Origin of the sequence: Streptomyces sp. SID9727, from assembly GCF_010550605.1 — a bacterium.
GTDB lineage: Bacteria > Actinomycetota > Actinomycetes > Streptomycetales > Streptomycetaceae > Streptomyces.
In genome coordinates, this window is the sequence record NZ_JAAGNI010000106.1 from 1 (window position 1) to 56,596 (window position 56,596).

General features: G+C 68.5%; 52 protein-coding genes, 2 tRNA genes and 1 pseudogene (1 of these 55 cut by a window edge). 23 read left to right on the forward strand and 32 right to left on the reverse strand.

All coding sequences use genetic code 11. From position 1 onward, the window contains the following. The 4 genes and pseudogenes from G3I41_RS05990 to G3I41_RS06005 all read right to left on the reverse strand — a co-directional run. A pseudogene (locus G3I41_RS05990) lies at nt 1–439 on the reverse strand (class E sortase); the annotation flags it as partial. After that, nucleotides 436–1,074 carry an aminodeoxychorismate/anthranilate synthase component II gene (locus tag G3I41_RS05995; protein WP_164399256.1) on the reverse strand — a complete coding sequence of 213 codons (639 nt, stop codon included), beginning with the start codon at nt 1,072–1,074 and terminating at the stop codon, nt 436–438. The pseudogene G3I41_RS05990 and the gene G3I41_RS05995, both read right to left, overlap by 4 nt. Next, nucleotides 1,071–1,256 carry a hypothetical protein gene (locus tag G3I41_RS06000; protein ID WP_073966629.1) on the reverse strand — a complete coding sequence of 62 codons (186 nt, stop codon included), beginning with the start codon at nt 1,254–1,256 and terminating at the stop codon, nt 1,071–1,073. Before G3I41_RS06000 ends, G3I41_RS05995 begins: the two co-directional genes overlap by 4 nt. Before the next feature lie 94 nt (nt 1,257–1,350). After that, nucleotides 1,351–2,118 (reverse strand): DUF881 domain-containing protein, encoded by a 768-nt coding sequence (locus G3I41_RS06005; protein WP_203600286.1) that lies wholly within the window; start codon nt 2,116–2,118, stop codon nt 1,351–1,353. A 141-nt stretch (nt 2,119–2,259) separates the two neighbouring features. Here G3I41_RS06005 and crgA point away from each other — a divergent pair, with 141 nt between their 5' ends. Beyond that, nucleotides 2,260–2,514, forward strand: a complete 255-nt coding sequence (gene crgA / locus G3I41_RS06010; RefSeq protein ID WP_164399257.1) for a cell division protein CrgA — start codon at nt 2,260–2,262, stop codon at nt 2,512–2,514. A 304-nt stretch (nt 2,515–2,818) separates the two neighbouring features. On the opposite strand, the gene G3I41_RS06015 is transcribed toward crgA, so the two are convergent. Then, nucleotides 2,819–3,718: a rhomboid family intramembrane serine protease gene (locus tag G3I41_RS06015; RefSeq protein ID WP_164399343.1), complete on the reverse strand. Its 900-nt coding sequence runs from the start codon at nt 3,716–3,718 to the stop codon at nt 2,819–2,821. A 153-nt stretch (nt 3,719–3,871) separates the two neighbouring features. Further along, nucleotides 3,872–4,399, reverse strand: coding sequence for a peptidylprolyl isomerase (locus G3I41_RS06020; RefSeq protein ID WP_164399258.1), 528 nt, complete (start codon nt 4,397–4,399; stop codon nt 3,872–3,874). 335 nt (nt 4,400–4,734) lie between these two features. Between G3I41_RS06020 and G3I41_RS06025 the strand changes: the two genes are divergently transcribed. Beyond that, nucleotides 4,735–5,457, forward strand: a complete 723-nt coding sequence (locus tag G3I41_RS06025) for a DUF5324 family protein (RefSeq protein WP_164399259.1) — start codon at nt 4,735–4,737, stop codon at nt 5,455–5,457. 99 nt (nt 5,458–5,556) lie between these two features. On the opposite strand, the gene G3I41_RS06030 is transcribed toward G3I41_RS06025, so the two are convergent. Continuing rightward, a tRNA-Ala gene (locus G3I41_RS06030) sits at nt 5,557–5,629 on the reverse strand. Nucleotides 5,630–5,797: 168 nt separating this feature from the next. Here G3I41_RS06030 and G3I41_RS06035 point away from each other — a divergent pair. Both G3I41_RS06035 and G3I41_RS06040 read left to right on the forward strand, forming a co-directional pair. Next, nucleotides 5,798–6,346, forward strand: a complete 549-nt coding sequence (locus G3I41_RS06035) for a helix-turn-helix transcriptional regulator (protein WP_164399260.1) — start codon at nt 5,798–5,800, stop codon at nt 6,344–6,346. A 57-nt stretch (nt 6,347–6,403) separates the two neighbouring features. Next, nucleotides 6,404–7,738, forward strand: a complete 1,335-nt coding sequence (locus G3I41_RS06040; protein WP_164399261.1) for a serine/threonine-protein kinase — start codon at nt 6,404–6,406, stop codon at nt 7,736–7,738. 21 nt (nt 7,739–7,759) lie between these two features. Here the strand turns inward: G3I41_RS06040 and G3I41_RS06045 are convergent, their stop codons facing one another. Together G3I41_RS06045 and G3I41_RS36670 are read right to left on the reverse strand one after the other, a co-directional pair. Further along, nucleotides 7,760–9,094 carry a hypothetical protein gene (locus tag G3I41_RS06045; RefSeq protein WP_164399344.1) on the reverse strand — a complete coding sequence of 445 codons (1,335 nt, stop codon included), beginning with the start codon at nt 9,092–9,094 and terminating at the stop codon, nt 7,760–7,762. 303 nt (nt 9,095–9,397) lie between these two features. Beyond that, nucleotides 9,398–9,532, reverse strand: a complete 135-nt coding sequence (locus tag G3I41_RS36670) for a DLW-39 family protein (RefSeq protein ID WP_003958712.1) — start codon at nt 9,530–9,532, stop codon at nt 9,398–9,400. 295 nt (nt 9,533–9,827) lie between these two features. Here G3I41_RS36670 and G3I41_RS06055 point away from each other — a divergent pair, with 295 nt between their 5' ends. After that, entirely contained in the window at nt 9,828–10,211 is a 384-nt protein-coding gene (locus G3I41_RS06055) for a DUF6344 domain-containing protein (protein WP_164399262.1), read from the forward strand. 352 nt (nt 10,212–10,563) lie between these two features. On the opposite strand, the gene G3I41_RS06060 is transcribed toward G3I41_RS06055, so the two are convergent. The 9 genes from G3I41_RS06060 to dnaA all read right to left on the reverse strand — a co-directional run bounded on the left by G3I41_RS06060 (nt 10,564) and on the right by dnaA (nt 23,223). Then, nucleotides 10,564–10,640, reverse strand: a tRNA-Ile gene (locus tag G3I41_RS06060). A 76-nt stretch (nt 10,641–10,716) separates the two neighbouring features. Then, a complete protein-coding gene (locus tag G3I41_RS06065; protein ID WP_164399263.1) occupies nt 10,717–11,313 on the reverse strand; it encodes a DUF3566 domain-containing protein in 597 nt (198 codons plus the stop codon). Nucleotides 11,314–11,406: 93 nt separating this feature from the next. Then, entirely contained in the window at nt 11,407–14,061 is a 2,655-nt protein-coding gene (gene gyrA, locus G3I41_RS06070; RefSeq protein ID WP_164399264.1) for a DNA gyrase subunit A, read from the reverse strand. A gap of 46 nt (nt 14,062–14,107) precedes the next feature. Beyond that, complete coding sequence (gene gyrB / locus G3I41_RS06075; RefSeq protein ID WP_164399265.1) at nt 14,108–16,195, reverse strand: DNA topoisomerase (ATP-hydrolyzing) subunit B; 2,088 nt, start codon at nt 16,193–16,195, stop codon at nt 14,108–14,110. A gap of 354 nt (nt 16,196–16,549) precedes the next feature. Then, nucleotides 16,550–17,113: a DciA family protein gene (locus tag G3I41_RS06080; RefSeq protein WP_073966644.1), complete on the reverse strand. Its 564-nt coding sequence runs from the start codon at nt 17,111–17,113 to the stop codon at nt 16,550–16,552. Continuing rightward, nucleotides 17,110–18,240 carry a DNA replication/repair protein RecF gene (gene recF, locus G3I41_RS06085; protein WP_164399266.1) on the reverse strand — a complete coding sequence of 377 codons (1,131 nt, stop codon included), beginning with the start codon at nt 18,238–18,240 and terminating at the stop codon, nt 17,110–17,112. The genes G3I41_RS06080 and recF overlap by 4 nt, the downstream gene beginning before the upstream one ends. A gap of 91 nt (nt 18,241–18,331) precedes the next feature. Further along, nucleotides 18,332–19,210, reverse strand: coding sequence for a phosphogluconate dehydrogenase (NAD(+)-dependent, decarboxylating) (gene gnd / locus G3I41_RS06090; RefSeq protein WP_164399267.1), 879 nt, complete (start codon nt 19,208–19,210; stop codon nt 18,332–18,334). Between the two features lie 127 nt (nt 19,211–19,337). Further along, on the reverse strand, nt 19,338–20,468 hold the full coding sequence (gene dnaN / locus G3I41_RS06095) for a DNA polymerase III subunit beta (RefSeq protein ID WP_073966647.1): 1,131 nt from the start codon (nt 20,466–20,468) through the stop codon (nt 19,338–19,340). 952 nt (nt 20,469–21,420) lie between these two features. After that, nucleotides 21,421–23,223, reverse strand: a complete 1,803-nt coding sequence (gene dnaA, locus G3I41_RS06100; protein WP_164399268.1) for a chromosomal replication initiator protein DnaA — start codon at nt 23,221–23,223, stop codon at nt 21,421–21,423. A gap of 382 nt (nt 23,224–23,605) precedes the next feature. Here dnaA and rpmH point away from each other — a divergent pair, with 382 nt between their 5' ends. The 9 genes from rpmH to G3I41_RS06145 all read left to right on the forward strand — a co-directional run bounded on the left by rpmH (nt 23,606) and on the right by G3I41_RS06145 (nt 30,252). Next, entirely contained in the window at nt 23,606–23,743 is a 138-nt protein-coding gene (gene rpmH / locus G3I41_RS06105; protein WP_006348049.1) for a 50S ribosomal protein L34, read from the forward strand. A gap of 21 nt (nt 23,744–23,764) precedes the next feature. Further along, entirely contained in the window at nt 23,765–24,136 is a 372-nt protein-coding gene (gene rnpA / locus G3I41_RS06110; protein ID WP_164399269.1) for a ribonuclease P protein component, read from the forward strand. Further along, the gene (gene yidD, locus G3I41_RS06115) at nt 24,133–24,492 is read left to right on the forward strand and encodes a membrane protein insertion efficiency factor YidD (protein ID WP_164399270.1); all 360 of its coding nucleotides are present in this window, start codon (nt 24,133–24,135) and stop codon (nt 24,490–24,492) included. Before rnpA ends, yidD begins: the two co-directional genes overlap by 4 nt. A 3-nt stretch (nt 24,493–24,495) precedes the next feature. Continuing rightward, nucleotides 24,496–25,755, forward strand: coding sequence for a membrane protein insertase YidC (gene yidC / locus G3I41_RS06120; protein WP_164399271.1), 1,260 nt, complete (start codon nt 24,496–24,498; stop codon nt 25,753–25,755). Between the two features lie 14 nt (nt 25,756–25,769). Then, entirely contained in the window at nt 25,770–26,279 is a 510-nt protein-coding gene (locus tag G3I41_RS06125; protein ID WP_164399272.1) for a R3H domain-containing nucleic acid-binding protein, read from the forward strand. 109 nt (nt 26,280–26,388) lie between these two features. Then, on the forward strand, nt 26,389–27,105 hold the full coding sequence (gene rsmG / locus G3I41_RS06130; RefSeq protein ID WP_164399273.1) for a 16S rRNA (guanine(527)-N(7))-methyltransferase RsmG: 717 nt from the start codon (nt 26,389–26,391) through the stop codon (nt 27,103–27,105). 209 nt (nt 27,106–27,314) lie between these two features. Beyond that, a complete protein-coding gene (locus G3I41_RS06135) occupies nt 27,315–28,391 on the forward strand; it encodes a ParA family protein (RefSeq protein ID WP_164399345.1) in 1,077 nt (358 codons plus the stop codon). Continuing rightward, on the forward strand, nt 28,388–29,473 hold the full coding sequence (locus G3I41_RS06140; RefSeq protein WP_343242064.1) for a ParB/RepB/Spo0J family partition protein: 1,086 nt from the start codon (nt 28,388–28,390) through the stop codon (nt 29,471–29,473). The genes G3I41_RS06135 and G3I41_RS06140 overlap by 4 nt, the downstream gene beginning before the upstream one ends. Before the next feature lie 161 nt (nt 29,474–29,634). Further along, on the forward strand, nt 29,635–30,252 hold the full coding sequence (locus G3I41_RS06145) for a GNAT family N-acetyltransferase (protein ID WP_164399275.1): 618 nt from the start codon (nt 29,635–29,637) through the stop codon (nt 30,250–30,252). 81 nt (nt 30,253–30,333) lie between these two features. Here G3I41_RS06145 and trxA read toward each other — a convergent pair whose 3' ends face one another. The 4 genes from trxA to sigM form a co-directional block, all read right to left on the reverse strand. Then, nucleotides 30,334–30,663, reverse strand: coding sequence for a thioredoxin (trxA, locus tag G3I41_RS06150; RefSeq protein WP_164399276.1), 330 nt, complete (start codon nt 30,661–30,663; stop codon nt 30,334–30,336). Nucleotides 30,664–30,713: 50 nt separating this feature from the next. After that, on the reverse strand, nt 30,714–31,679 hold the full coding sequence (gene trxB / locus G3I41_RS06155) for a thioredoxin-disulfide reductase (protein ID WP_143622338.1): 966 nt from the start codon (nt 31,677–31,679) through the stop codon (nt 30,714–30,716). Nucleotides 31,680–31,812: 133 nt separating this feature from the next. Next, nucleotides 31,813–32,067, reverse strand: coding sequence for a hypothetical protein (locus G3I41_RS37610; RefSeq protein ID WP_343242065.1), 255 nt, complete (start codon nt 32,065–32,067; stop codon nt 31,813–31,815). A gap of 722 nt (nt 32,068–32,789) precedes the next feature. Continuing rightward, nucleotides 32,790–33,500: an RNA polymerase sigma factor SigM gene (gene sigM / locus G3I41_RS06165; RefSeq protein WP_164399278.1), complete on the reverse strand. Its 711-nt coding sequence runs from the start codon at nt 33,498–33,500 to the stop codon at nt 32,790–32,792. A 532-nt stretch (nt 33,501–34,032) separates the two neighbouring features. Here sigM and G3I41_RS06170 point away from each other — a divergent pair. Next, a complete protein-coding gene (locus tag G3I41_RS06170) occupies nt 34,033–34,488 on the forward strand; it encodes a hypothetical protein (protein ID WP_164399279.1) in 456 nt (151 codons plus the stop codon). A gap of 227 nt (nt 34,489–34,715) precedes the next feature. Further along, nucleotides 34,716–35,489, forward strand: coding sequence for a hypothetical protein (locus tag G3I41_RS06175; protein ID WP_164399280.1), 774 nt, complete (start codon nt 34,716–34,718; stop codon nt 35,487–35,489). A 34-nt stretch (nt 35,490–35,523) separates the two neighbouring features. Here the strand turns inward: G3I41_RS06175 and G3I41_RS06180 are convergent, their stop codons facing one another. From G3I41_RS06180 to G3I41_RS06190, 3 genes are all read right to left on the reverse strand, one after another. After that, entirely contained in the window at nt 35,524–37,260 is a 1,737-nt protein-coding gene (locus G3I41_RS06180; RefSeq protein WP_164399281.1) for a protein kinase family protein, read from the reverse strand. A gap of 128 nt (nt 37,261–37,388) precedes the next feature. Further along, complete coding sequence (gene murJ, locus G3I41_RS06185; RefSeq protein ID WP_164399282.1) at nt 37,389–39,545, reverse strand: murein biosynthesis integral membrane protein MurJ; 2,157 nt, start codon at nt 39,543–39,545, stop codon at nt 37,389–37,391. A 49-nt stretch (nt 39,546–39,594) separates the two neighbouring features. Next, nucleotides 39,595–41,892: a DUF6049 family protein gene (locus G3I41_RS06190; RefSeq protein WP_343242066.1), complete on the reverse strand. Its 2,298-nt coding sequence runs from the start codon at nt 41,890–41,892 to the stop codon at nt 39,595–39,597. A 181-nt stretch (nt 41,893–42,073) separates the two neighbouring features. Between G3I41_RS06190 and G3I41_RS06195 the strand changes: the two genes are divergently transcribed. Continuing rightward, nucleotides 42,074–43,516 carry a CCA tRNA nucleotidyltransferase gene (locus G3I41_RS06195; protein ID WP_164399283.1) on the forward strand — a complete coding sequence of 481 codons (1,443 nt, stop codon included), beginning with the start codon at nt 42,074–42,076 and terminating at the stop codon, nt 43,514–43,516. A 129-nt stretch (nt 43,517–43,645) separates the two neighbouring features. On the opposite strand, the gene G3I41_RS06200 is transcribed toward G3I41_RS06195, so the two are convergent. The 4 genes from G3I41_RS06200 to G3I41_RS06215 all read right to left on the reverse strand — a co-directional run bounded on the left by G3I41_RS06200 (nt 43,646) and on the right by G3I41_RS06215 (nt 47,483). Beyond that, nucleotides 43,646–44,209: a hypothetical protein gene (locus G3I41_RS06200; RefSeq protein WP_164399284.1), complete on the reverse strand. Its 564-nt coding sequence runs from the start codon at nt 44,207–44,209 to the stop codon at nt 43,646–43,648. Nucleotides 44,210–44,253: 44 nt separating this feature from the next. Further along, complete coding sequence (locus tag G3I41_RS06205; RefSeq protein ID WP_164399285.1) at nt 44,254–45,519, reverse strand: MFS transporter; 1,266 nt, start codon at nt 45,517–45,519, stop codon at nt 44,254–44,256. 114 nt (nt 45,520–45,633) lie between these two features. Beyond that, nucleotides 45,634–46,716, reverse strand: coding sequence for an inositol-3-phosphate synthase (locus tag G3I41_RS06210; RefSeq protein ID WP_164399286.1), 1,083 nt, complete (start codon nt 46,714–46,716; stop codon nt 45,634–45,636). A gap of 62 nt (nt 46,717–46,778) precedes the next feature. After that, nucleotides 46,779–47,483 carry a PadR family transcriptional regulator gene (locus tag G3I41_RS06215; RefSeq protein ID WP_164399287.1) on the reverse strand — a complete coding sequence of 235 codons (705 nt, stop codon included), beginning with the start codon at nt 47,481–47,483 and terminating at the stop codon, nt 46,779–46,781. Between the two features lie 387 nt (nt 47,484–47,870). Here G3I41_RS06215 and G3I41_RS06220 point away from each other — a divergent pair, with 387 nt between their 5' ends. Both G3I41_RS06220 and G3I41_RS06225 read left to right on the forward strand, forming a co-directional pair. Next, on the forward strand, nt 47,871–50,627 hold the full coding sequence (locus G3I41_RS06220) for a transglycosylase domain-containing protein (RefSeq protein WP_239081501.1): 2,757 nt from the start codon (nt 47,871–47,873) through the stop codon (nt 50,625–50,627). Nucleotides 50,628–50,761: 134 nt separating this feature from the next. Next, on the forward strand, nt 50,762–52,264 hold the full coding sequence (locus tag G3I41_RS06225) for a glycosyltransferase 87 family protein (protein ID WP_164399288.1): 1,503 nt from the start codon (nt 50,762–50,764) through the stop codon (nt 52,262–52,264). A 21-nt stretch (nt 52,265–52,285) separates the two neighbouring features. On the opposite strand, the gene G3I41_RS06230 is transcribed toward G3I41_RS06225, so the two are convergent. The 3 genes from G3I41_RS06230 to G3I41_RS06240 form a co-directional block, all read right to left on the reverse strand. Then, nucleotides 52,286–53,317, reverse strand: coding sequence for an alanine racemase (locus tag G3I41_RS06230; protein WP_018101875.1), 1,032 nt, complete (start codon nt 53,315–53,317; stop codon nt 52,286–52,288). A gap of 106 nt (nt 53,318–53,423) precedes the next feature. Beyond that, nucleotides 53,424–54,542, reverse strand: coding sequence for a peptidoglycan bridge formation glycyltransferase FemA/FemB family protein (locus G3I41_RS06235; RefSeq protein WP_164399289.1), 1,119 nt, complete (start codon nt 54,540–54,542; stop codon nt 53,424–53,426). Between the two features lie 162 nt (nt 54,543–54,704). Further along, nucleotides 54,705–55,019, reverse strand: a complete 315-nt coding sequence (locus G3I41_RS06240) for a hypothetical protein (RefSeq protein ID WP_164399290.1) — start codon at nt 55,017–55,019, stop codon at nt 54,705–54,707. 277 nt (nt 55,020–55,296) lie between these two features. Between G3I41_RS06240 and rpsF the strand changes: the two genes are divergently transcribed. The 4 genes from rpsF to rplI form a co-directional block, all read left to right on the forward strand. Further along, on the forward strand, nt 55,297–55,587 hold the full coding sequence (rpsF, locus tag G3I41_RS06245) for a 30S ribosomal protein S6 (protein ID WP_018101872.1): 291 nt from the start codon (nt 55,297–55,299) through the stop codon (nt 55,585–55,587). 72 nt (nt 55,588–55,659) lie between these two features. After that, the gene (locus G3I41_RS06250) at nt 55,660–56,253 is read left to right on the forward strand and encodes a single-stranded DNA-binding protein (protein ID WP_143617562.1); all 594 of its coding nucleotides are present in this window, start codon (nt 55,660–55,662) and stop codon (nt 56,251–56,253) included. Nucleotides 56,254–56,296: 43 nt separating this feature from the next. After that, nucleotides 56,297–56,533, forward strand: a complete 237-nt coding sequence (gene rpsR, locus G3I41_RS06255) for a 30S ribosomal protein S18 (RefSeq protein WP_003967857.1) — start codon at nt 56,297–56,299, stop codon at nt 56,531–56,533. 18 nt (nt 56,534–56,551) lie between these two features. After that, nucleotides 56,552–56,596: the beginning of a 50S ribosomal protein L9 gene (gene rplI / locus G3I41_RS06260; RefSeq protein ID WP_018101870.1), read on the forward strand. Its footprint extends 402 nt past the window's final position; 45 of the gene's 447 nt are visible here — the first part of the coding sequence; the start codon lies at nt 56,552–56,554; its stop codon lies beyond the right edge, outside the window.

The window sequence follows — 56,596 nt, forward strand, 5'->3', positions numbered from 1 at the left end:
CGCGCCCGCCGGTGGGCGGTGGCGTATCCGGAGCCGTGTCGGGCCCGCCTCCGGCCTCGCCGGCGCCGGTGTACGGCTCCGGTTCCGGGCGGGGCGCCGGCACGACCGGGTCCGGCGCGGGCGGCGAGACCGTCAGAGGCGGCTGCTGTACGGGCACGGGCGGCGAGACCGTCAGAGGCGGCTGTACGGGCTCCTGGTGGCCGTACCAGTCCCGTTGGTATCCGTGCGGGTCGTACCACTCCTGCGGGGCCTGCTGAGGGCCCTGTGCCTCGTAGGGCGCCTGCTGCCGCGGGGCCACGGGGTCCGTCCCCGGCAGCGGGTCGTTCAACGGGTCCGCCAGCCGGTGGACCGCCGCCTCGAACGCGCCCGGGTCCTCGTACGCCCGCGGATCGTGCGGGTCGTCCTGCCCGGCCCCGGCTCCGTGGCGGGGTGGGGTCACGCGACGGCCTTGCCCACCACCGGAGCGAGCCCCGCCGACCTCTCGACGGCTCCGGTGTCCCCGCAGCGCACCAGCCAGTTGGCCAGCATCAGGTGGCCGTGCTCGGTGAGCACCGATTCCGGGTGGAACTGCACGCCCTCGACGGCCAGCTCCCGGTGGCGCAGGCCCATGATGATGCCGTCGGCGGTCCGCGCGGTGACCTCCAGCTCGTCGGGCACCGTGTCCGGTTCGGCGGCGAGCGAGTGGTAGCGGGTCGCGGTGAACGGCGAGGGCAGGCCGGCGAACACGCCCGTGCCCTCGTGGAGCACCGGAGAGGTCTTGCCGTGCAGCAGCTCGGGGGCTCGGCCGACGACGCCGCCGTACGCCACCGCCATGGACTGCATGCCCAGGCAGACCCCGAAGACCGGGACGCCGGTCGCCGCGCAGTGGCGCACCATGTCGACGCAGACGCCCGCGTGCTCCGGGGTGCCGGGGCCGGGGGAGAGCAGGACGCCGTCGAAGCCGTCCTGCGCGTGGGCCGTGGTCACCTCGTCGTTGCGCAGCACCTCGCACTCGGCACCGAGCTGATAGAGGTACTGGACGAGGTTGAAGACGAAGCTGTCGTAGTTGTCCACGACCAGGATGCGGGCGCTCATCGGGCGGCCCCCGCCGGTGCGCTCGCTCCGTCGACCGTCACGTCGCCGAACGGAAGCAGCGGCTCCGCCCACGGGAAGACGTACTGGAACAGCACGTAGACGACCGCCAGGGCGAGCACGAGCGAAATGAACGCGCGCACCCACACGTTGCCCGGCAGATGCCGCCAGATCCAGCTGTACATCCAGACCCTCCATTCGGTACCGGGTCCAGACTAAAGGGCCGGGGGCCCCGCGTGGGATGCCTGTGGAAAGCTGTGCGGCGCCCGTCGCCGTCTGCTACTTCACCGGCTCCGCGTAGTGCAGGTCCACCGCGCCCGAGTAGCCGGGAAGGGTCGCCGCGCCCTGGTCGTCCACCTTCCAGCCGAGCCCGTACGCCTGCACGTACAGCAGGTAGTTCTGGATCGCCGGCGAGGCGTCGAGCGCCCGACGCAGCGCACCGGGGTCGCCCACCGCGGTGATCTTGTACGGGGGCGAGTAGACCCGGCCCTGGAGGATCAGGGTGTTGCCGACGCAGCGCACGGCGCTGGTGGAGATCAGCCGCTGGTCCATGACCTTCACGCCCTTGGCGCCGCCCTGCCACAGGGCGTTGACGACCGCCTGGAGGTCCTGCTGGTGGATGACCAGGTCGTTGGGCTGCGGGTCGGGGTAGCCAGGGCTGGCGGTGGCGTTGGGCGGGGCGTCGTCGAGCGTGACGGAGACGGCCCGGCCCGACAGTTCGGTGGTGCCCGCGGTCCGTTCCAGCGCCTTGAGCCGGGCCGCTTCCGCCTTGGTGCTGCCGTTGTCGCGCTGGGCGAGGCGGTCGATGTCCCCGCGCACGGACGCGGCGGACTCCTCCAGGGCGGCGTTCTTCTCGCTGCGCTGCTGGATGAGGTCGGAAAGCTTCAGCAGTGAGGCGTCGGTGCGGATATTGGTGCCCTTCGCCGTATTCGCGCTGGTCACGAAGATGAGCCCGGCAAGGGCGAAAACGGCAGCCGTGAGCACTCTGACCGGGTGCCGGAAGGTGCGGCGGCCCGGCCCGGGGGGAGAGTCGGCAGAATTGCTCAACGTACCCTTATCTCCTTCGGTGCCACGGAAGGACTACGCTAACGGACGCCCGGGGGAGGCCACATTCCCCCTCGCGCCCCGCCCCGGCGCCAGCCACAGTTCCCTGCGCGGTCACGCAGCGCATCGACAGGAGAGTTCCTCGTGCCGAAGTCACGGATCCGCAAGAAGGCCGACTTCACGCCGCCCCCGGCGAAGCAGGCGACCAACATAAAGCTGACCAGCCGCAGCTGGGTGGCGCCCGTGATGCTGGCGCTCTTCCTGATCGGGCTGGCCTGGATCGTCGTTTTCTACGTGACCGACGGCGATCTGCCGGTGGACTCGCTGGGGAACTGGAACATCGTCGTCGGCTTCGGTTTCATCGCCGGCGGCTTCGGCGTCTCCACACAGTGGAAGTAGTCCGCGCGACCGCGTAGAACCACACTCCGGCCCTGCTCCGCAACCCCTGCCCTGAGTTACCCACAGCGTTATCCACAGGTGGGGGAAAAGGTCAGACGATCTGTGGATAACTCTCAGGCCGTTGACGCCGGTGTGACTGCGCCCGCCCCGCTCCGGGGCGGAAGGCCCCTTGTCCCGACTGGAAAAACCCAGCTCAGGGACAAGGGGCACAGTTGTGCCCGCGATATGCACAAGATCCAGATCCTGCTGCGGAACCCTGTGGACAACTTCGGTCACAAGTGGTCCACACCCGCCCCCAGCACTCCTAGGTGAGGGCGGCCGTTCTCGTCACCACGATCAGGACGACGGCCGCGAGGACCAGGGCACAGGTCCCGAACTGCACCAGATCGCGCCGCTCGCGCGGGGCGTGCACCATGCCGATCCCGATCAGGACTCCGGCGATCAGTCCCCCCACGTGCGCCTGCCAGGCGATGCCGCCCCAGGGGTTGAAAGTGATGATCAGGTTGAGCGCGAAGATCGCGATGACCGGCCGCATGTCGTAGTTCAGCCGGCGCATCAGTACGGCAGTGGCGCCCAGCAGCCCGTAGATGGCCCCCGAGGCTCCCAGCGACGGCTGATTCGGCGCCGCGAGCCAGTACGTCAGGGCACCGCCCGCCAGCCCGGAGAGCAGATAGAGCGCGAGGAAGCGGACGCGGCCCAGCTTCGCTTCCAGCGGTCCGCCCAGCCACCACAGGCCCAGCATGTTGAAGGCGATGTGCCACACCTCCTGGTGCAGGAACATCGACGTCACCAGCCGGTACCACTGCCCTTCCGCGATGCCTTCGGGCGGCCCTCCGTAGAAGAAGTTGGCACGGCCGAGCAGCATCAGGCGGTCGAGGAGCGCGTCGTCGGCCAGCACGGCGACGAACACCGCGATGTTGATCCCCAGCAGGATCTTGGTGATCAGCCTGGGGTCCGCCGCGACGACGCCCCCGGCCAGGGTGCGCGGCCGGGCGGCGGACGCGCCGCGTCCCGTACCGAACCCCTGCCGGACGCAGTCCGGGCACTGGAAGCCGACCGACGCGCCGACCATGCAGTCCGGGCAGATGGGCCGGTCGCAGCGGACGCACCGGACCGCCGTCTCCCGGTCCGGGTGGCGGTAGCAGTGGGCCGGCCCCTGCGCGGGCGGGGGCGGTCCGGACCCGCCCGGCGGCTGCTGGTCCATCGGTCCCATGGCTTCCCGGTCCCTTCGGTCCTCGACGTCGCGGGTGCGCACGACACCGCCCCGCGCGTCCGTTCTGTCATGAGATACGGACGGGCGAGGCGGTTGGTTCCCGAACGTGGAGCCGGAGAGTGAGCGGACGGACGCGAGGCGCGATCAGCGCGTCTCGACGGCGACCGACTCGATGACCACGTCGTTCACCGGCCGGTCGGTACGCGCGTTCGTCGCGGTCGCCGCGATGGCGTCGACGACCTTCTTGCCGGCGTCGTTGGACACCTCGCCGAAGATCGTGTGCTTGCCGGTCAGCCAGGCCGTCGGCGCGACCGTGATGAAGAACTGCGAGCCGTTGGTGCCCGGTCCGGCGTTGGCCATGGCGAGCAGGTAGGGCTTGTTGAAGGCGAGGTCCGGGTGGAACTCGTCCTTGAACTCGTACCCCGGCCCGCCGGTGCCGTTCCCCAGCGGGTCTCCCCCCTGAATCATGAAACCGCTGATCACGCGATGGAAGACGGTCCCGTCGTACAGCCGGTCCGTGGACTTCTCCCCGGTCGCGGGGTGGGTCCACTCGCGCTCCCCGTTGGCGAGCTCGACGAAGTTCTTGACCGTCTTGGGAGCGTGGTTCGGCAGGAGCCGGATCTCGATGTCGCCCTGGTTGGTCTTCAAGGTGGCGTAAAGCTGCTCGGCCACGATCTGCCTTCCGTCAGTCTGCACGTGTGCTCTGCGCGTCTGCGCCGGCACCGGCCCGGTCCTGTCCGCGGACCGGCCCGACGTTCCGATCCTTGCACGGTCGGCGCCGACGGCGTCCGAGGCGGGAGGCGGCGGCCCCCGCGCCCCCGCGGCACGGACGATGCGGCCAAGTGCGTGACGAACCGGCGCGATCCCCGACGAACCGTGCCATGGTCGTCGGAAGGTACCGAATGACCCGGATGCCCGCCCCGCATGCCGCACAGGGCCCACGCAGGCATGATCTCGAATTGGGTGGAAAGGCGGAGTACCTACCCGCCACCAAGGAGGAGGATCCCGTGACCCGCATCGACAGCGTGCGTGCCGCAACCGACTCGGCGAGGGACAGCGTGCAGCACGCCGCGGAAGTGGTGGCGCCCTACGCCGACTCGGCCAAGGACCAGGCCGTTCACTATGCGCACGAGGCCCGCACGCTGCTCGCACCGAAGGTGTCGAAGGCAGCCAAGCAGGCCCGTGTGCAGTACGGCGCGCACGTCGCCCCGCGTATCGAGCTCGCCCGCACGCACGTACCCCCGAAGGTTGACGAGGTCGCCCAGCGCGCCGCGCTCCGTACCCGTCAGGCGGCCCGCAGCGCCGCGGACTACACCGTCCCGCGCATCGAGAGCGCCCGGGCCGCCGCCCAGCCGGTGGCGGAGGAAGCCGCGGCCCGCAGCGCCGCCGCGGTAGCCGCCCTGCGCGGCCAGGTCACGGCGAAGCAGATCCGCAAACTGGCCCGGAAGCACGAGCGGCGGGCCAGGGCGGGCAAGGCGTTCAAGGGGCTGGCCGTGACCGGTGTCCTCGTGGGCGCCGGCTACGCGGTGTGGCGCTGGTGGGACAAGCAGGCCAACCCCGAGTGGCTGGTGGAGCCCCCCGCCCCCACCGAGGTCGACGACCGCGCGCCGCTCTCCTCCGTCGACGGGAGCCCGCACGCCTCGACGCTCCTGGACCCCGAGGTGGAGGCCAAGCAGGCCGACGCCGAGGCGGCCGGCGAGGACGGCACGGACCCGGACGACCGCTCCTGACGTACCGCATCACCGCCGGACTGCCGTGCGGTCCGGCACGGGCCCGTGCAAAGAACTCCCCCGGCCAGCGTTTCCGCAGGTCGGGGGAGTTCGAGGATGTGGAGCCTAGGAGATTCGAACTCCTGACATCTGCCTTGCAAAGGCAGCGCTCTACCAACTGAGCTAAGGCCCCGACAGCACGCAGCCCGAACACCTGGATGTTCCGGCCACCGCCGCAGAACAGAATACCGGCTCATCCCCGTGATCCTGCAAAATTCCGGGGACTCCCCGTGTGCGACCACGCTCCGTAAGATGCTGGTCGAGGTTCGCAGCAGCGAAGCGGATGCGAAGGGGAGACGCAATGGATGCAGCGCAGCAAGAGGCCACGGCCAGAGCCAGAGACCTTCAGCGCAGTTGGTACGGGGAGCCGTTGGGGGCGCTCTTCCGCCGGCTGATCGACGACCTCGGTCTCAACCAGGCCCGCCTCGCCGCGGCGCTCGGACTGTCCGCTCCCATGCTCTCCCAGCTCATGAGCGGTCAGCGCGCGAAGATCGGCAACCCGGCGGTCGTCCAGCGGGTCCAAGCCCTGCAGGAGCTGGCCGGCCAGGTCGCCGACGGCAGCGTCAGCGCCGGCGAGGCCACGGCCCGCATGGAGGAGATCAAGAAGTCCCAGGGCGGCTCGGTCCTCTCGAGCACGGGCCAGACCACGGCGAGCGGTGGGGCGCCCACCGTGCGCCGGGTGGTCCGGGAGATCCAGTCGCTGCTGCGCTCGGTCGCGGCGGCCGGTGACATCATCGACGCCGCGGACTCCCTCGCCCCCACGCACCCGGAACTGGCAGAGTTCCTCCGGGTGTACGGAGCGGGGCGCACCGCGGAAGCGGTGGCGCACTACGAGAGCCACCAGAGCTAGGCCCCGCGCGGTACGGGGGCACGGGCCGGAACATGAACGGGGAGCGGGCGCAGCGCCATGGGTGAGGTCTTCGCCGGACGGTACGAACTGGTCGATCCGATCGGACGCGGTGGCGTCGGTGCCGTATGGCGCGCCTGGGACCACCGGCGCCGCCGCTATGTGGCGGCCAAGGTCCTCCAGCAGAGCGACGCGCACACGTTGCTCCGCTTCGTCCGTGAACAGGCGCTGCGCATCGAGCACCCCCATGTGCTGGCGCCGGCCAGTTGGGCCGCCGACGACGACCAGGTCCTGTTCACCATGGACCTCGTCAGCGGCGGTTCGCTGGCCCATGTCATCGGCGACTACGGCCCGTTGCCCCCTCGGTTCGTCTGCACCCTGCTCGACCAGCTGCTGTCCGGCCTCTCGACGGTGCACGCCGAAGGCGTCGTGCACCGGGACATCAAACCGGCCAACATCCTCATGGAGGCCACCGGTCGGGGCCGGCCGCACCTGCGGCTGTCGGACTTCGGCATCTCCATGCGCAAGGGCGAACCCCGTCTCACCGAGACGAACTACGTGGTGGGGACGCTCGGTTACTTCGCGCCCGAGCAGATGATGGGCGCCGAACCGGATTTCCCGGCGGACCTGTTCGCGGTCGGCCTGGTCGCCCTCTACCTGCTCCAGGGCACCAAGCCCGACTCCCAGGAGCTCATCGAGCACTTCGCGGAGCATGGCACGCCCAGCGCCCCGGACGGCGTCCCGGAGCCCTTGTGGCAGGTCATCGCGGGGCTCCTGCAACCGGATCCGCACGACCGCTTCCGTACCGCCACGGGTGCGCGCAAGGCTCTGAACGCCGCCGTCGAGATGCTTCCCGAGCCCTCGGACGCCGAGGAGCCGGTCGAGGTCTTCGACCAGATCGGCCCGCTGCCCGAGGGCTTCGGCCCCGACGGCCCCCTGCGGTCCGGCGGGACGACGGCAGCGCACTCACCGGCCCCTCAGCCGGCGGCGCCCCAGCCGACCGGCCCGCACTCCGGCGGACAACCGGCGCAGCCCTCCCCCTCCGCACCGGCTTCCATGTCCGATACGGGCAGTTTCCACCTCCCGCCTCCCGGGCCGGCCGTTCCCGCGCACCACTCCCCGCAAACCGCCGCACCGGCGGCCCCGTACGGCTATCCGGACCCGGCCGGCCACACCACCCCCGACGCGGCGCCCGTGCCCGCTCAGGTCCCTGGTCCGCACGACCGGCCCTTCACCCACCCCTACACGGCTCCTCAGCAAGGGCCGGCCTCCTTCCCGGCCCCGGCATCCACCCCGGGAACGCGTCCGGGACCGCCCCCGAAGGTGGCGGTCCCGGTCCTGCTGGTGGCACTGGCCTGCTTCGCCGTGGGCATCTGGGCGCTGACCCAGGTCTGAGTACGAGGGCGGCCGCCCGGCCTACCAGGCCTGGGGCGGCCCGCCGTACGGGTACTGCCCGCCCGCGGGTGCGACCGGGGCGACGGCCGCACGGCGTCGTGCGATCAGGGTCCACGCCCCCAGCCAGAGCACCAGCATGGTGCCGACGCCGATCCCGCCCGCCGCGACCAGCTTCATCGTGCCGCGCTCGCTCCCGGCCTCAGCGGCCTGCGCCCCGCTCTGCCCTTCACGCGCCGCGTCCTTGTCGCCCTGGGTCACGGCGAAGATCCCGGCGTCCCCCTTGTACGGCGACTTCCCCGCCTCGCCCTTCACACTGATCTTGAGGGTCAGCGCGATCGGCTTCTGCCCGTACGGCTTCGCGACCTCCGGGCTCAGCGAGACGGAGAGGTAGTACCAGCCCGCGAACCGCATACCGCGGACATCGTCACTGGAGTCGTAGCGGTTCCGGAACGCCACCGGCGGCAGCGGGTCGAAGGGGACGGAGATCGGCTTTCCCGCATAGGACATGGGTGACACATCGGCGACATGCCCCAGCGCGGGGTTCTCCAGTGACACCGCCAGCGCGCTGCTGACGTACGCGCTCTTCTCGGAGGTGCTGTTGGCCAGTTCCGCGGTGGCGAACAGCTGCTGGCCCCAGTCCACCGGCACCCGGTAGAACAGGCTCTGCCCGGGCTCGATCCGGTCCTTCCACTCGCCCGTCTCCAGGCTCGTGGCGTCGTAGTAACCGGCGCCCCCGCGCCGGGTGTTGTCCGTGGCGGCGCCGGGCGGCGGCGGCGAGGCCGACGGCCAGGCCGTCGGGGCGGTGGTCGCCCCGGAGGAGGGCTTCGCGAGCTCCGGCTCGGAGGCGTACCGCAGTTCCAGGCCCCACTCGCCCTGGTCGGAGGTCTCCTTGCTCTCCCGTTCGATCAACACGTAGTAGGTCCCGACGTCCTGGCAGATGCCGTCCTCGTCGATCCGCCGGGAGGCGTAGGCGGCGAGGGGGCGCGGGTACTGCGCGGACCCGAACATCGCGTCCTGCGAACTGCACTCGTCGTCCGAGCTGTCCCGGACGCTGAGCTTGATCCCGTCCCCGTACGCCACCTTGCCGCCGGCCTTCGGAACGACGACGGCGGAGACATAGGCGTTCGTCTTCGCGTCCAGGTCCAGCCGGTAGTACAGCTTCTTCCCGCTCCGGATCGCGCTCTTGTAGACCCCGCCCGGCTCCAGTTTCGTCGCCTCGGCACTGATGTCGGCGCCGCCGACCGGCTCGGCGCCCGGATCGTAGGTGTACGAGCCGGGCGCACCGGCCGCGTACGCCTGCCCCGGCAGCGCCGCCACCGCGAACACCGCCGCCACCACCGCCAGCGCCCCCCGCATCCTGCTGCGCCGCCTCATCACGCGCTCCCCCTCGTCATCCGTGCGGCTGCCCGTCAGCGGCCGCGTACACATACGAACACGGCCGGAATCGCGGCCATGGCGGCAGCCCCCGCGCCCGTGCCCGCAACGACGGCCCATCCTGCCCCTCCCGTACCGCCACTGTCTCCGGCGGCGGCGGCATCTTTGCTCACGCAAGCTATTAATTCACTTGCGTGAACTCAAGAGCACAGCCGTCATGGTCCCGCAACAGCACGAAGCCCCGGCCGCGTCAGCGGCCGGGGCTTCCCATCAGGCTGTTCCGTCTCAGACACCCGAACCCGCGGGCACGGAGTCGGTCGCCTCCGTCCACAGATCCTGCTCGGCGCGATCCGCCTGGATCTGGCGGTACACGAGGAGCCCGCCGATGGCGGCCAGTGCGACCAGGAGAAGCTTCTTCACCGCGCGACCTCGTCCTTCGTTGGCGTAGGGGACTTCTGCCGCCCGACTATACACACCGGCCGATATCGACCGGTGACCTCCCCGCAACCCAATTGGCGCCTGCCGGCGTGCGGCGAGCACCCCTCTGTGCGTGCCTCTCGGGAGCACCCGTCGGAAGCCGGGACGGGCCGGTTGAACCATACGAGTGGTGTTCATCTGAAGATCGGCGCATGCGCGGCGTCGGTCCACGAAATCGCGGGGCGGATCCACATCATCGGAAAGGTAAGCAAACCGGACCACCCGAAAGTGAGGGGCCATGAGCACCGTCACGGCCAAGAACATCTGGACCGCCCTCGTCACCGCGTTCTTCGCACTCCTCGCCGCCCTGGGCCTCGCGAGCTCCACGGCCACCGCCGCGCAGGCCCCGGCCACGAACACGAACACGGAGCCTGCGGCCACGGCGCACGAGCACACGCCCGCAGCCCGCGCAACCGCGACCGGACCTTCGGTGCGATGGACCCTTCCGCGTGACCGGGCGCTGCCTCCCACGATGAAGCAGCGCATCCGGGCCGAGGCCCACGGCTCCTCACCCGCCACCCGGCATCTGTCCGCCGACACCAGGAACACCGTGAACGCCACGGGCTCCGCCCGCGCCTCGCACGGCACTCCGGCACAGGACGCCTCGCTCCTGCCACCGTGACAGCGCCGCCGCACCTGACCCCCTGAGCCCCCGGGCCGGTTCACACCGGACGGGGGCTTTCCCGTGCGCCCGTGCGGGCACACCTCCGGACCCCGGCTCCGCCGGCGTCCGGCCGCTCCTCCCCTCTCCGCCGTGGCGAACGGCGGGGAGGGGCCAGGGCGTCGTCCCGTACGGGAGTCGCCGGCCGGCGGAGTGGCCGTCAGCGCCTTGGCCCGGGCGTGCTTCCTCGGCGCGCTCACGGAGGCGCTGTGCGGTCGTCTCCGGCGTACGGCCCCGACATGACACCGCGTCCGGGATGACGTCCGGACAACGCCGAAGGCCCCCCACCGTTCCCGGTGGAGGGCCTTCGTACTGGTGGGGCTAACAGGATTTGAACCTGTGGCCTCATCCTTATCAGGGATGCGCTCTAACCAACTGAGCTATAGCCCCGCCGCGCTTTTCCGTCGCGCTGACTTCTGAAGATTAGCGCACGTCGGGGCCAGTCCCAAAATCGATACCCGGCGGGCTACTCGTCCTCCGCCAGCGTGAGCTCGACACCGCCCACGAAGCCCGCCGACAAGTTGTAGATGAAGGCGCCCAGGGTGGCCAGCGCGGTGGCCAGGACCACGTCGATCACCGCGATGACCGAGGTGAAGACCAGGACCCTGGGCAGCGACAGGAACGCCTGGAGGTCGAAGCCGTTGCCCTCGTTGGAACCGGTCGCCTCGCTGATGGTGCCGCCCACGGTGGAGAAGACGCCCATCGCGTCCATGACCATCCACAGGACCGCCGACGCCACCACCGTGCAGATGCCGAGCGCGATGGACAGCAGGAAGCTGACCTTCATCACCGACCACGGATCGGCCTTGGAGACGCGCAGGCGCGCCTTGCGGGTACGCGGAGTGGTCCGCGCCCCCGTCCGCGGCTTGCGGGCCGCCTGGGCCGGTCCCACGCCCTGCTGAGCCCCGTAGGGCACACCGCCCTGGGTCCCGCCCGGAGGCGAGGGGTAGGCCTGGGGCGGGTGGTACGGGCCCGCCTGGCCGGGTGCGGGTTCCCGCTCGCCGGGCAGCGGCCCGGTCGCGTAACCCTCGTATTGGGGCTGAGGGCCCCGCGTATCCGTCACAGTGCCCCCTTGGGAGTCCGTGGCGGGGCCACGGGCACCGTTACCTCCGGCTCCGGAAGCGGCCGAACCGGCGCCCGTGGCTCCACTCACGCTCTACTCCTCGTGCTCCCCGGTCGAGGGCGACGTGCCCTCGACATTGCTGTCGACCGTGCTGCCCGCGGCCTCGTCGGCCGTGGTCGCCTCGGTCGTCCCGCCTGCGGCGTCGCTGTCGACGGGTCCGTCGACCTCGTCGGCCTCGCGGCCCGCCTCGGCGTTGCGGGCGATGCCGACGACGGCATCGCGCTTGCCCAGATTGATCAGTTGGACGCCCATGGTGTCACGGCCCGTCTCCCTGACTTCGTTGACTCGCGTACGAATCACACCGCCGCCGAGCGTGATGGCGAGGATCTCGTCCGTCTCCTCCACCACCAGCGCGCCGACCAGCGAGCCCCGGTCCTCCACGATCTTGGCGGCCTTGATACCGAGGCCGCCGCGGCCCTGGACGCGGTACTCGTCGACCGCGGTCCGCTTCGCGTAACCGCCGTCGGTGGCAGTGAACACGAAAGTACCGGGCCTGACGACATTCATCGAGAGCAGTTCGTCTCCCTCGCGGAAACTCATGCCCTTGACGCCCGAGGTGGCGCGGCCCATCGGCCGCAGCGCCTCGTCCGTCGCGGTGAACCTGATCGACTGGGCCTTCTTGCTGATGAGCAGCAGATCGTCCTCGGCCGAGACCAGCTCCGCGCCGATCAGCTCGTCGTCGGCGCCGTCCGCCGTCTCGCGCAGGTTGATCGCGATGACACCGCCGGAGCGCGGAGAGTCGTAGTCCTTCAGCGCGGTCTTCTTCACCAGACCGCCCTGGGTGGCCAGGATCAGGTAGGGCGCGGCGTCGTAGTCGCGGATCGCGAGGATCTGGGCGATCTTCTCGTCCGGCTGGAAGGCCAGCAGGTTGGCGACGTGCTGGCCGCGCGCGTCCCGGCCGGCGTCCGGCAGCTCGTACGCCTTGGCCCGGTAGACCCGGCCCTTGTTGGTGAAGAACAGCAGCCAGTGGTGCGTCGTGGACACGAAGAAGTGGTCGACGATGTCGTCTTCCCTGAGCTTCGTGCCGCGCACGCCCTTGCCGCCGCGCTTCTGCGAGCGGTAGTCGTCCGTCTTGGTGCGCTTCACATAGCCGCCGCGGGTGATCGTGACGACGATGTCCTCCTCGGCGATCAGGTCCTCGATGGACATGTCACCCTCGAAGGGCACCAGCTTGGAGCGCCGGTCGTCGCCGAACTTGTCGACGATCGCCGCCAGCTCCTCGCTGACGATCTGCCGCTGCCGCGCGGGCGAGGCCAGGATCTCGTTGTACTCGTTGATCTTCGCCTGGAGCTCGTCGTGCTCGGCGGTGATCTTCTGGTGCTCCAGCGCGGCCAGCCGGCGCAGCTGCATCTCCAGGATCGCGTTCGCCTGGAGCTCGTCGATCTCCAGCAGGCCCATCAGGCCCTCACGGGCGATCTCGACGGTCTGGCTGCGCCGGATGAGGGCGATGACCTCGTCGATGGCGTTCAGGGCCTTGAGCAGGCCGCGCAGGATGTGCGCGCGCTCCTCGGCCTTGCGCAGCCGGAACTTCGTACGCCGGACGATGACCTCGATCTGGTGCGTCACCCAGTGGCGGATGAACGCGTCGATCGACAGGGTGCGCGGCACACCGTCCACCAGCGCCAGCATGTTGGCGCCGAAGTTCGACTGCAGGTCGGTGTGCTTGTACAGGTTGTTCAGGACGACCTTGGCGACCGCGTCCCGCTTCAGTACGACGACCAGGCGCTGGCCGGTACGCGAGGAGGTCTCGTCGCGCACGTCGGCGATGCCGCCGACCTTGCCGTCCTTCACCAGGTCGGCGATCTTCTGCGCGAGGTTGTCGGGGTTGGTCTGGTACGGAAGCTCCGTGACGACCAGGCACTGGCGGTTCTGGATCTCCTCGACCGCCACGACCGCGCGCATCGTGATCGAGCCGCGCCCGGTGCGGTACGCCTCCTCGATGCCCTTGCGGCCGACGACCAGCGCGCCGGTGGGGAAGTCCGGGCCCTTGATCCGCTCGATCAGGGCGTCCAGCAGCTCCTCCTGCGAGGCTTCCGGGTTCTCCAGGTACCACTGGGCGCCGGACGCGACCTCGCGCAGGTTGTGCGGCGGGATGTTGGTCGCCATGCCGACCGCGATGCCCGCGGAGCCGTTGACCAGCAGGTTCGGGAAGCGCGCCGGGAGGACCGTCGGCTCCTGGTTGCGGCCGTCGTAGTTGTCCTGGAAGTCGACGGTCTCCTCGTCGATGTCCCGGACCATCTCCATGGACAGCGGCATCATCTTGCACTCGGTGTACCGCATGGCGGCGGCCGGGTCGTTGCCCGGGGAACCGAAGTTGCCGTTGGAGTCCACCAGCGGCATGCGCATCGACCAGGGCTGGGCCAGGCGGACCAGGGCGTCGTAGATCGAGGAGTCGCCGTGCGGGTGGTACGTACCCATGACGTCACCGACGACGCGGGCGCACTTGTAGAAGCCCTTCTCGGGCCGGTAGCCGCCGTCGTACATCGCGTACAGCACCCGGCGGTGGACGGGCTTGAGGCCGTCCCGCACGTCGGGCAGCGCACGCGAGACGATGACGGACATCGCGTAGTCGAGGTAGGAGCGCTGCATCTCCGTCTCGAGCCCGACGGGCTCGACACGCATGCCCACGCCCTCGACGGGCGGAACGTCTTCGGGCGTCACGGGTGCGGGGGTGTTCTCGTCGGCCATTGCTGGTCAAAGTCCTTTCGCGCTGCGGCTTGCTTGTACGGCCGACTCAGATGTCGAGGAAGCGGACGTCCTTGGCGTTGCGCTGGATGAACGAGCGCCGCGCCTCGACGTCCTCACCCATGAGCACCGAGAACAGGTCGTCGGCCTGCGCCGCGTCGTCCAGCGTGACCTGGCCGAGCACCCGGTGGTCGACGTCCATCGTGGTGACGCGCAGCTCTTCGGCGTTCATCTCGCCGAGACCCTTGAAGCGCTGGATCGAGTCTTCCTTGATCCGCTTGCCGTTCTGCTTGCCGAGCGCGACCAGGGCGTCCCGCTCGCGGTCCGAGTACGCGTACTCGGAGTCGTCGCGACCCCACTTGATCTTGTACAGCGGAGGGCGGGACAGATAGACGTGGCCGGCCTCGACCAGCGGACGCATGAAGCGGAACAGGAACGTCAGCAGCAGGGTGTTGATGTGCTGGCCGTCGACATCGGCGTCCGCCATCAGGATGATCTTGTGATAGCGGAGCTTCTCGATGTCGAAGTCCTCGTGGACCCCGGTGCCGAACGCCGAGATCAGCGCCTGGACCTCGGTGTTCTGGAGGATCTTGTCGACCCGGGCCTTCTCGACGTTCAGGATCTTGCCCCGGATCGGCAGGATCGCCTGGTACATCGGGTTGCGGCCGGACTTGGCCGAGCCGCCGGCGGAGTCACCCTCGACGATGAAGATCTCGCACTTGGTGGGGTCGTTCGACTGGCAGTCGCTGAGCTTGCCGGGGAGCGAGGCGCTCTCCAGCAGCCCCTTGCGCCGGGTCAGGTCGCGGGCCTTGCGGGCCGCCACACGGGCGGTCGAGGCGGCGATGCCCTTGCGGATGATGTCGGCCGCCTCGTTGGGGTTGCGGTCGAACCAGTCCGTCAGCTGCTCGTGGACGACCTTCTGCACGAAGGTCTTGGCCTCCGTGTTGCCCAGCTTGGTCTTCGTCTGGCCCTCGAACTGCGGCTCGCCCAGCTTCACCGAGATGATCGCGGTCAAGCCCTCGCGGACGTCCTCGCCGGTGAGGTTGTCGTCCTTCTCCCGGAGCAGCTTCTTGTCACGCGCGTACCGGTTGACCAGGGAGGTCAGCGCGGCGCGGAAGCCCTCCTCGTGCGTACCGCCCTCATGCGTGTGGATCGCGTTGGCGAAGGAGTAGACACCCTCGCTGTACTGCGTGTTCCACTGCATGGCGATCTCGACCGAGAGCAGCCGGTCCTTGTCCTCGGCCTCGATGTCGATCACCGACTGGTGGATGACATCGCCCTTGCGGGAGTTGAGGTACTTGACGAAGTCGACGATGCCGTTCTCGTAGTGGTACGTGACCGAGCGGGCCACTTCCTCCTCGGGAACGTCCACCGCTTCGGCGCTGTCCGCGCCGGCCGTCGCCTTCGCCGACTCGCGCTCGTCGGTCAGCTTGAGGGTGAGGCCCTTGTTGAGGAAGGCCATCTCCTGGAAGCGGCGCGAGAGCGTCTCGAAGGAGTACTCGGTCGTCTCGAAGATGTCGCCGTCGGCCCAGAAGGTGACGCTTGTACCCGTCTCGTCGGTGGCCTCGTTACGCGCCAGCGGGGCGGTCGGGACACCGAACTTGTAGTCCTGGGTCCAGCGGTACCCGTCGGTCTTCACCTCGACGGCCACCCGCGTGGACAGGGCGTTGACGACGGAGACGCCGACGCCGTGCAGACCACCGGAGACGGCGTAACCGCCGCCGCCGAACTTGCCGCCCGCGTGCAGGACGGTGAGCACGACCTCGACGGCGGGCTTGCCCTCGGACGGCACGATGCCGACCGGGATGCCACGGCCGTTGTCGATCACGCGCACCCCGCCGTCGGCGAGGATCGTGACGTCGATGGTGTCCGCGTGCCCGGCCATGGCCTCGTCGACCGAGTTGTCCACGACCTCCTGCACGAGGTGGTGGAGACCGCGCTCACCGGTCGAGCCGATGTACATGCCGGGTCGCTTGCGGACCGCGTCCAGGCCCTCCAGCACGGTGATCGCGCTGGCGTCGTACGAGGACTGTGCCTCGGCCGGGGCGGGAGCGGCGTCGCCCTCCCCCTGGGTGGACGGAATGTTCTCGTTGGGGTTGCCGGAATCGGCCACGAAGCGCCCTTTCTGGCACAGCACAGGCCGTTCTCCGGGCAGGCGGGAGCGGCTGCGTCGTTCGGCTTGTATCGACGAATCCCGCAAGACGCGGGATTGTTCATCAGTCTACCGGTAGCGCCGACCCGAATGGGGGTTTGCGGGCACCTGAGTACGCATGTGCCGCCCTGAATGAGCGGCTGACGACTCCCCATATTCGGGGCGGGGCCTCAAGGGGCTCACGCAGGCGTTGAGCGCTTCGGCCTGTCAGCCCTCCGCTACGGTGAGGGACGCCCGCTCACCACGAGCTGGTTTCAGATGCCATGTCCTCGGGTCCCCGGGCGGCCGGGACGCGGTGCGGGTCCGGCCGCGGCCACCAAAAGCCCAGGTCACAGCGGGTCAGCCGTAGGTGTCGCCCGGGCCCGTGCTCCCCGGGGCACGCAGCGGGCCGAACCGGTGCTGCGGCCCGCCAGGACCCAGCACCTTGATCATCCGCACCGTGCCGTTGCCCAGGTCCGCGTTGAGCCGGGCCACCAGCTGGGGGGCCAGCAGCCGCAGCTGCGTCGCCCAGGCCGTCGAATCGCACTGCACCGTCAGCACCCGCTGATCCGGCTCCTCGTCGTACCGCACGGGCACGCAGTGCAGGGCGAGGTCGTCGCCGACGATCTGCGGCCAGCGGCCCATCACCCCGCCCACCGCCGCCGGGGTCTCCCAGCCGCGCTCGGTGATCAGCCGGTTGATCGCGGCACCCAGCGGAAGCGGATCGCGGCCGTCCCGCCGCGCCCCGGAGCGCAGCCCGCCGCCGCGCCTGGCCTGCTTCTTCTGCTGCGCCGCCTCACCGCGCGCCCGCGCCTGCTCCTTCGCCGCGCGCAGGGCGACCCGGGCCAGGTCGACGCCGGAGGGCTCCGCCGGCTTCGCCCGGTCCTCGCCGCCGGGGGCCTTCCCCTCTCCGTCGCCGCTCACACCCGCTCCACCTCGCCGGCGGACACCGCGTACCGCGTCCCCGCGAGTGTGCCCGGCACGTCGTCGTCCACCGCCGCGGTCACCAGCACCTGCTCGGCCGGCGCCACGAGCTCCGCCAGCCGCTCCCTGCGGCGGGCGTCCAGCTCGGCGAACACGTCGTCCAGCACCAGCACCGGTTCGTTGCCCTCGCCGCGCAGCAGCTCGTACGAGGCGAGGCGCAGCGCCAGCGCGTACGACCAGGACTCCCCGTGGCTCGCGTACCCCTTGGCGGGCATCCCGCGCAGGCTCAGCACCAGGTCGTCGCGGTGCGGGCCGACCAGTGTCACTCCGCGCTCGATCTCCTGCTTGCGGACCCCGGCCATGGCCTCGATGAGCTGTGCGTACAGCTCCTCACGCGTCCGCGCGGGGCCGGCCTCGCCGCCGACGGAACTGCGGTAGTCCAGGGCCACCGGGCCGCCGCCGGGCGCCACGTCCCCGTACGCCTTGTCCGCCAGCGGCTGGAGCGTGCCGATCAGGTCCAGGCGCTGGGCCAGCAGCTCCGCGCCCACCCCGGCCAGATGCTGGTCCCACACGTCGAGCGTCGACAGGTCCAGGGAGCGCCCGCCGTGCCTGCGGGCCATCGCGGCGGACTTCAGCAGCGTGTTCCGCTGCTTGAGCACCCGCTCGTAGTCGGAGCGCACCCCGGCCATCCGCGGCGACCGCGCGGTGACCAGCTCGTCCAGGAACCGCCGGCGCTCGCCGGGGTCGCCCTTCACCAGGGCCAGGTCCTCCGGTGCGAACAGCACCGTTCGCACGATGCCGAGCACGTCACGAGGTCTGACCTGCGACGATCTGTTGATCCGGGCGCGGTTCGCCTTGCCCGGGTTGAGTTCGAGTTCGACCAGCTGCGAGCGCTCGCCCTGGGTGACGGCCGCCCTGATCACCGCCCGCTCGGCGCCCATGCGGACGAGCGGGGCGTCGGACGAGACGCGGTGGCTGCCGAGTGTGGCGAGATAGCCGACCGCCTCCACCAGATTCGTCTTGCCCTGGCCGTTGGCCCCCACGAACGCGGTGACGCCCGGGTCGAGGGACACCTCGGCCCGGGCGTACGAGCGGAAGTCGGCCAGCGACAGATGCGTGACGTGCATGATGTGCGCCGACCTTCCCGGCTTCCTGCTTCCTGCTTCGTGCTCCGGCGGCGGGAGGGGCGGTCGGCCCCGCCCGCTCCTCGTTGCGGGGTTACTTCTTGTTCTCGACCGCGTGGCCGCCGAACTGGTTGCGCAGCGCGGCGATCATCTTCATCTGCGGGGAGTCGTCCTGACGCGAGGCGAAGCGCGCGAAGAGCGACGCGGTGATCGCGGGCAGCGGCACCGCGTTGTCGATCGCGGCCTCCACCGTCCAGCGGCCCTCGCCCGAGTCGGCCGCGTAGCCACGGAGCTTGTCGAGGTGCTCGTCGTCGTCCAGGGCGTTGACCGCCAGGTCGAGCAGCCAGGAACGGATGACCGTGCCCTCCTGCCAGGAGCGGAAGACCTCGCGCACGTCGGTGACGGAGTCGACCTTCTCCAGGAGCTCCCAGCCCTCGGCGTACGCCTGCATCATGGCGTACTCGATGCCGTTGTGGACCATCTTGGCGAAGTGGCCGGCGCCGACCTTGCCCGCGTGGACCGCGCCGAAGTCACCCTCGGGCTTCAGGGCGTCGAAGACCGGCTGAACCTTGGCCACGTCCTCGGCGTCGCCGCCGTACATGAGCGCGTAGCCGTTCTCCAGGCCCCAGACGCCGCCGGAGACGCCGCAGTCCACGAAGCCGATGCCCTTGGCGCGCAGCTCCTCCGCGTGCTTCTCGTCGTCGGTCCAGCGGCTGTTGCCGCCGTCCACGACGATGTCGCCGGGCGAGAGCAGCTCGGCCAGCTCGTCGACGGTGGACTGGGTCGCGGCTCCGGCCGGGACCATCACCCATACGACCCGGGGACCCTTGAGGCTGCCCACAAGCTCTTCCAGGCTGTGGACATCGGCGAGATCCGGGTTCCGGTCGTAACCGATGACGGTGTGGCCTGCGCGGCGGATGCGCTCGCGCATGTTGCCGCCCATCTTGCCGAGGCCGACGAGACCGAGCTCCATCAGAGATTCCTTAGCGTTGTGCCGATTCGTACCCAAGTCCGAGCCTACGCCCGGAAGGGGACAGGACGCCGGGCGTGCTCGGCGCTGAACACGCCCGTCGGGCCCCGCCGGGGCGGGGCCGGGGAGGTCAGCCGGAGAGGCGGACCGGCATGATCAGGTACTTGTACGCGTCGTCCGCCTCGGCGTCCACGGCCGGGCGGCCGCTGAGGAGCGCCGGCTTGGTGGAGGTCGTGAACGAGAGCTGGGCGACCGGGGAGTCGATGGCGCTGAGGCCGTCGAGCAGGAAGGTCGGGTTGAAGGCGATCGAGATGTCGTCGCCCTCCAGCACGGCGTCGACCCTTTCCACAGCCTGTGCGTCGTCGCTGGAGCCGGCCTCCAGGATCAGGACGCCCTGCTCGAAGGTCAGCCGCACCGGGGTGTTGCGCTCGGCCACCAGGGCGACGCGCTTGACGGCCTCGACGAACGGGGCGGTCTCGATCACGGCGACCGAGTTGAACTCGGTGGGGAAGAGCGTCCGGTACTTCGGCAGGTCGCCTTCGAGCAGTCGGGTGGTCGTACGCCGTCCGGCGCCCTCGAACCCGATGAGCCCCTCGCCCGCGCCGGAGCCGGACAGCGCCAGGGTGACCGTGTCACCGCTGGTGAGGGCCTTGGCGGTGTCCAGCAGCGTCTTGGCGGGCACCAGGGCGACGGCGGAAGCCTCCGGGTCCTCCGGCTTCCAGAGGAACTCGCGGACCGCGAAGCGGTAGCGGTCGGTGGAGGCGAGGGTGACGGTGTCGCCCTCGATCTCGATGCGGACGCCGGTCAGGACGGGCAGCGTGTCGTCGCGGCCGGCGGCGATGGCGACCTGGGCGGCGGCGGAGGCGAAGACCTCACCGGGCACGGTGCCGGTCGCGGTCGGCATCTGCGGGAGCGCGGGGTACTCCTCCACAGGAAGGGTGTGGAGTGTGAATCGCGAGGAGCCGCAGGAGACCGTCGCCCGTACACCGTCTGTGGAGATCTCCACCGGACGGTTGGGGAGGGCGCGGCAGATGTCGGCGAGCAGCCGGCCGGAGACGAGGACGGTGCCGTCCTCCTCGACCTCGGCCTCCACGGAGACGCGTGCCGAGACCTCGTAGTCGAAGCTGGAGAAGCTGAGCGCGCCGTCCTCGGCCTTCAGCAGAAGGCCCGCGAGAACGGGCGCCGGCGGACGGGCCGGAAGGCTGCGGGCCACCCAGGCCACCGCCTCCGCGAGTACATCGCGCTCCACCCGGATCTTCACCGGAACCGCCTCCTGCTGTTTTCGCCCTGTCGGCCTTCGTCGTCGTCGGCCTTCGTCGTCTGGTCGGGTCGCTCCGCCGATGAGAGGGGGAGGACGCCGGGGACCAGTCTGACGCACCGCACCGACACTCGTTGCTGCTCGGGGTCAAATCGCGGCGAGCGGCCCGGAGCGCTCCGAGGGCGAGTTGTGCACAGGACCCACTTCGAAACGGATTCCGGGCTAACTATGGGTGGTGGTAGTAGTAGGCCCTGTGGAAACCGTGGATAACCCCGTTTCCGCAGCTCAGAGCCGGTTTTTTATCCACCGACCCTGTGGGTGGAACCGGTGGACAACCCGGGCTTTCTGTGGACACCCGGAAGTTGTGCACAACCCGTACACAGGGGAGGGCAGTTTCTCCCCAGGTCTGTCCCCAGCTTTACCCCCGTTCCCCACAGGCCAACCCTGCCCCTTGGTGTGACGCCTTTCACTCGGGGTGGTGACGGGGCCTGTCGCGTTGCCGAACAGTGGACAGCGATGTGGAGAAGCGGCCTCCTGCTGGGGAAAACGGTCCCGGACCTGTGGGCAGTCGGTGGACAACCGAGAGCGCAGCCTGTGGATGAAAATTTTGTCCACAGGCTGTGGATCATCGTTGACCACAAATCCCCAACCCGCTGAGCTGGCCAGATGTCCTCCCCGAGCTTCTGCCTGTGGATGCAGTATGGACAACTTTTGGATCCCCAGGCTGTGGAGGGAAAAAAGTGCCCGGATCTGTGGAGAACACCCGTGACCTCGCGGTTAATCGAACAGGGCGGGGCCTCCGGGAGACGGCCCGGTGGACGGTCGGCGGGCGTCCGGAGCCGCGCGAAGCGGGTTGCCGGCCCGCTTTCGGGGAACAAGGAAGGGCGCTGTGCGGACTCCTGACGAGTCCGCACAGCGCCCTCGGGGTGCGTGCGGGTGCCGGCGCGGGGCGCCGTCAGCCGTTCTTGATGCGGTTCGTGAGTTCGGTGACCTGGTTGTAGATGGAACGCCGCTCCGCCATCAGTGCCCGGATCTTGCGGTCGGCGTGCATCACCGTCGTGTGGTCCCGGCCGCCGAACTGGGCACCGATCTTCGGCAGCGAGAGATCGGTCAGCTCGCGGCACAGGTACATGGCGATCTGCCGGGCCGTCACCAGGACGCGGCTGCGCGACGAACCGCAGAGGTCTTCCACCGTCAGGCCGAAGTAGTCCGCGGTCGCCGCCATGATGGCGGTCGCCGTGATCTCCGGGGCCGTGTCCTCGCCGCCGGGGATCAGATCCTTCAGCACGATCTCCGTGAGTCCCAGGTCCACGGGCTGCCGGTTGAGGCTCGCGAAGGCCGTCACCCGGATGAGAGCGCCCTCCAGCTCACGGATGTTGCGCGAGATGCGGGAGGCGATGAACTCCAGCACCTCCGGAGGGGCGTTGAGCTGCTCCTGCACCGCCTTCTTGCGCAGGATCGCGATCCGGGTCTCCAGCTCGGGAGGCTGTACGTCGGTGGTCAGCCCCCACTCGAAACGATTCCGCAACCGGTCCTCGAGAGTGACCAGTTGCTTCGGCGGCCGGTCGGAGGAGAGCACGATCTGCTTGTTGGCGTTGTGCAGCGTGTTGAAGGTGTGGAAGAACTCCTCCTGCGTCGACTCCTTGCTCGCCAGGAACTGGATGTCGTCCACGAGCAGGATGTCGACGTCGCGGTACCGCTTGCGGAAGGTGTCGCCCTTGCCGTCGCGGATCGAGTTGATGAACTCGTTGGTGAACTCCTCGGAGCTCACGTAGCGCACCCGGGTGCCCGGGTACAGACTCCGCGCGTAGTGCCCGATGGCGTGCAGCAGATGGGTCTTGCCGAGTCCCGACTCCCCGTAGACGAACAAGGGGTTGTACGCCTTCGCGGGCGCCTCGGCCACTGCCACGGCCGCGGCGTGCGCGAAGCGGTTCGAGGCCCCGATGACGAAGGTGTCGAAGAGGTACTTCGGGTTCAGCCGGGCGTGCGGCTCACCGGGTCCGGCCGCCGGTGAGGGCTGGGCGCCCATCGGCCCCGGGGCTCCCCCGGGGCGGCCGGTGCCGGCGCCGGGACGGTGCTGCGGCTCCGGGAGCTCGGGACGGGAACGCTCGCCGTGCTGGGGCTCGTACTGCTGGCGCTCCGGCGGCTGCGGACGGTAGTCGTGCTGCGGCTGCTGCGGGGAACGGCCGCCGTACGGCTCGCGCCACTGGTCGGCGGACGGTTCGCGGTCCTGGAATCCGCCGAGCCGGGGCTGCTGCCAGGACAGGTCCTCCTGGGTGCGCGGCCAGGCGCCGGGCTCCGGGCGCTGCTGCTGGTAGTCCGGGTAGGCGGGGCGCGCGGTGGGCATCCCGTCGTCCGCGGGCCGGCTGCCGTAGCCGTCGTACGCGTCGCCGTGCCGGCCCTCGTCGTGCTGCGGGCCCTGGTAGCGGTGGGGTGGCGGGGGGGACTGGTGCATCGGGGGCGCCGGCGGGCCCGACGGCTCGCCCGCGGAGTCGTCGACCGTGATCGCGATCCGGATGGGCCGCCCGCACTCGCGGCTCAGCGTCTCGCTGATGAGCGGGGCGAGGCGGCCTTCGAGGACCCGCTTGCCCCATTCGTTGGGGACGGCGAGCAGCGCGGTGTCGGCGACCAGGGCGAGCGGCTGGCAGCGCTCGATCCACTGCTTGTCCTTCGGCTCGATGCCCTGCTGCCCCTCCCCGAGGAGCTGCTCCAGCACTCGCGGCCACACTGCGGCAAGATCGGCAGGTACGTCAGCCACAGGGCACGCTCTCTCGCTGGTCCCACGAATGTGTGGTTCTCGGGACGGTATGGGTCGGGGTGGGTGAGGACCGGCAGGCGGGAAGAAAAAGAACCGGGGTTCAGCCACGGTAGTCAGCCCGACCCGCGACGTTCAAGTCGTTGTCCACAGCCTGTGCACAATGGGGGGTCCGACAGGGTCGGTTTGACCGGATGGCGTAGCCGCGCGTACCGTGACCAGGTCGAGTTGTCGATGGCTGCTGCCGCCTGCCTCCGATGGGCAAAGATCACGATCTGTGATTGTGAATGCGGTGCACTAGGGCGTTTACGCGAGTCTCTCGTGGGCGCACGGTGACAGCCAGGCGATGTCCCGCCAACACACGAGTCATTTCTGGAGCCCCCGAGTGAGCAAGCGCACCTTCCAGCCGAACAACCGTCGTCGCGCGAAGACCCACGGCTTCCGGCTGCGTATGCGCACCCGTGCCGGCCGCGCGATTCTCGCGTCCCGCCGTAGCAAGGGTCGCGCCAGCCTGTCCGCCTGATCGCGTACAGGTCGTCATGACGTGCTGCCTTCCGAGAATCGGCTGAGGCGGCGCGAGGACTTCGCGACCGCGGTACGACGAGGACGCCGGGCCGGTCGCCCGCTCCTCGTCGTCCATCTACGTAACGGTGCAACCGACCCGCACGTGCCTGGGGAGAACGTTCCCCCGCCGCGTGCGGGTTTCGTTGTCAGCAAAGCCGTGGGTGGTGCGGTCGTTCGCACAGCGGTGAAGCGCAGGCTTCGCCACCTGGTCCGAGAACGGCTCGCCCTGCTGCCCCCCGGTAGCCTGGTTGTCGTACGAGCGTTGCCCGGAGCGGGCGACGCCGGCCATGAACAGCTGGCCCGAGACCTGGACGCCGCCTTGCAGCGGCTGCTGGGAGGGGGCGTGCGATGAAGTACCCGCTGCTGGCTCTCATCAAGCTGTACCAGTGGACGATCAGCCCACTTCTCGGGCCTGTCTGCCGTTACTACCCGTCGTGTTCCCACTATGGATATACGGCGATCGACCGGCACGGAGCGATCAAGGGAACAGCGCTGACGGCCTGGCGCATCCTGCGATGCAATCCGTGGTCACCCGGCGGCGTGGACTATGTACCACCACGCAAACGTCCGCGTTGGCACGAACTGCTGCGCAGCGCCATACGCGGCGGCAAGGGCGGGGACTCCGCCGCTGACGTGCCTCCCGGGGGTTCGGCCACCGAGCTCCCGAGTTCGGCCGCAGAGACTTCGCCCAATGCTCAAGGAGCCTGATTAGTGGACACGATTGCCAGTCTGTTCAGCTTCATCACCTGGCCCGTCTCCTGGGTCATCGTCCAGTTCCACAAGTTGTACGGGGCGATCTTCGGCCCTGACACCGGATGGGCCTGGGGCCTGTCCATCGTGTCCCTCGTGGTGCTCATCCGCATCTGTCTGATCCCGCTGTTCGTCAAGCAGATCAAGTCGACGCGGAACATGCAGCTGCTCCAGCCGAAGATGAAGGCGATCCAGGAGCGCTACAAGAGCGACAAGCAGCGTCAGTCCGAAGAGATGATGAAGCTGTACAAGGAGACGGGTACCAACCCGCTCTCCTCGTGCCTGCCGATCATCGCGCAGTCGCCGTTCTTCTTCGCGCTGTACCACGTACTCTCCGCGATCGCGTCGAACAAGAAGATCGGCGTCATCGACCAGTCGCTGCTGGACAGCGCCCGTCAGGCCCACATCTTCGGTGCTCCGCTGGCCGCCAAGTTCATGGACAGCGCGGAGAAGGTCGACGCCCTCGGGGCTTCGCTGACCGACGTCCGGGTCGTCACCGCGGTCATGATCGTGATGATGTCGGCCTCGCAGTTCTTCACGCAGCGCCAGCTGATGACGAAGAACGTCGACCTGACGGTCAAGACGCCGTACATGCAGCAGCAGAAGATGCTGATGTACATCTTCCCGCTGATCTTCGCGGTCATGGGCATCAACTTCCCCGTCGGTGTCCTCGTCTACTGGCTCACCACGAACGTCTGGACCATGGGTCAGCAGATGTACGTGATCAACCAGAACCCGACGCCGGGCAGCAAGGCCCAGGAGCAGTACCTCGGGCGCGTGCTGAAGAGCGTCACCGCGCACGGCGAGGTCCGTGGCCGGACCCGGCGCAACACCGTCAAGCGGATCGTGGCCAAGGGCCCGGACCGCAACGACATCGAGCGGAAGTTCGTCGTCGGACTGGCCAAGCTGGGGCTCGCTCCCCAGGAGGACGGCACGGTGGCCAAGAGCGACACGGCCGTCGCCGAGGCGGAGGGTGGCACCTCGCAGCGCCGTCAGCAGCCCAAGCGGCAGACGAAGGCGCAGCGCCAGACCGGTGCGGCCCATCAGGGTGGAAAGGACGACGACGCCGACGAGCCGGCGTCCAAGACCTCCCTGAAGAAGAGCACCGCGCAGGACGACAAGTCGAAGCCGGCGGGCAAGACCGCATCCGGCTCCTCACGCCAAGCCAAGTCCGGACAGCGCAAGGGCCCGCAGCGGCCCAAGCACCCGTCCAAGAAGTAAGAAGGAGTCCATCCGTGACGGAAGGCACCACCTCCACGGCCGCTGAGGGCAGCGACACCCTGACCCGCCTTGAGCAGGAAGGGGAGATCGCAGCGGACTACCTTGAGGGTCTGCTGGACATCGCCGACCTCGACGGCGACATCGACATGGACGTCGAGGCGGACCGGGCCGCGGTCTCGATCATCAGCGACTCGGCGCGCGAACTGCAGAAGCTCGTGGGTCGCGACGGTGAGGTCCTGGAGGCGCTTCAGGAGCTGACGCGGCTCGCCGTGCACCGGGAGACCGGTGATCGGAGCCGTCTGATGCTGGACATCGCCGGGTTCCGGGCGAAGAAGCGCACGGAGCTCGCCGGGCTGGGTGCCACGGCGGCGGACAAGGTCAAGAGCACCGGTGAGCCGGTGAAGCTGGACCCGATGACGCCCTTCGAGCGCAAGGTCGTGCACGACGCGGTCGCCGCGGCCGGCCTGCGCAGCGAATCGGAGGGCGAGGAGCCGCAGCGCTTCGTCGTCGTCCTGCCGGCCTGACCGGCTCCTTACCTGTCGGCCCCGTCTGTTCGCAGACGGGGCCGATCTTTGTCAGCCTGATAGACAGCCACCCATGGTTGGTAGTGCGGTACGGAAGGACGGTCCCCCTGTGACGGAGGAAGTAGCGCTTCCCCAGGCGCCCGACGAGGCCCGGGAAGTGTTCGGTGAGCGCTTTCCCGAGGCTGTCCGGTACGCGGAACTGCTGGCGGACGCGGGGGTCACGCGCGGACTGATCGGGCCGCGCGAGGTCCCCCGTCTGTGGGAGAGGCACCTGCTGAACTGTGCGGTGCTCTCCGAGGTCGTTCCCGAGGGGGTCACGGTCTGCGACGTGGGGTCGGGGGCCGGGCTGCCGGGCATTCCCCTGGCTCTGGTGCGCCCTGACCTGAAGATCACCCTGCTGGAACCGCTGCTGCGCCGGACGAACTTTCTCCAAGAGGTCGTGGAACTGCTGGGGCTCGACCATGTGACGGTTGTCCGCGGGCGGGCCGAGGAGGTTCTCGGCTCCTTGCAGCCGGTGCACGTGGTGACAGCGCGGGCGGTGGCCCCGCTGGACCGGCTGGCCGGCTGGGGTGTGCCCCTGCTGCGTCCGTACGGCGAGATGCTCGCGCTCAAGGGCGACACCGCCGAGGAGGAGATCAACGGGGCGCGTGCCGCGCTCAGCAAGCTGGGTGTGGTGGACACCGAGGTGCTGCACGTCGGCGAGGGCGTGGTCGACCCGACGTCCACCGTCGTCCGGGTGGTGGTCGGCGAGAGCCCGGGCGGTGTGAGGTTCGCCGCAAAGCGAGCCAAGGCAGCGCGGACCAGCCGGACGCGACGTCGTCGCTGAGCCCTGCGCGGAGTGTCGTGCCTCCGTGGCTACGCTGCGGAGGCATCGTGTTTCACGTGAAACGTCGTTCTCTGCTGCATGGAATCATCGGCCGCGGTCATGAGGCGGCCGCCCCTCCCCATCGCAGGCCCGTTAGGGCTACGGAGTTGTCCACAGAAGTGGTTTCATCCACAGAAGAGCGGGCCTCGCTGGTTCACGACCCCGAAACCATGACAGGCTCTGCTCATTGCGAGCCTGAAGTCGAGGAGAGTGAATCCTTGCGGTCCGACGCCAACATCGCGGGGCCGATGACCGATCCGGTCCCCGGCCCCCGAACCGAATCGGCGGGGAACGGTGTTTCACGTGAAACACCGCCGCCGATGGACGACACACCCATCGGTCGTGCGGCCCAGCTGGCGGTGGAGGCCCTTGGCCGAGCCGGCGAGGGGCTGCCGCGGCCCGAGCAGACCCGCGTCATGGTCGTGGCCAACCAGAAGGGCGGGGTGGGCAAGACCACCTCGACGGTCAACCTCGCCGCGTCGCTGGCACTTCACGGGGCACGGGTTCTGGTGGTGGACCTCGACCCGCAGGGCAATGCCTCGACGGCTCTGGGTATCGATCATCACGCCGAAGTTCCCTCAATCTATGACGTCCTGGTGGAGAGCAAGCCGCTCTCCGACGTGGTTCAGCCCGTCCCGGACGTCGAAGGTCTCTTCTGTGCCCCAGCCACCATCGATCTCGCCGGTGCGGAGATCGAGCTGGTGTCGCTGGTGGCGCGGGAGAGTCGACTCCAGCGCGCCATCCAGGCGTATGAGCAGCCGCTGGATTACATCCTGATCGACTGCCCGCCCTCGCTGGGCCTGCTGACGGTCAACGCGCTGGTGGCCGGCGCGGAGGTGCTGATCCCCATCCAGTGTGAGTACTACGCACTGGAGGGCCTGGGCCAGCTCCTGCGGAACGTGGAGCTGGTACGGGGCCACTTGAATCCGGACCTGCATGTCTCGACCATCCTGCTCACCATGTACGACGGCCGGACCCGGCTGGCGTCGCAGGTCGCGGAGGAGGTTCGCACCCACTTCGGCAAGGAAGTGCTGAGGACCAGCATCCCCCGGTCGGTCCGTATTTCCGAGGCACCGAGCTACGGGCAGACCGTGCTTACCTACGACCCTGGGTCCAGCGGTTCGCTGTCGTACCTCGAAGCAGCCCGCGAGATCGCGCTACGAGGCGTTGGGGTGCACTACGAGGGACAGCACGCCCACACGGGCGGTTCGATCAGTCAGCAGAGCAATTCGGAGGGGATCCAGTGAGTGAGCGTCGTCGAGGGTTGGGGCGAGGGCTCGGTGCCCTGATCCCAGCCGCTCCACAGGAGAAGCAGCTGTCGTCCGCCGGCTCCGGGGCCTCGTCGCCCGTTCTGACCACGGAGCGGGGTGTGGCAGCCGCCAAGGTGGCCACACTCGGGGCCACTCCCCTCGTGCCGGAGCCGAGCTCGCCGATGTCGGAGTCCGAGCCGACGGGCTCGGGCGATGTGGCCGGCGCGTACTTCGCCGAGGTGCCGCTCGACTCCATCACACCGAATCCGCGTCAGCCGCGTGAGGTCTTTGACGAGGACGCGCTCGCGGAGCTGGTCACCTCCATCAAGGAGGTCGGCCTTCTCCAGCCGGTCGTGGTGCGCAAGATCGGGGCTGACCGCTTCGAGCTCATCATGGGCGAACGGCGCTGGAGGGCCTGCCGCGAGGCGGGCCTGGAGCGCATCCCGGCCATCGTCCGGGCTACGGACGACGAGAAGCTGCTCCTGGACGCCCTCCTGGAGAACCTGCACCGGGCTCAACTGAACCCGTTGGAAGAAGCCGCCGCGTACGACCAGCTGCTCAAGGACTTCAAGTGCACGCATGACCAGCTGGCGGACCGGATCGGCCGTTCCCGGCCGCAGGTGTCCAACACGCTGCGTCTGCTGCGGTTGTCTCCCCCGGTGCAGCGCAGGGTCGCCGCCGGGGTGCTGTCGGCGGGCCACGCGCGCGCACTGCTGTCCGTGGACAACTCCGAGGAGCAGGACAAACTGGCCCATCGCATCGTGGCCGAAGGGCTCTCGGTGCGTGCGGTCGAGGAGATCGTGACGCTCATGGGCTCCAGGCCCACGAGTGCCAAGAAGGCCAAGGGCCCCCGGGCAGGGACGCGGCTCTCCCCGGCGCTCTCGGATCTGGCGTCGCGGCTCTCCGACCGGTTCGAGACCCGGGTGAAGGTCGACCTCGGGCAGAAGAAGGGCAAGATCGTCGTGGAGTTCGCCTCAATGGAGGACCTGGAGCGCATCCTCGGCAGCCTCGCTCCGGGCGAGGGCCGAGTGCTGGACCACGCTCCCTCCGAGGAGTCGGCCGAGACCGACGAGAGCTGACGCACGCCGAACGATGAGGGCGGGCTGTATTCCGGTGCACGGAATACAGCCCGCCCTTTGCTCTGTCACGGTGTCGGCTTGATCCGGCGGTGGCTACGATGCGTTCTGGCAGGGCATTTCCGTCCATGAGCAGTGGGCGCGAGAAGTGAGGAACAGCCTTCATGGGGCGTCGGCTCGTACCGCTCACGCTGGACAACCTTCCCGACCTTCCCCGGCGCTGCCGCTCCTGTGTCTTCTGGGAGCTCGACCCCGTCAGCGGAGAGGCCGCCGTCAAGAGCGGGACATCCGACCGGGAGAAGGAGGCGTGGATCTCCGGAGTCCTTCTGGAGTGGGGCTCCTGCGGGCGGGTGGTCTACGTCGATGACGTGCCGGCCGGCTTCGTGCTCTACGCACCACCCGCGTACGTTCCACGCGCCACCGCCTTCCCGACGAGTCCCGTCTCCCCTGATGCGGTTCAGCTGATGACGGCGCTGATCATGCCGGGTTACCGGGGACAAGGGCTGGGACGGGTCATGGTGCAGACGGTCGCCAAGGACCTCATCCGCCGGGGCTTCAAGGCGATCGAAGCGTTTGGAGATGCCCGGTGGAAGGAGTCGGCCTGTGTGCTGCCTGCCGATCACCTTCTGGCGGTGGGGTTCAAGACGGTGCGTCCGCACCCGGTGCATCCTCGGCTTCGGCTGGAACTGCGGACGACGCTCTCCTGGAAGGAAGACGTTGAGATGGCCTTGGACCGGCTCCTGGGGGCCGTACAGAAGGAACCTGCGCTGCGGCCGTTGTGAAGGGTTGCCGAAGCATGAAAACGGGCTCGTCCTAGGAAGGACGAGCCCGTTTCACGTGAAACAACTGAGGCAGGTTCTGCCTTACTCGGCGATGAAGCCCGCGAGGTCGCGGAGGATCGCAGCCTTCGGCTTGGCGCCGACGATGGTCTTGGCGACCTCCCCGCCCTGGTAGACGTTCAGGGTCGGGATGGACATGACGCCGTACTTGGCAGCGGTGGCCGGGTTCTCGTCGATGTTGAGCTTCACGATCTCGATCTCGCCGTGCTCGGCCGCGATGGCCTCCAGCGACGGGGCGATCTGGCGGCACGGGCCGCACCAGGCAGCCCAGAAGTCCACCAGCACAGGCTTGTCGCTCTTGAGGACGACCTCTTCGAAGGAGTCGTCAGTCACGTTCTTCAGGGCGCCGGCCACGGCGGCCTCCTAACTTCGCGGGGTGTGTGGGGATGTGAGTGAGGCGTTGGTCAGACGGCGGCCGCGGGTGCGGCCTTCTCGTCGTCGGCGAGTGCGGCGAGGAAGCGCTCGGCGTCGAGGGCGGCGGAGCAGCCGGTGCCGGCCGCGGTGATCGCCTGGCGGTAGGTGTGGTCGACAACGTCGCCCGCGCCGAAGACACCGGACAGGTTGGTGCGCGTCGAGGGAGCGGCGACCTTCAGGTAGCCCTCGTCGTCGAGGTCGAGCTGCCCCTTGAAGAGTTCGGTGCGCGGGTCGTGGCCGACGGCGATGAACAGGCCGGTCACGGGCAGCTCGGACGTCTCGCCGGTCTTGGTGTTGCGCAGCGTCACTCCGGAGAGCTTCTGCTCGCCGTTGACACCGGCGACCTCGCTGTCCCATGCGAACTTGATCTTCGGATCGGCGAAGGCGCGTTCCTGCATCGTCTTGGAGGCGCGCAGGGTGTCGCGACGGTGGATGATGGTGACCGACTTGGCGAAGCGCGAGAGGAAGGTCGCCTCCTCCATCGCGGTGTCGCCACCGCCGACCACGGCGATGTCCTGGTCCTTGAAGAAGAAGCCGTCGCAGGTCGCGCACCAGGAGACACCGCGTCCGGAGAGAGCGTCCTCGTTGGGGAGTCCGAGCTTGCGGTGCTGGGAGCCCGTGGTCACGATGACCGCCTTGGCCCGGTGGACGGTGCCGGCCGTGTCGGTGACGGTCTTGATGTCACCGGTCAGGTCGACGGAGACCACGTCGTCCGGGACCAGTTCGGCGCCGAAACGCTCGGCCTGGGCACGCATGTTGTCCATGAGCTCGGGGCCCATGATGCCGTCCTGGAAGCCCGGGAAGTTCTCCACGTCGGTGGTGTTCATGAGCGCACCACCGGCGGTGACGGCCCCCTCGAAGACCAGCGGCTTCAGCGAGGCGCGCGCGGTGTACAGGGCGGCTGTGTAGCCGGCTGGACCGGAGCCGATGATGATCACATTACGCACGTCGCTCACGGGTTTCTTCCTCGTCTCTGCAGACTGCCTACTGTCCACGCCTACTGGGGCCGGTTCAACGACTCTCACCCCACCCAACGGATCCTACGGGGGATGCATTCCCGACGTGCCGGGGCGGCTGGCGGGGCGGTTCTCAGGGGCGTGCGTAGGTGTGCGTCAGCAGCAGCTTCCCCTTGGCGGGAGGCTCGGTTCCCACACACGCCGCGTCGACGACATACGCCTGGACGCTGGACGGGTCCGTGGGATGAGGCAGGACGACGAGGAAGGCGTCGGTGCCCTCGTAGCTGCCCCTCTCGATGGCGAGGGCCGGGCTGTTCCGGCCGATGCCCTCTTCCACGCAAGCGGGGACGACCACGGCGGGGGCCCGGAGGGGCGACTCGGGGGACACGGAGTCCGAGGGGTCCGCCTGGAGCGAGGGAAGGGTCTGGGGCGAGGACTGGGATCCGACAGAGGGGTCCTCTCCAGTGTCCTTCGAAGCCCGTGGGCTCTCTGTGCTGGGGCTCGGGCCGAGCAGTGCGTGTACCCGGCCCTCAAGGGTGGCTGCGGAGAAGTCCTGCGATCGGCTCTTCGGAGCTGTGGCCGCTGACTCCCGACTGAACCCGGAGGCGGTATCGCTGCTCGACGATCCCGGGACGTTCTGCAGCATGAAGACACTCATGCCGACCAGGGCAGCGGCCCCCAGTGCGGAGGCGAGCACAGTGGTGGGGCGGCGCCTCCGAGCGGGGTGCCGCCCGGGGCCTGTGTTCGCGCGCCCGTGGCCGGCCGGGCGATCCGGGGCGTGTGGCCGCGGTGGAGGACCTCCGGCTATGTGCGCGAACTCTGTTTCACGTGAAACATCGGACGACGCGTCCAGCTCCGCGCAACGAGCGCGCACCTCGGCGGCGAGAGCGGCATCGATTCGCTCGGCGATGTCTGTGGGCATGGGCTCGGGGGCGGGCAGTTCACCGAGCAGCCCGCGCATCTCTTCCAATGCGGCGAGCACATCGCTGCAGGGCTCACAGACGTCCAGGTGACTGCGGATCTCGGCCGCGCGACCTTCAGGAAGCAGGTCTTCGGTCAGGTCGGAGATTTCCGAGACTTCCGGATGCTGGGTCGTGCCGGGTGTTGATGTCATCGGTGTCCACCTCCGCCCTTCGTCACAGTGGGGTCGCTCGTGCGCGCGTCTCGTGGTTCGGCTGCAGGTGGGACGGATGCTCTGGGCGTCCGGTTCCCTTCCGCACTGGACACTTCTCCGGTGCGCCCAGTGCCGCGAAGATGCACCAGCAGGGGAGCCAGGCGGGCGCGGCCCCGTGCGCAGCGGCTCTTCACGGTGCCCACGGGCACCTCAAGAATGCGAGCGGCCTCCGCCACCGGGTACCCCTGCATGTCCACGAGGACGAGCGCCGCGCGCTGCTCGGCGGGGAGGGTGGCCAATGCGGCGAGGAGTTCGCGGTGGAGATCCTGGCGTTCTGCCGGTGCCTCCGCGGACTCATGCGGTTCCAGCAGCTGGTCGAGCCGTTCTGGGTCGTCGACGGGCGAGGTTTTCCGGAACGCTGCCTTACGTATGCGGTCGAGGCAGGCGTTCACCGTGATGCGGTGGAGCCAGGTGGTGACGGCGGACTGGCCTCGAAAGGTGTGGGCGGCGCGGAAGGCGGAGATCAGGGCGTCCTGTACGGCGTCTGCCGCCTCTTCGCGATCGCCCAGCGTCCGCAGGGCCACGGCCCACAACCGGTCGCGATGGCGCTGTACGAGTTCACCGAAGGCGTTCGGTTCGCCGGCTACATGCTGAGCCAGAAGGTCCTGGTCGGTCGTCGGACGAAGGTCATCAGCCACTGGCTCCATGATCCCCCTCACCGTCCTCGACCTTACCCGTATTCAAACCAGCAGGTCCCCGAAAGTAAATGGGGGGATCTGCCGACGCAGCAATTGCTGACCGCCCCACCCCTCTCGTCCTGACCGGATGGAGATTTCCGGCAGCGTTCCAACGGCCTTCCGGTAACCAACCCGTTGATCTGGTGGTTCGTCCTGGTGGCTGCTGCCGGATGCAAGGCCGCCTGACGAGGAGAACCGCGCCGCCCAGTGCGCCGGAGTACTGCCGTGCACTCAGACAGTTCGTGGACCATTTCGCGTTCCCCGCCACCAGCACCATGTCCTGACCGCCGAGTCCACCGACGACCAGGCAGGCGGTCTCCTGGTAAGCCTGCTCGTGGTCGAACCGGAACTACAGCTGACGTAGCAGGCCGCAGGGCACGACCCAAATCGCTGAACCTTGAAGTCTTATTGCCGGAAATTTAATGATATTGACATCTTGACACAGCGATGTGGATCATGAAATTTTCATGGCTCCACTTTGCGTCCACATGAAGGGTTTCTCGTGAAGAGGTTGATTTCCTCGGTAGTTACGGTCGCCGCTGTGGCAGGAGCTGCCGGATTTATCGCAGCTCCGTCGGCCTCGGCGGCTCCCGAGTGCACTGCTGAGTATGCGTACGACAAGATATGCCTGTTCGAGAACGGTGGGCAGTATCTCAACGGGAAGTCGAGAATCGACCTCTACTCCCGGAGTTCATGGGCCAACATCACCTACACCGGGACAAGCACGGCCCTCTATAAGGGTGATGGAGTGCTTACCAATGTCAGTGGGGCAACCAACTGGGACCCGGACAGCCGTGTGGCCATTTATTACAACTCCAACTACGCAGGTCCGTGTTTCACGATCAAGCCGCACGGCATTGTCTTTTTCAGGAGTGTGGGCTTGAGTAATGGCAGGGTCGCAAACGACAACATGAACTCTCACCGGTTCAATGTTACTTGTGGATCGATTTACGGCTAGTTTCCACCGCCGCGGCGCCCTTCCTGTAAAGGCGGGGCGCCCTTCCGTTTGTGAAGGTTATGAATCCTCGACGATCATTTTTTTGCACACTCCCGATGGTCGGCCTCCTTGCGGTCGGTTGCTCTTCGGCCGCTGTGCCGTCTGATCTGCACTCAGATCCTGGCAAACGAAAAGAATCTGCCCCCTCGGTAGGCGTCGTAGTGCGAGGATCCGACATCAAGCTTCCCATGGACGCATATGTGGAATCACCTGAGCAAGCCCAAGTGAATGACCTGGCAGTTCAGGAACTGGCTTACTCGTGCATGAAGGAACGCGGCTTCAAGTGGTCTAAGCCGGTGCAGAACGAAACAAGTGAAATGGCTTCATCTCCCATGAACGCCCGCCGATACGGCGTCATCGAGGGACCTGAAGTGCGTAAATGGGGTTACCATCCACCGTCCGGGCCCGACTCGGATTCTCGGGAACAGAAAAACCTCGAGAAGGAATTCAAACCGGATGCCAGAGCTGTCGAGGCGTACATGGGTGTGGCGCCTGACGAGGACGTGAGCCGTGAAAGCACCTCATCCAAGAAAGGGTGCTTGGGGCGGGCGCAGGCGGACATTTTTGGGGAAAGGAAAGAAGATTCAAAATGGAAGGAACTGCTGAAGTATCATTCTCAATCTTTTCTCGATGCCAGCCGTGATCCCGGTGTCGTCGACGCGATGGCTCGTTGGAGCACCTGCATGAAGGGTTTGGGATACAATTATGCGGATATTTGGGGGTCGAATAACGACCCTCGGTGGCAGGTGAGTGAAGTCAGTGCTACTGAAATATCAACCGCGACACATGATGTGCGATGCAAGAGGGAGTCACGCGTTCCCACGGTCCTGCTGTCCGTGGAGACCAAACTCCAGGCGGATTATATTCGACGCCACGCGAAGGACTTTTCCAAGATCAAGCACAACCTTGCGAAGGTGTACGAGCATTCGCTGGAAGTGGTGGGGCCCCGCCGGGCGGGATGAGTTGAGGGTTCGTCCCCGCCCGGCGGATGCGCCATCACTGCGGCGAGGTGCCTAGGAATGAGACATCGGTTATTTTCTGTTTGTACCCGGCCCCGCTGTACTGATCGCCATCGGCGTGCGGTACGGCAGTCAACCAGAGAAGCACATAACGTGATTTTACGGGGCTCTCTGCTCGCGGCTTCGCGAGGGTGCTCGATGTTTCCGAAGTGGCTATCTTCTTCAGCGAGCTGATGGATTCCACGGGGGCCATGGAATCCACCGCATACAGTGAGATTGCGGTGTGATCGCCTCCGTACCGGAGAGCGATTGAAGCGCCTGAAACGTTCTGGGGCGACCCGAGATCGTAAATGATGCCGACCCCCTTCTTGAACGGAGCCAGCACAGGGCCGTCGAGGTAGGTCTTGGTGCGCCAGAACGACGTTCTGTCCTTGTCGTAGGTGCTCTCGACACCGTCGGTGTCCTGCGGCGATCCGTCCGGATAGAACTCGCTGGCCGTGTGGACGGGCAGGACTCTCGGCGTCGTCTGCTTGGGACCCCTCTTCTCGCCGTCCGGGCTGGTCCGAGTGGTCCCCGGGTCACTCGACTTGTTGTCGCGGTCCAGCAGCGTTTCCGCGAGCTGCCAGCTGCCCAGGCCCAGGGCGGCGATCAGCAGAGCGGACACCGCCCACTTCAGGGCCTTGCCGGTGCGGCTCTGCAACGGCGCGGGAGGCACCGGTACGACGGGCTGGGTGACGGCGGGACCGGCCGCCGCCGGCCTTCCGTAGGTGCCCTGCTGGTAGGTGGTCCGCTGGTACTCGGGCGGGGCGGTGAAGACGGGCTCGGGCGGGGGGATGCGGGGCATGGCCGCCACGGCCTTGGCGAGCTCGTCGGGCGTGGTGCACGGCTGCTCCTGGCGGGACGCAGTGGCGCCGTCGTTGGCGAGAGCCCGCATGGCGATCTCGGAGAGGCCCCGGTGGACTCCGGCCCGTACCTGGTCGGGAGGAAGCAGCCCCATCCCCTTGGGCAGTCCGGTGAGCCCGTACGCATCGCTCTCGTACGGCCAGCGCTGAGTCAACGCGGCATACAACAGAGCCCCGATCGCCTCCGTGTCGGCGCGCTGAGGGCTGTCGGACGCGATGCCCCGAAGGGCTGCGTTCACCGCGAGGCCGCGGATGCGGTACTGACCGGACGAGCTGCGCAGCACGGCCCCCGGTGTGAGCCTCAGGTGGGCCAGGCCCTCCCGGTGCGCGGCCGCCATGGCCTGGGAGATCTGGCTGACGAGCTGGTAGGCGTCGTGGGCGTCCATCGGGCCCGCGCTCAGCACCGCTGTGAGCTCGGTGGCGTCGGGAAGCCACTCATGGACGACGTAGACGAGTTCGTCCTCCTCGACGGCGTCGAGGACCTGTACGAAGCGCGGGTCGCCCAGCAGGGCGGAGGACCGGGCGGCCGCCAGGACCGAACGTGCCCGCGGATGGTCTGCGGGCAGGAGGTGGACCCCGACCGCGCGACGCAGCTTCTCGTCGACGGCACGCCAGCTGCTGAACCCGTCCAGACGGGTGACGCATTCCTCCAGCCGGTACCGGCCGGCCAGCTTGTGACCGCTGTGCAGATCCGGGGTGGCCGGGAAGGTCTTCGATGCGGCCTCCTCGCCGTTCCCCTCCTCGGATCCCGTGTCCGCCGCGTCTTGCGCTTCTGCCGTACCGTCGGTCGTGGCCTCGTCCGCCTTGGCGGCCAGCGGCTCGTTCCCGCTGTTGTCGGCCACGTCGACGGCAGCCGTGCTACGTTCCGCCACCGTCGTTCCTGCCTCCCCATCCGTTGCGCGATGCCAGCCAGCTCTGCACAGTCACGCCAATTGTGCCCACACTCCGGCGCTATGCACGACACGCGGAGACCGGCGATGGTTGTGCGGGCCGGTCGGCCTCAGCGGCCGAGCCGCCCTCTGACCATGCCGACCATGCCGTTGATCTCCTCGATCCGCATTCTCCTCGCCGCGACGAAGAACACTCCCAGCAGCAGGGCACCGCCGCAGATCAGCGCGGCGAGCGCGCCGAGGGCGCCTTCCCCGAGTACCCGCAGGAGGCCGAAGCCCACGGCGCCGCCGACCACGGTGGCGGGCAGTGCGGCGAGGCACAGCCTGGCGTAGGTCCGGACCACCCGCGCGCCGTCCAGGTCGCCGCCCAGGCGGTTGCGCAGCCGGCGCCAGGCGATCCCGACGCCGACTGCGTAGGCCAGACCGTACGAGGCGGCCATGCCGACCACGGCCCACTGGGCGGGCAGCACGACGTAGCAGACAGCGGAGGCGGCCGCGTTGACCAGGGCGACGATGACGGTGTTGTAGAAGGGGGTGCGGGTGTCCTCGTACGCGTAGAACCCGCGCAGCACCACGTACTGCACGGAGTAGGGGATCAGACCGAGGCCGAAGGCCATCAGGATGAAGCCCATGGAGCGGGCGGCCTCGGGGCCGCTGGACGAGTAGAGCAGGGTGCACATCGGCACACCCAGGGCGAGGAACGCGAAGGCGACCGGGACGATGGCCACGGCGGAGTTGCGGAGTCCCTGCGAGATGTCGTCGCGGACGGCGCCGGGGTCGTTGTCGTGGGCGGCCCGGGAGATCCGGGGCAGCAGGGCGGCCATGACCGAGACAGTGATGATCGCCTGCGGCATGCCCCAGATCAGCTGGGCGTTGGAGTAGGCGAGGAAGCCCGCGCCGTCTGTTCCGGATGCCTTGCCGGCCGAGGTCGCGAGCTGGGTGACGACCAGCACACCGGCCTGGTTGGCGAAGACGAACAGCACCGTCCACTTCGCGAGCTTTATCGTCTTGCCCAGCCCGTGGCCCTTCCAGTCGAACCGCGGGCGGAAGCGGAAGCCGGCCTCGCGCAGGTACGGGACCATGGCCAGCGCCTGCACGACCAGACCGAGCAGGGTGCCGATGCCGAGCAGCCGCACGCCCTCCGGCGGGATCGTCTGCACGCCCATGTGGGACTCGTGGGACGTTCCGTAGACCCAGATGAACATCCCGAAGGTGAAGATCATGACGATGTTGTTCAGGACCGGGGTCCACATCATCGCGCCGAACTTCCCACGGGCGTTGAGGATCTGGCCCATCACGACGTGCACACCCATGAAGAAGATGGTGGGCAGGCAGTAACGGGCGAAGGTGACGGCGACGTTGTTGGCCGCCGGGTCGTCCGCGATCGTCGAGGACATCAGCCGGATCAGCCAGGGGGCGGCGAAGACCACCACGGCGACGATGAGGCCGAGTGCGACCATCACCAGGGTCAGCAGCCGGTTGGCGTATGCCTCGCCGCCGTCCTCGTCGTCCTTCATCGAGCGGACGAGCTGGGGGACGAAGACGGAGTTGAGGCCGCCGCCCACGGTGAGGATGTAGATCATCGTGGGCAGCGTGTAGGCGATGGTGAAGCTGTCGCCGAGCAGGGCCGCGCCGAGCGCCGCGGTGATCACGAGGCTGCGGACGAAGCCGGTGAGCCGCGAGACGAGCGTGCCGGCCGCCATGACCGCGCTGGACTTCAGCAGGCTGGAGGCGCGGCCGCCGGACTTGGCCGGTGCCGGGGCGGGCTCGGGCTGGGCTGGTGCCGGAGAGGCGCCCGGGTTCGCGGGTCCCTCCTGATCGCGGAAGAGGTGGGCGAAGGCGTCGGGCTCGTCGCGGTTCGCGGAAGCCTGGGTGACGAGGTCGTCCACACCCACGAACTGGGTCGTCGCGGCATGGTCGCCGTACGGGAGGTGGCGCGAGGGGCCGGCGGGCTCGGGCGGCGGCGTCTGGGCCCAGATACGGGGGTCGGGGGCGTACTGAGGTGCCGGAGGCTGCTGATAGAGCGGCTGCGGCTGTTGGTAGGTGCCAGGAGGCGGCGGCGGGTGCGCGGCGCGGTCGTACAGCGCCTCGTCCACTGGGTCCTGGGCGGAGAGGTCCTGGGCCCGGTACGGGTCGTAGTCGTACGCGGACTGCAGATACGGGTCCGGCGCCGGTTGCTGCTGCGGGTCGTGGGGCACCGGAGGGCCGCCGGAGTAGCCGGCCTCGCCCGTACCCTGACCGCGGTCACCGTCGTACGGCGCGTTCATCGAAACCCCACCTCATCGTCCCCGGCCGACCGGCCACGACAGACATCGCTCAACGGTCCACTTTCTCACCCGTGCCCGATGGCTCCGCGCTTTCGGGACCGGTGTCCGGCGTCGGGTCACTCGGCTGCTCGGGTTCACTGCCGTCGTCGCCCGCCGCGCCGCCCGCGTTGGCGCGCTTGCGATGTGCATACATCCTGATGCCCGCCAGCACCAGCAGCAGGAGCCCGCCGGCGATGACCAGAAGCACCGTCGGGGTGATCTCGGAGACCTTGACGGTGAAGGCCATCTCCTCACCGTACGGAGTCCCGTCCTCCGTGTAGAGCTGCGCGGTCATCTGGACCTGGCCGTTGATGTTGGCCGCCGCGTCGAACTTCACGGACTGGCTGTGCCCGGCGCCGATCTGGATGGGCTGCTCCGCGATGCTGCCGCCGTCGTTCAGCTTGAGCCTGGTCGCGTTGTCGGACTTCAGCCGCAGCACCAGGTGATCGACGTCCTGCAGCAGCCTGTTCTGCACGGTCACGGGGATCGTGGCGCTCCGGCCCGAGAGGGTGACGTCCGATTTCGGGACGAGCTGGACCTCGCCCACGAGCCCCTGAAGATAGGTACGGACCGAGTCACGGTACTGCTGGGCCTCCAGTGGCCTACCCCGCCACGACGTGGACATGGAGCGGTTGACGGCGTTCCCGAAGGGGGTCACCACACGCTCGGGGTGGGTGAGGATGACCTGGAAGTTGTCGAGCGAGGACTGGATGGACTTGATGTCCTGGAACGCCTGCGTGGGCAGCTCCTGGCGGCGCAGCTTCTTCGGGTACCGGGATGCCGGAGGCACGTCGGTGGTGGCCTTGGAGTCCGGTTTGGTCGCCGCCGCCTGAGCCAGTCCTTCGGACTTCGTCCAGCGGTCGTCGTCCAGTGCGTCGATGGCGCGTGCCATCGACTGTGCCTGGGCGACCGTCGGTGTGCGCTGGGGGGCCACGACGACGGACCGGTCCTTGTCCGTGTCCTGCTCGGCCAGGGCGAGGGTGAGGGCGAGGAACTTCTGCACGGCGAGCGTGGAGCTCCCGGCGTTGCCCATGTCGCCCTGGAAGGCTGTGGAGAGCCTCGCGTCGGCGACGACCGCGGTGGTGCCGCCGCCGATCGGGCGGGCGGCGGTAGGCGTGTAGACGAGGTTTCCGCTCTCGTCGAGGCTGTCGCTGCGGGCGATCACGTGGTGGGCACCGGCCGAGGTGGCGACGTCCACGATCGAGGGGTCCACCGCACCGTCGACCGGCCACGCGAAGTCGGTGGACGGCTTCAGGTGGAGGATCGTCTCCACCGTCATCCCGGCGACCTCACTGGCGGTCTGCAAGTGGCTGAGGGTGCCGGAGACGTTCTTGCCGCGGTGGGCGATCGACGCCAGGTCCGGGTCACCGAAAGGCAGGGCCACGACCTTGCCGTCGGACACGGCCGCTTCCAGCGAGGTCAGCCACTTCCTTGCCACGTCCTGGTTCGTCCCGGCCACCGTGGTGTCACCGGATTTGACCCGGTAGGGCTTGGTCATCGCGTCGACGCTGGCCAACAGGTCCGGATCGATGACCCAGGTCACGGGCAGCCGACTGCCCAGGGAGACCATCTGTTCGAGGCGGCCGCCCGGTGCGATCTCCGCGGCGAGGTCGTCATCGGCGAACACCGGGGTCTGCTGCTCGTCCGAGCCGGTCTCCGCCGTGAGGTGCGCGGACGCGATCAGCGGCCAGAGGTAGCTGATACCGATCTTGGAGTCGCGGTCGCCGTCCTGCCAGGGCAGGAAGGTCCGCTTGATGCCGAGCACCTGGTCGTACAGGGTGTGCGAGGTGCGCCCGGACAGCGAGATGCCGAGCTGATAGACCCCGTCGTCCCCGAGGCCGAGCTTGCTGACGGGAACGGACAGGGTGAAGTCCTGGCTGATTCCTGAGCGCAGCTTGTCGATCTCGACCGTGTACTTGCCCCCGATCGGATACGGATCGGTACCGGGCAGGTAGCCCGTGCGACGAGCAGCCGTGTCGATCGCGGTCCGGCTGAAGAGGCGGGGGCCGACCCGCAGGTCCACCTGGGCGTCGGTGACCGTCTCCTTGCCCCTATTGGTCAGGGTTCCGGAGATCCGCAGCGTGTCCCCCTTCTCCGGGGCGCTGGGGGTGATCTCGTCCAGGGACACCGACACCGTGCTGGAACCCGTCGGAGCCTTGGCCGGAGTGTCGGCCCGGGCCTGCGGGGCGGATGCTCCGGCCAGCAGGGCGGCGACGAGTGGAGCCCCGGCGAGCACGGCGGCTGTGCGCCGCAGCCACCGGCGGGCAGGAGAGGGATGCATCCCCTGGATGTCTGCCGCCTCGGCCACGCGTATCCGTCCCTCGTCATCGTCAACTGCTGTTGATCGTCGTCCGTTGCTGCGTCCCCGCATGGTAACGAGGTGCGTCGGGGCCAAGTGCCGGGGAGTGTGCTGCATGATCGGGAGAGTCTCGCAGGGCCGAGGAAATGGGTGACGCCCGGACCGGCCCGTGCACGTACCCTTTTCTGTTGTGCCGAATGCCAACGAAGACAACCCCAGCGCCCTGACCCAGGTGCAGCACCGTGCAGTCAGCGAACTGCTGCGGGTCGCCCCGGTCGCCGACGATCTCGCCCGCCGATTCCAGGATGCCGGATTCAGTCTCGCACTGGTCGGCGGCTCGGTCCGTGACGCACTTCTCGGCAGGCTCGGGAACGACCTGGACTTCACCACCGATGCGCGCCCCGAGGACGTGCTGAAGATCGTCAGGCCGTGGGCCGATTCCGTATGGGAGGTCGGGATCGCCTTCGGCACGGTGGGAGCGCAGAAGCACGGCTACCAGATCGAGGTCACGACCTACCGTTCCGAGGCGTACGACAGGACCTCGCGCAAGCCGGAGGTGTCCTACGGGGACTCCATCGAGGAGGATCTCGTGCGGCGGGATTTCACGGTCAACGCCATGGCCGTCGCTCTGCCCGAGAAGGACTTCATCGATCCCCACGACGGCCGGAAGGACCTGGCCGAGCGGGTCCTCCGTACGCCCGGAACGCCTGAGGCGTCGTTCTCCGATGATCCGCTGCGCATGTTGCGGGCGGCACGGTTCGCCGCACAGCTCGACTTCGACGTCGCCCCCGAGGTCGTCGCCGCCATGACGGAGATGGCCGAACGGATCGAGATCGTCTCCGCCGAGCGGGTGCGGGAGGAATTGAACAAGCTTCTCCTCTCCGCGCATCCCCGGAAGGGACTGTCCCTCCTGGTGGAAACGGGGCTGGCCCAGCAAGTCCTGCCCGAGCTGCCGGCACTCCGGCTCGAGAGCGACGAGCACCATCGGCACAAGGACGTCTACGAGCACTCCCTGACCGTCCTGGAGCAGGCGATTGGTCTGGAGAAGGACGGGCCGGACCTCGTTCTGCGTCTCGCCGCTCTCTTCCATGACATCGGCAAGCCGAGGACACGGCGCTTCGAGAAGGATGGGCGGGTCTCCTTCCACCACCACGAGGTGGTGGGCGCCAAGATGACCAAGAAGCGCATGACGGCGCTCAAGTACTCCAACGAGATGGTCAAGGACGTCTCGAAGCTGGTGGAGCTGCATCTGCGCTTCCACGGCTACGGTGACGGCGAGTGGACCGATTCAGCGGTGCGCCGCTATGTACGGGACGCCGGCCCGCTGCTGGAACGGCTGCACAAGCTGACCCGGTCGGACTGCACCACGCGGAACAAGCGCAAGGCTGCCGCTCTCTCGCGCACCTACGACGGCCTTGAGGAGCGCATCGCCCAGCTGAAGAGCCAGGAGGAGCTGGACGCGATCCGGCCGGATCTGGACGGGAACGAGATCATGCAGATCCTGGGCGTGGGGCCGGGCCCGGTCATCGGTAAGGCGTACGCCTTCCTGCTGGAACTGCGCCTGGAGAATGGCCCGCTGGAGCGCGATGTGGCAGTCGCGGAACTGAAGGAGTGGTGGGAAGCGCAGGGCTGACGCTCTCGCTCTCGTTCCATGCGTCGGCGCTCATGTTTCACGTGAAACATGAGCGCCGACGCATTCGCCGAGTGCGTTGTTTCACGTGAAACAACGCCCTCGGTCGGTGTACTGGGGTGCTGCGAAGGTTCAGTCGGCCGTCTTGAGTGGCGTCAGGCAGAGCACCACACCACTCCGGCTCTTACGGCGACCCGAGCTCTCGGTGTAGGCGGAGTACTTCTCCACGTCGCAGAGATCCGTGTCGGTCGTGTTGTCGTGGACTTCGGCGACCTTGTACTCGGCGGCGGACGAGCCGCAGTCGACGGACTGCATGTCCGGGTTGGAGTTGGTGCCCTTGTTCTCCAGACAGTCCCCGACCGAGGCGGCCTTGGCGTCGGACTCGAACATGTCACCCAGGCCGAACTTCAGTGCGCCGAGCACGACAAGGCCCACGACGATGATGATGATGTTGCGCGTCGCGAGGAGCTTCTTCTTGCCGCCCGAGGGCTGCGTAGGACCCTGAGGAGGGGCACCCCAACCCTGCGGCTGCTGCGGCTGCTGGGGGGCTCCCCAGCCCTGCTGGGGCTGCTGAGGGCCGCCCCACCCCTGCTGGGGCTGTTGCGGCGGGTAGCCGTATCCGGCCTGTTGAGGCGGGTAGGGCTGGGCCGGCGGCTGGCCGTAGGGGCCGCTGCCCTGCTGTGGCGGGTAAGTCATCTGTCTGCCCCCGTGATTCGTGTGTCTGGTTTGACGCGGGCACGCTATAGGACATCACCGTCCCGACTCCAATGCGCGAGGCCCAGGGCAGAACCTGCGTAGAGCACCGCCACGCCGATCACCAGCACCACCGACCGCCCGTCGGGCGGGAGCATCAGTGCGGAGACCGCCGCCGCGGCGACAAAAGCTACGTTGAACAGCACGTCGTAGAACGAGAAGGCTCTGCCTCGGTAGGCGTCGTCGACGGCGGTCTGCACCACGGTGTCCGTGGCGATCTTCGCCCCCTGGGTGACGAGTCCGAGGACGAACGCGGCGACGAGCATCGGCGCCGGAGCGAACCACAGCCCCAGCGCCGGTTCGAGGACCGCGGCGGTGCCCGCGCACACCACCATCCAACGGAACCGCCCGAGCCGCCCCGCGGCCCAGGGGGTCAGTACGGCCGCCGCGAAGAACCCGGCGCCGGAGACGACCACCGCCAGGCCGAGGAGGGCGAGACCGTCGTCCTCGCTGTCCGTCCAGGCGTACCGGCAGAGCATCAGGACCATGACGGTCAGCGCTCCGTAACAGAACCGGATCACCGTCATCGCAGCCAGCGCCCGGGATGCCGTCCGGTGCTCCAATACGTGCCGCAGTCCGTCGAGCAGTCCGCCGGCCGCCGCGGCCAGCGCCGCCCGCAGTGACATGCGTCCGGTGTCGAGGTCCGGCCCGAGGAGCCCCGCCGCCAGTCTCAGCGCCGCCAGCGCCGAGGCGAGGTAGAGCGCCGCACCGAACAGCACCACGACGGAGTCCGAAGCCGCCAGCAGACGCACCACGAAGGCGAGTCCGCCGCCTGCCGTGGCAGCGAGCGTGCCCGCGGTCGGTGACAGCGAGTTGGCGAGCACCAGACGCTTCCGCTCGACCACGCGCGGCAGGACGGCGGAGAGACCGGCGAGGACGAAGCGGTTGACCGCGGTGACGCACAGCGCGGAGGCGTAGAAGAGCCATGCGGGAGCCGCGCCGATGATCAGGAGGGCGGTGCAGCAGGCGAGCCCGGAACGCAGCAGGTTGCCGTAGACGAAGACCTTGCGCCGCGGCCAACGGTCGAGCAGCACACCCGCGAAGGGCCCGACGAGCGAGTAGGGGAGCAGGAGCACGGCCATGGCGGAGGCGATCGCCCCGGCGGATGCCTGCTTCTCCGGCGCGAAGACCACATGCGTGGCCAGCGCCACCTGATAGACCCCGTCGGCCGATTGGGACAGGACCCGCACGGCCAGCAGGCGGCGGAAGTCCGGAAGACGGAGGAGTATGCGCAGGTCGCGCGCGACGGGCATGGGAGCAAGAGTCACACACCACGAGGGCCCCCGGGCGGATTGCCCGGAGGCCCTCATCAGCGTGGCAGGTGAGAAGCGTTGCCGCTCCTCACGTGCGCGGCTGACTCACGGGGGTCAGTTGGAGACCTCGCCGCGGATGAACTTCTCGACGTTCTCGCGGGCCTCGTCGTCGAAGTACTGGACCGGCGGGGACTTCATGAAGTACGAGGAAGCCGAGAGGATCGGGCCGCCGATGCCGCGGTCCTTGGCGATCTTCGCGGCACGGACGGCGTCGATGATGACACCGGCCGAGTTCGGGGAGTCCCAGACCTCGAGCTTGTACTCCAGGTTCAGCGGGACGTCGCCGAAGGCGCGGCCCTCGAGGCGCACGTACGCCCACTTGCGGTCGTCCAGCCAGGCCACGTAGTCCGACGGGCCGATGTGGACGTTGTCCGCGCCGAGCTCGCGGTCACGGATCTGCGAGGTGACGGCCTGGGTCTTGGAGATCTTCTTGGACTCCAGGCGCTCACGCTCGAGCATGTTCTTGAAGTCCATGTTGCCGCCGACGTTCAGCTGCATCGTGCGGTCCAGGATGACGCCCCGGTCCTCGAAGAGCTTCGCCATCACGCGGTGCGTGATGGTGGCGCCGACCTGCGACTTGATGTCGTCGCCGACGATCGGGACACCGGCCTCGGTGAACTTGTCCGCCCACTCCTTGGTGCCGGCGATGAAGACCGGAAGGGCGTTGACGAACGCGACCTTGGCGTCGATGGCGCACTGGGCGTAGAACTTCGCGGCCACCTCGGAACCCACGGGGAGGTAGCAGACCAGGACGTCGACCTTGCGGTCCTTGAGGATCTGGACGACGTCGACCGGGGCCTCGGCCGACTCCTCGATGGTCTGGCGGTAGTACTTGCCCAAGCCGTCGTGGGTGTGGCCGCGCTGGACGGTGACACCGGCGTGCGGCACGTCGCAGAGCTTGATGGTGTTGTTCTCGCTCGCGCCGATGGCGTCCGAGAGGTCCAGGCCGACCTTCTTCGCGTCGACGTCGAAGGCGGCGACGAACTCGACGTCCCGCACGTGGTAGTCGCCGAACTGGACGTGCATCAGGCCGGGCACCTTGCCGGCCGGATCGGCGTCCTTGTAGTACTCGACGCCCTGGACCAGCGAGGCGGCGCAGTTGCCCACGCCGACGATGGCTACGCGAACCGAACCCATTCCGGTTGCTCCCTGTGTGTAATGGATGTTTCTGATGAGCCCGCCGCGGATCTGCGGCGAACTCACTTGGCGGTGTCGCCGGACGGATCCGGCGGGTTGTCTCCCCGCCGGGGCAGGCCGTCAGGCTCTCCTGCGGTCTTCTGCTGAGCTGAGCCCTCGGGCGAGGATCGTCGCTGATCCCGTCCCGACCGCTCGCTCTCGATGAGCTCGTTCAGCCAGCGCACTTCGCGCTCCACGGACTCCATGCCGTGTCGCTGCAGCTCAAGTGTGTAGTCGTCGAGGCGCTCGCGGGTGCGGGCCAGAGAGGCGCTCATCTTCTCCAAGCGCTCTTCCAGCCGGCTGCGACGCCCTTCCAGCACCCGCATGCGCACGTCGTGCTCCGTCTGCCCGAAGAAGGCGAAGCGAGCCGCGAAGTGCTCGTCCTCCCAGGAGTCGGGCCCGGTGTGCGAGAGCAGCTCCTCGAAGTGCTCCTTACCTTCAGCCGTCAATCGGTAGACGATCTTGGCGCGGCGCCCCGCCAGGGACGAGGCGGGAGCGACGGGCCGGCCGGAGCCGGGTGTCGTCTCCGCCGGAGCGGTCCCCGGTTCCTCGATCAACCAGCCGTTGGCGACCAGCGTCTTGAGGCAGGGGTAGAGCGTCCCGTAGCTGAAGGCACGGAAGATGCCCAACGAAGTGTTGAGGCGTTTGCGCAGCTCATAGCCGTGCATCGGGGATTCGCGGAGCAGTCCGAGGACGGCGAACTCGAGGATGCCTGAACGTCTGCTCAACCTCGCCCCTCCTTCTCCGAGTGCTCCCGCGGTCCCTTGTACCGGGTCGATGTACCGAGCTGATGTATCGACTCGATACATCAGCACGATAGATCGGACCGGCGATGCCGACAAGGGCAGCCTCAGTGAGCGGCGTCACATCGACAATTCGTAGGAACCGACTTGCGTTATTTGAGGTGAAGTTCGGTCCCGGGGGGGTTTTGACCGTGCGTAGTCTGTGCGGCATGCAGACCACCGGGAACCGCGAGACGCGCGCGTGCGTCAGTGTTCGCGGGCCATCCGGATGCACTGCGGGCGAGCCTGTCGCCGGGCTGGCCCGTCATTCGGGGGACCGGATCTCACCTGCCGCTTCCAGGCGCTCTCGCCTGCCCGAGGAGTAGTCGTTCGATGAGCGAGCACCGTCGCAAAACGTCGCAACCGCAAGGTGGCGGACGTGCCGCGGCCCGACGAGCCGCCCAGCAGTCCTCAGGACGCCGCGCAGCTCCGTCACGCGGAGTAACTTCAGCCTCACCTTCCGACTCGCGCAGCGAGGAGGCCCCGTACGCAGGCCGAGCAGCCGCCAGACGGGCGGCCCAGCGCGGTGGCGGAGGCCGTGGAGGTTCCGACGGCGGTGGCGGACGGCGCCGCGGCGGCGGGGACGACGGGCACGAGGACCGTGGGCGAGGGGGCCGGCGCCCGGCCAAGAAGCGGTTCGTCGACTATCCGCGCGCCGGCCGTCAGGGCCTCCGACGCTGGATTCCGTCCTGGAAGCTGGTGTCCAGCCTGTGCATCGGCTTCCTCGGCCTGCTGATGGGGCTCGCCGGTCTCGCGTACGCGATGGTCGCGAAGCCGGACATCAAGGACGCCGCCAAGGCGGAGAACAACGTCTACTACTGGAGCGACGGCTCCCAGATGGTGGCCACCGGCGGTGAGGTCAACCGCCAGGTCATTGACTACGCGCAGATTCCGGAGGCGATGCGCAACGCCGTCATCTCCGCCGAGAACAAGTCCTTCGACAGCGACCACGGCATCGACCCCATGGGTATCGCCCGTGCCGTCTTCAACATGGCCAAGGGCGGCCAGGTCCAGGGCGGCTCGACGATCACCCAGCAGTACGTCAAGAACTCGCGGCTCTCTCAGAAGCAGACGCTCGGCCGCAAGTTCGAGGAGCTCTTCATCACGCTCAAGGTCGGCAGCGAGATGAAGAAGAAGGACGTCATGGCCGGGTACCTGAACGTCTCGTACTACGGGCGCGGCGCTTCCGGCCTCCAGGCCGCGGCCCGTACGTACTACGGCGAGGACGCCAAGAACCTGGACGCGAGCCAGTGCGCCTTCCTGGCCAGTCTCCTCAAGGGCGCCAGCTACTACGACCCGGCCGGCGCGCCGGAGGTCGACCCGGTGCAGGCGACCCCGGAGAAGAACCTCGCGCGGGCGACGAAGCGCTGGAAATGGATCCTGGACGAGGAGGTGAAGGACGGCCGGATGACGCAGAAGGAGCGGGACCGGTACACGGAGTTCCCGATGCCCGACAAGCCGAAGCGGAACGCCCAGCTGGGCGGCCAGATCGGCTACCTCGTCAACACCGCCAAGGCCGAGATCTTCGCCAAGACCGGCATCACCAAGGACATGCTCGACCAGGGCGGCTACGAGATTCACACGACCTTCGACAAGAAGAAGGTCAATCAGCTCAGCGAGGCCGTCAAGCGCGTCTACGACGAGAACATCGATCCCAAGAAGCGCCCGCTGTACGACACCCACGTGCAGTTCGGCGGCTCGTCGGTCGACCCCAAGACCGGTGCCATCCAGGCGATCTACGGCGGTGTGGACGCGACCAAGCACTTCCAGAGCAACGCCGATCCCACCGGCGCCGCGGTCGGTTCGACCTTCAAGCCCTTCGTGCTGGCAGCCGCCATGGAGTACGGCAAGCGGGACCCGTCCGGCGGCCCGGACCAGGACGATTCACAGCGTACGAAGGTCTCGCCGCTCAGCATCTACAACGGCGCCAACAAGCTGAAGATCAGGAAGTACAACGGCGACGTCTGGGTCGACAAGGAAGGGAAGGAGTGGCTGCAGACCAATGACGACCACGATTCGTACGGCAACATCACCCTGCGTGAGGCCATGCAGTGGTCCGCCAACTCCCCCTACGTGCAATTGGGCATGGACGTCGGCACGGACAAGGTGAAGAAGGCCGCCATCGCGGCAGGGCTGGAGGACAACCAGTACATGGCGGACTCCAGCGTGCCGTCGTTCTCGATCGGTACGTCCTCGCCGAGCGCGACGAGCATGGCCGGCGCCTACGCCACCTTCGCGGCCCGGGGGCAGCAGCGGGAGCCGTTCTCCGTCACCGAGGTGGAGAAGCGCGGCAAGCCGGAGTACCAGCACAAGATGGTCACCAAGAGCGCCTTCGACAGCGCCATCGCCGACAACGTCACGGACGTGCTCAAGAACGTCGTGGAGAAGGGGACCGGTACATCCGCCCAGCTCCCGGGCCGTGAGGTCGCGGGCAAGACGGGTACGACGGACGACAACCTGTCGGCGTGGTTCGTCGGCTACACCCCGCAGCTGTCGACGGCGATCAGCATGTACCGGCTGGACGACAACGAGAAGAACAAGGACCGCGGGTTCGAGAAGATGTACGGCACCGGCGGCAAGGACAAGATCCACGGTGCCTCCTTCCCCGCACAGGTCTGGCACGACTACATGGCCGAGGCCATGAAGGGCGTGAAGGCCCAGCCCTTCCCGAAGGCGGAGCCGATCGGGGACAAGGTCTACGGGGGCGGCGCGTCCAAGAAGCCCTCGCCGACGCCCACGCCCACGCCCACGCCGACCGAGACCGAGACGACGAAGCCGACCCCGACACCGACGCCGACGCCGACGCCGACCCCCGACCCGACCGACAGCTGCGGTACGTGGGGCTGGAACTGCCAGAACAACGGCGGCGCCAACGCGGGCACCGTTCAGGGCAACGACGGCGGCACGGACGCGGGCACGAGCCAGGGCAACGACGGCGGCGCGGACGCCGGCACGACCGGCGGCGACGACGGTACGGACGGGGGTACCACCAACGGCGGCAACGACAACGGTGCCAACGGCGGCAACTCCAACAGCACCGGCAACAACAGCACCGGGAACAACAACTGGTGGGGTGGCGCGACCGGGTAGAGCCCGGTACGCAGTACGCCTCGCGCCCGGTACACGGTCCGGCGCGAGGTGATCAGGACAGGAGGCGAGGGCCGCGGCACCTCGGTGCGGCGGCCCTCACCCGTTCCACAGCGCCGTACGGCAGGATGTGCGGCATGCCAAGCGCAGAGGACACGAGCGTGCACCAGGAACAGCCCCTCGTACGGCCCACGCACCGGGACGAGGTCGCGGCGGCCGGGAGCGAGCTGATCGGTGGGAGGTCGGGTCGCTGGTCGCGGCTCGGCAGCGCCGCGCTCACCCCGGTGGGGGCGATCGCCCTGGTGGCCATCGGGATGTTCGCGCTCGGCATGGTGCAGAAGCTGCCCTGTTACAACTGGGCGTGGTTCAGGGGGGCCGGCTCCCAGTACACGCACGCGTGCTACTCGGACATCCCGCACCTCTACTCGGGGCGCGGCTTCGCCGACGGACTCGTGCCGTACTTCGACCGGCTGCCCGGGGACATGCAGTTCCTGGAGTACCCCGTGCTCACCGGGGTGTTCATGCAGGTCGCGGCGTGGCTGACCCCGGGCGGCTCCATCCAGGAGCAGGAGCAGGCGTACTGGCTGGTCAACGCCGGGATGCTGATGATCTGCACCGCCGTGATCGCCGTATGCGTCGCCCGTACGCACCGGCGGCGCCCCTGGGACGGCCTGCTGATGGCGCTCGCGCCGGCCTTCGCCCTCACCGCCACGATCAACTGGGACCTGCTGGCCGTGGCTCTCACCGCCGGGGCGATGCTGATGTGGTCGCGGAGCCGTCCGCTGGCGTTCGGCATCCTCATCGGCCTTGCGACGGCGGCGAAGCTCTACCCCGTCCTGCTGCTGGGGCCCGCGTTCGTCCTCTGCTGGCGGGCGGGCAAGTGGCGGGAGTTCGGGGCGGCGGCGCTGGGCACGGCCGGCTCCTGGCTGGTGGTCAATCTGCCGGTCATGGCCTTCGCGCCCGAGGGGTGGAAGAAGTTCTACACCTTCAGCGAGGAACGCGGCATCGACTTCGGGTCGTTCTGGCTGGTCATCACGCAGCGCACCGGTGAGTCCATCGACGTCGGCACGGTCAACACCGTCTCGACGGTGACCACCATCGCGCTGTGCGCCGCGATCGGCGTCCTGACCCTGACGGCCCCGCGCAGGCCGCGCTTCGCGCAGCTCGCGTTCCTCGTCGTCGCGGTGTTCATCCTCGTCAACAAGGTCTACTCACCGCAGTACGTCCTGTGGTTGATCCCGCTTGCCGCGCTGGCCAGGCCCCGGTGGCGGGACTTCCTGATCTGGCAGACGTGCGAGGTCCTGTACTTCCTCGGGATCTGGCTGTACCTCGCGTACACGACGAGCGGCGACAAGCACCAGGGGCTGCCGACGGAGGGCTATCAGCTGGCGATCGTGCTGCATCTGCTGGGCACGCTCTACCTGTGCGCCGTCGTCGTGCGGGACATCCTGATGCCGGATCGCGACGGGGTGCGGCGGGACGGCTCGGACGATCCCTCGGGCGGGGTGCTCGACGGGGCCGAGGACGTGTTCGTACTGTCCGACCTGGTCGAGAGGGGGGCCGCCCGCCGGGAAGCGCTGCCCGCGGCGTCCGGGCCGCGGGTGGAGTGGGGCACGGCCGGCACGCCCGCCGCCGACTGAGCGGGGCGGGCGCGCGCGGACTCAGCGCTCGACGATGCGGTCGTACTGCGTGGTCGTGTGGCGCAGGTGGGCCACCAGTTCGTCGCCCACCCGGGGCTCCTCGGCGTCCGAGGGCACGAAGAGGATCGACACCTGCATGTGCGGCGGTTCGGCGAACCAGCGCTGCTTGCCCGCCCAGACGAACGGGGACAGGTTGCGGTTCACGGTGGCCAGGCCGGCCCGGGCGACGCCCTTGGCTCGCGGCATCACGCCGTGCAGGGCCTTCGGGGCCTCCAGACCCACACCGTGCGAGGTGCCTCCGGCGACGACGACCAGCCAGCCGTCGGACGCGGCCTTCTGCTGCCGGTAGCCGAACCGGTCGCCCTTGACGACGCGGGTGACGTCGAGCACGGCGCCCCGGTACTCGGTCGCCTCGTGGTCCCCGAGCCAGAGCCTGGTGCCGATGCGGGCGCGGAACCGGGTCTGCGGGAACTGCTGCTGCAGCCGGGCGAGCTCGTCGGCGCGCAGGTGGCTGACGAACATCGTGTGCAGCGGCAGCCGGGCCGCCCGCAGGCGGTCCATCCACGCGATGACCTCTTCGACGGCGTCCGACCCGTCCGTACGGTCCAGCGGCAGGTGGAGGGCGAAGCCTTCGAGGCGCACGTCCTCGATGGCCGCGTGCAGCTGGCCGAGCTCTTCCTCCTTGACGCCGTGGCGCTTCATGGAGCTCATGCACTCGATGACGACCCGGGCGCCCACCAGGGCGTGCACCCCGTCGACGGAGGACACGGACCGTACGACGCGGTCGGGCAGCGGCACCGGTTCCTCACCGCGCCGGAACGGCGTGAGGACCAGCAGGTCTCCGCTGAACCAGTCCTTGATGCGGGCCGCCTCGTAGGTGGTGCCGACCGCGAGGATGTCTGACCCGAAGCGGATCGCCTCGTCGGCCAGCCGTTCGTGGCCGAAGCCGTACCCGTTGCCCTTGCAGACCGGCACGATGCCGGGGAACTGGTCGATAACGGATTTCTGGTGCGCCCGCCAGCGCGCGGTGTCGACGTACAGGGAGAGCGCCATGGCCGGTCCGGAACCCTTCTGGTGGCTGCGGTGGATCAGGGAGGAGAAGCGTGTTCAGGCCCCATTGAAACCAATGGAGCCGGTTTCGTCAGCTGTGGGGCTCGGATCAGCGGCGTGACATGTAGATGTCGAGCGCCTTGTGCAGCAGCTTGTTGAGCGGGAAGTCCCACTCGCCGAGGTACTCGGCCGCCTGGCCGCCGGTGCCGACCTTGAACTGGATCAGCCCGAAGAGGTGGTCGGTCTCGTCCAGCGAGTCGGAGATGCCGCGCAGGTCGTAGACCGTGGCGCCCATGGCGTACGCGTCGCGCAGCATCCGCCACTGCATCGCATTCGAGGGGCGGACCTCACGCTTGTGGTTGGCCGAGGCGCCGTACGAGTACCAGACGTGTCCGCCGACGATCAGCATGGTCGCCGCCGCGACGTTCTCGCCCTCGTGACGGGCGAAGTAGAGCCGCATCCGGTTGGGGTCCTCGCTGTTGAGGGCCGTCCACATGCGCTGGAAGTAGCCGAGCGGGCGCGGACGGAAGCGGTCGCGCTCCGCCGTGACCTCGTACAGCCGCTGCCACTCGGAGAGCTCCGCGTAGCTGCCCTGGACGACCTCGACACCGGCCTTCTCGGCCTTCTTGATGTTGCGCCGCCAGAGCTGGTTGAAGCCCTTGTGGACGTCCTCCAGCGAGCGGTTCGCCAGCGGGACCTGGAAGACGTAGCGGGGCTGTACGTCGCCGAAGCCGGCGCCGCCGTCCTCGCCCTGCTGCCAGCCCATCTTCCGGAGCCGGTCGGCGACCTCGAAGGCGCGCGGCTCGATGTGCGTGGCCTCGACGTCGCGCAGGCGCTTCACGTCCGGGTCCTGGATGCCGGACTTGATGGCCGCGGCGTCCCAGCGGCGGATGACCACCGGCGGGCCCATCTTCACCGAGAAGGCGCCCTGCTGCTTGAGATGGGCCAGCATCGGCTGCAGCCAGTCGCTCAGGTTCGGGGCGTACCAGTTGATGACCGGGCCTTCGGGCAGGTACGCCAGGTAGCGCTTGATCTTGGGGAGCTGCCGGTAGAGCACCAGACCGGCGCCGACGAGCTGACCGGTCTTGTCGAACCAGCCCAGGCTCTCGGAGCGCCATTCGGCCTTCACGTCCGCCCAGGCCGGGACCTGCATGTGGCTGGCCGCGGGCAGACTCTGGATGTAGGCCAGATGCTGCTCTCGGCTGATGGTCCTCAGGGTCAGGCTCATGCGGGGCGCTCCTCGGCAGGTGTGTCCCCATCGGTCAGGGGCTCCGGCTCTCGCGCCGAAGCCTACTGTGGCCGTGGAGCGAGCGGTCTGGCCCCGTGTGCCTGTACGCGTGCGGGGGCGGCCCCGTCCGGTGGCGGGGCCGCCCGGGCCGGACCCGAGAGGTCAGCCGATCACGCCGCCGAAGAGTCCGCCGTGGGCCATGCCGAGGAAGAACCCGAGGGCGGACGCGCCCATGCCGATGATCAGTGGGAACCTCTCGCGCGTGGTGACGGAGATGTACTGGCCGTACGCCCCCGTGAGGATCCCGATGAGGCCCGCCCATGAGCTGAGCAGGTGCAGGTGGTGGAACATCGCCGAGATGAAGGCGAGGGCGCCGAGGACGAGCGTGACCACCACGAGCGCGTCCTGCAGCGGATGGGGCCTGCCGTCCGTGGCGAAGAGGGAGACGGAGGGGCGGGTCCGCGTTACGTGTGCCATGGAGTACCTCCTGGCCGACATGCGGCGCGTCGTGGCGCCGCTCACACCCGATGTGTACAGATTGCGTCCCCTGACCACTGGATTTCAACCGGAAGGCGGTCTGCGGGTACTCTGGTCGGTCTGCACCGGTGTCTGCCCAGGCCAGCACGGACCGCACCTCTTCCCCGAGGGCGCTGTCAGTGGGAGCTGTTTTACTCGGGCACCGTTGCTCAACGCATCACGACCCTCCTGCCACGGAACGACCGTGGCCGCTGAGTCCAAAGGAGGTGGGTTCCACATGCGTCACTACGAGGTGATGGTCATCCTCGACCCCGATCTCGAGGAGCGAGCAGTCTCCCCGCTGATCGAGAACTTCCTCTCCGTCGTCCGTGAGGGCGAAGGAAAGGTTGAGAAGGTCGACACCTGGGGCCGTCGTCGTCTCGCTTACGAGATCAAGAAGAAGCCCGAGGGCATCTACTCGGTCATCGACCTGCAGGCCGAGCCTGCGGTCGTCAAGGAGCTCGACCGCCAGATGAACCTGAACGAGTCGGTCCTCCGGACCAAGGTCCTCCGTCCCGAGATCCACTGAGCTTCTAGCTCAGCGGTCATCGGGTCCGAGTAGCAGCAAGCAGCCAAGAAATCCCCGCCGAGAGGTTCACCCATGGCAGGCGAGACCGTCATCACGGTCGTCGGCAATCTCGTCGACGACCCCGAGCTGCGCTTCACCCCGTCCGGTGCGGCGGTCGCGAAGTTCCGTGTCGCGTCCACTCCCCGCATCTTCGACCGGCAGACCAATGAGTGGAAGGACGGCGAAGGCCTGTTCCTCACCTGCTCGGTCTGGCGGCAGGCGGCGGAGAACGTCGCCGAGTCGCTCACGCGAGGCATGCGCGTTGTCGTGCAGGGCCGGCTGAAGCAGCGGTCGTACGAAGACCGCGAGGGCGTCAAGCGCACGGTCTACGAGCTGGATGTCGAGGAAGTCGGCCCCAGCCTCAAGAACGCCACCGCCAAGGTCACCAAGACCACCGGTCGTGGTGGCCAGGGCGGCCAGGGTGGATACGGCGGCGGCCAGCAGGGCGGCGGCAACTGGGGCGGCGGTCCCGGTGGTGGTCAGCAGGGTGGCGGCGGTGCTCCCGCCGACGACCCGTGGGCCACCAGCGCTCCGGCCGGCGGCCAGGGCGGCCAGCAAGGCGGAGGCGGCTGGGGCGGAAGCTCCGGCGGTTCCGGCGGCGGCTACTCGGACGAGCCCCCCTTCTAGGGAAGCTCGTACCCCCACTTCTTGATCACACAGGAGAAACACCATGGCGAAGCCGCCTGTGCGCAAGCCTAAGAAGAAGGTCTGCGCGTTCTGCAAGGACAAGACCCAGTACGTGGACTACAAGGACACGAACATGCTGCGGAAGTTCATTTCCGACCGCGGCAAGATCCGTGCCCGCCGCGTCACCGGCAACTGCACGCAGCACCAGCGTGACGTCGCCACGGCAGTCAAGAACAGCCGTGAGATGGCGCTGCTGCCCTACACGTCCACCGCGCGATAAGGGAAGGGTGACCGAAACATGAAGATCATCCTCACCCAGGAAGTCACCGGCCTCGGTGCCGCT

What these genes read in the sequence shown, in the direction of transcription:
- G3I41_RS05995 (WP_164399256.1), bottom strand. Translation starts at nt 1,074, where the DNA reads ATGAGCGCCCGCATCCTGGTCGTGGACAACTACGACAGCTTCGTCTTC.
- G3I41_RS06000 (WP_073966629.1), bottom strand. Translation starts at nt 1,256, where the DNA reads ATGTACAGCTGGATCTGGCGGCATCTGCCGGGCAACGTGTGGGTGCGC.
- G3I41_RS06015 (WP_164399343.1), bottom strand. Translation starts at nt 3,718, where the DNA reads ATGGACCAGCAGCCGCCGGGCGGGTCCGGACCGCCCCCGCCCGCGCAG.
- G3I41_RS06035 (WP_164399260.1), top strand. Translation starts at nt 5,798, where the DNA reads ATGGATGCAGCGCAGCAAGAGGCCACGGCCAGAGCCAGAGACCTTCAG.
- G3I41_RS06040 (WP_164399261.1), top strand. Translation starts at nt 6,404, where the DNA reads ATGGGTGAGGTCTTCGCCGGACGGTACGAACTGGTCGATCCGATCGGA.
- G3I41_RS06045 (WP_164399344.1), bottom strand. Translation starts at nt 9,094, where the DNA reads ATGCGGGGGGCGCTGGCGGTGGTGGCGGCGGTGTTCGCGGTGGCGGCG.
- G3I41_RS06055 (WP_164399262.1), top strand. Translation starts at nt 9,828, where the DNA reads ATGAGCACCGTCACGGCCAAGAACATCTGGACCGCCCTCGTCACCGCG.
- gyrA (WP_164399264.1), bottom strand. Translation starts at nt 14,061, where the DNA reads ATGGCCGACGAGAACACCCCCGCACCCGTGACGCCCGAAGACGTTCCG.
- recF (WP_164399266.1), bottom strand. Translation starts at nt 18,240, where the DNA reads ATGCACGTCACGCATCTGTCGCTGGCCGACTTCCGCTCGTACGCCCGG.
- gnd (WP_164399267.1), bottom strand. Translation starts at nt 19,210, where the DNA reads ATGGAGCTCGGTCTCGTCGGCCTCGGCAAGATGGGCGGCAACATGCGC.
- yidD (WP_164399270.1), top strand. Translation starts at nt 24,133, where the DNA reads ATGAAGTACCCGCTGCTGGCTCTCATCAAGCTGTACCAGTGGACGATC.
- G3I41_RS06135 (WP_164399345.1), top strand. Translation starts at nt 27,315, where the DNA reads ATGACAGGCTCTGCTCATTGCGAGCCTGAAGTCGAGGAGAGTGAATCC.
- G3I41_RS06145 (WP_164399275.1), top strand. Translation starts at nt 29,635, where the DNA reads ATGGGGCGTCGGCTCGTACCGCTCACGCTGGACAACCTTCCCGACCTT.
- sigM (WP_164399278.1), bottom strand. Translation starts at nt 33,500, where the DNA reads ATGGAGCCAGTGGCTGATGACCTTCGTCCGACGACCGACCAGGACCTT.
- G3I41_RS06175 (WP_164399280.1), top strand. Translation starts at nt 34,716, where the DNA reads ATGGACGCATATGTGGAATCACCTGAGCAAGCCCAAGTGAATGACCTG.
- murJ (WP_164399282.1), bottom strand. Translation starts at nt 39,545, where the DNA reads ATGAACGCGCCGTACGACGGTGACCGCGGTCAGGGTACGGGCGAGGCC.
- G3I41_RS06200 (WP_164399284.1), bottom strand. Translation starts at nt 44,209, where the DNA reads ATGACTTACCCGCCACAGCAGGGCAGCGGCCCCTACGGCCAGCCGCCG.
- G3I41_RS06205 (WP_164399285.1), bottom strand. Translation starts at nt 45,519, where the DNA reads ATGCCCGTCGCGCGCGACCTGCGCATACTCCTCCGTCTTCCGGACTTC.
- G3I41_RS06210 (WP_164399286.1), bottom strand. Translation starts at nt 46,716, where the DNA reads ATGGGTTCGGTTCGCGTAGCCATCGTCGGCGTGGGCAACTGCGCCGCC.
- G3I41_RS06220 (WP_239081501.1), top strand. Translation starts at nt 47,871, where the DNA reads ATGAGCGAGCACCGTCGCAAAACGTCGCAACCGCAAGGTGGCGGACGT.
- G3I41_RS06225 (WP_164399288.1), top strand. Translation starts at nt 50,762, where the DNA reads ATGCCAAGCGCAGAGGACACGAGCGTGCACCAGGAACAGCCCCTCGTA.
- G3I41_RS06230 (WP_018101875.1), bottom strand. Translation starts at nt 53,317, where the DNA reads ATGGCGCTCTCCCTGTACGTCGACACCGCGCGCTGGCGGGCGCACCAG.
- G3I41_RS06235 (WP_164399289.1), bottom strand. Translation starts at nt 54,542, where the DNA reads ATGAGCCTGACCCTGAGGACCATCAGCCGAGAGCAGCATCTGGCCTAC.
- G3I41_RS06240 (WP_164399290.1), bottom strand. Translation starts at nt 55,019, where the DNA reads ATGGCACACGTAACGCGGACCCGCCCCTCCGTCTCCCTCTTCGCCACG.
- rpsF (WP_018101872.1), top strand. Translation starts at nt 55,297, where the DNA reads ATGCGTCACTACGAGGTGATGGTCATCCTCGACCCCGATCTCGAGGAG.
- G3I41_RS06250 (WP_143617562.1), top strand. Translation starts at nt 55,660, where the DNA reads ATGGCAGGCGAGACCGTCATCACGGTCGTCGGCAATCTCGTCGACGAC.
- rpsR (WP_003967857.1), top strand. Translation starts at nt 56,297, where the DNA reads ATGGCGAAGCCGCCTGTGCGCAAGCCTAAGAAGAAGGTCTGCGCGTTC.